The organism is Proteus terrae (genome assembly GCF_003144325.1).
Lineage (GTDB): Bacteria > Pseudomonadota > Gammaproteobacteria > Enterobacterales > Enterobacteriaceae > Proteus > Proteus terrae.
Map to the genome: position 1 here is coordinate 1 of NZ_PENS01000002.1, position 57,671 is coordinate 57,671.

A 57,671-nucleotide genomic window follows, 5' to 3' on the forward strand; every position below is an offset into this window, starting at 1 on the left:
GCGGACGGAGCCGAAGCCAGTCGAAGATACCAGCTGGCTGCAACTGTTTATTAAAAACACAGCACTGTGCAAACACGAAAGTGGACGTATACGGTGTGACGCCTGCCCGGTGCTGGAAGGTTAATTGATGGGGTTATCCTTAGGGAGAAGCTCTTGATCGAAGCCCCAGTAAACGGCGGCCGTAACTATAACGGTCCTAAGGTAGCGAAATTCCTTGTCGGGTAAGTTCCGACCTGCACGAATGGCGTAATGATGGCCAGGCTGTCTCCACCCGAGACTCAGTGAAATTGAACTCGCTGTGAAGATGCAGTGTACCCGCGGCAAGACGGAAAGACCCCGTGAACCTTTACTATAGCTTGACACTGAACATTGAGCCTTGATGTGTAGGATAGGTGGGAGACTATGAAGTGTGGACGCCAGTCTGCATGGAGTCAACCTTGAAATACCACCCTTTAACGTTTGATGTTCTAACCTAGGTCCATAATCTGGATCGGGGACCGTGTCTGGTGGGTAGTTTGACTGGGGCGGTCTCCTCCTAAAGAGTAACGGAGGAGCACGAAGGTTGGCTAAGCATGGTCGGACATCATGCGGTTAGTGCAAAGGCATAAGCCAGCTTGACTGTGAGAGTGACGGCTCGAGCAGGTACGAAAGTAGGTCTTAGTGATCCGGTGGTTCTGAATGGAAGGGCCATCGCTCAACGGATAAAAGGTACTCCGGGGATAACAGGCTGATACCGCCCAAGAGTTCATATCGACGGCGGTGTTTGGCACCTCGATGTCGGCTCATCACATCCTGGGGCTGAAGTAGGTCCCAAGGGTATGGCTGTTCGCCATTTAAAGTGGTACGCGAGCTGGGTTTAGAACGTCGTGAGACAGTTCGGTCCCTATCTGCCGTGGGCGTTGGAAGATTGAGAGGGGTTGCTCCTAGTACGAGAGGACCGGAGTGAACGCACCACTGGTGTTCGGGTTGTCATGCCAATGGCATTGCCCGGTAGCTAAGTGCGGAAGAGATAACCGCTGAAAGCATCTAAGCGGGAAACTTGCCTCGAGATGAGTCTTCCCTGTCACCTTGAGTGACCTAAAGGAACGTTTAAGACTAAGACGTTGATAGGCTGGGTGTGTAAGCGTAGCGATACGTTGAGCTAACCAGTACTAATGAACCGTGAGGCTTAACCTGACAACACCGAAGGTGTTTTGTCTGAGAGACAAAGAGTAGATGAAGTAAGCTTGTTTTAAGATTGAAAATTGCTGGTTACGAAGAGAAATCGAAGTAACGGGTAATTAAACAGAATTTGCTTGGCGGCCATAGCGCAGCGGACCCACCTGAATCCATGCCGAACTCAGAAGTGAAACGTTGTAGCGCCGATGGTAGTGTGGGGCCTCCCCATGTGAGAGTAGGGAACTGCCAGGCATCAATTAAAGCGTTAGTGTTTAATAACATTAATCGCGCAAAGAATACGCGGAGCGGTAGTTCAGTTGGTTAGAATACCTGCCTGTCACGCAGGGGGTCGCGGGTTCGAGTCCCGTCCGTTCCGCCAACATTAAGAAACCTAAGTCTAATGACTTAGGTTTTTTTTTGCTTAAAAATTAGAATAAACCAAAAATTAATCAGAGATTTTTAAGTAAATATAACTATTATGTATAAAAATAATTACTTTTGTTGATTATAGTGTCCTTTTAAAGGGTGAGAGCGAAGCTTGCCTTTGGTATACTTCAGTTATAGCAAGAGATCTTGCTGTTTATCTGAGGTTGTTAATGGCGAAAAAACCGACTTATTCAGTGCGTTTTGTGGCAGGTCAACCTGTTGAAAGGATTGAGCCTAGCCCGCCTCTAAGTGAAAGAAAGGATACTCTGCCTATTGGAATGCCTCTTTATACAGAAGGCTCTCTAAAAATTGCGGTTTGGAATATTTATAAACAGCAACGACCCAATTGGCGTAATATGTTGGAAACGCTTTCAACAGATACACATTTGCTTTTGTTACAAGAAGCGCAAACCACACCAGAGCTTGTCCGTTTTGCTGGCACTCATCATTTAATTGCAGATCAAGTTCCTGCCTTGGCTTTTCAACAACACCCTGCAGGTGTGATGACATTATCAAGTTCCCATCCTATCTATTGTTGTCCTCTCAGGGAAAAAGAGCCCTTTTTAAGACTACCGAAATCAGCATTAATTACGGTATATCCGTTAATTACAGGTGATCATTTAATGGTCATAAATGTTCATGCGATTAATTTTAGTTTTGGTGTTGATGTTTATCAGCGTCAGTTAAGTAATTTATCTGTTCACATCATGCATCATAAAGGACCTGTTATTTTAGCGGGTGATTTTAATGCGTGGAGTCGCCCAAGAGTCAATGTATTAAAACGTTTTGCGAGAACGTTAAGGCTTAAAGAAGTTATTTTTGATAACGATTGGCGTACAAAAGCCTTTGGTAAACCGTTAGATTATATTTTTTATCGAGGATTATCATTGAATAAAGCTGAAGTCTTAATCACAGATGCATCTGATCATTATCCTTTAATTGCGACATTTTATTAGTGAGTAATTATAATATTAGTTAATATTAAATTTTTAATATTTGAATTGCATGTAATTATATTATCTATTGATTAGATATATTATTTTATAGGTAGTTTATCTATCTATTTAATCTATTTGTTATATTAATAACTTTTACTATAATTTTTCCGTCTATCTAATATTACTGGGTATAGGAAATAAAATGCCAACAAAAAATATAGTTATTATTGGCGGCGGTACAGGCGGAACTATTCTTGCTAATATCCTAGCTAAAAAGTTAAATGACGAAATATTTTCAAATAAAATCAAAATAACGCTTATTTCAGATAATCCTAATCATTATTACAAACCTGCATTTATGTATATTGCATTCAATCTTTTTTTAAAAGAAGAGCTAATGCGATCAGAAAGGAGCTTATTAAGACCTGAAATTGAATTTGTTATTGATAAAGCAGAACGTTTTGACTTTAATAATAAAGTTATTTATTGCGAGTCTAATAAAAAATACAATTATGATTTTTTAGTTTTGGCAACTGGTTGTGTTCCTAGCCCCCATAGAATTGAAGGTTTAAAAGAAGCAGGAAATCATTTCTACCAATATGAAGCGGCTAGAACACTCGCTGATAAGTTAGCTAAAATTGAAAAAGGTCGTGTATTTATTACTGTTAGCTTCCCTGAAACACCTAATGTACCTCATCAATGTGGTATTGCTCCTATGGAGACTACATTGATGCTGGATGAGCTTCTTCGCCAACGTCGGGTGAGAAATAATATTGAGATTGTTTATACCTATCCTACGGTTGCTCAACTACTAAGAAACTGTCTGTTTATGCAACAAGAAGTTTGTGAAGTTCTTCCTGCAGTATTCTCTGAGCGAGATATTAAAGCTAAACGAGGCTTTACGTTAAGCCATGTTGATCCTGATAAGAAAATCGCTTACTCAAAAGAGGGCGAGGCAGAGCCGTTTGATATCCTTATGAGTACACCGCCAATTACTGCGGTTGAGGCGATCCGTAACACAGGCTTAAGTGAACATAATAATGGTGAAGGCTGGTTACCTACTGATCCTGAAACATTGCAAGTTTATGGGTTAAATCAAGTGTATGTTCTTGGTGATACGGTTGATTTACCGATTAGTAAAGCCGGTGGTAGTTGTCATAACCAAGCTGGTGTGATTGCAAATAATATCTGTGGTGAGCTTCGCTATGGTTATCCTGCTGCGATTTATGATGGTCGAGTGCAAGCTGTCGCACAAATGGGATTATCTGCAGGTATGCCATTACAGTATGACTATAAACATGACGTAATTCCTACACCACCAACAAAGTTGGGTGGGTTATTGCGTAATAGTTATAACCGAGGCTTATATTGGGCAACCGTTAGAGGATTATTATAGGGGATACAATAATGAGTGAAAATAATTTAAGCCCAGCAGACATTCAACTTTTATCTGATGAAGATAAATTACATCTTCAACATTTATTAGAAAAAGCAAGACCATTATTGGCATTAAAAAGGTTTGATAATATCGTCGATTTATTATCTTTAATATCAGATTCAATAGATATTATGGATAATGCAACAGTTGAAAAACTTTCGGTTGCATTTGAAGAAACATTAATTCCAGTTTGGGAATTAAGTGCTGCTTATAATATGGCAAAGAAAGAATCTATTTATCAAGATAAAAAATATACATTAGGTTCAACTTTCGCATTATTAAGAAACCCTGATACCCTTAAAGGAATTTCAATTATTCTAAGAACAGTTCAGATTATCGGGGAAAATAACCAACGAATAGAAAATTAATTAATATTTAGGAGATATAATGACGCAAAGTAATAAACATTTTAATACTCAAGCAATACATTATGGTTATTCTCCGTTAGATTCTCAGGGGGCATTAGTGCCTCCTGTTTTTCAAACATCTACTTTTGTTTTTCCAACTGCACAATATGGTGCTGATTGTTTTTCAGGAAAACAAAAAGGGCATTTTTATTCTCGGATCTCAAATCCTACATTAGAGTTATTAGAAAAGCGTTTAGCTCAATTAGAAAATGGTGAAGGTGCTGTTGTATTTTCATCTGGTATAGGTGCAATTACTTCTAGTTGTTGGTCATTGCTTAAACCTGGTGATGAACTTATTGCTGATATGACACTTTATGGCTGTACTTTTACGTTTTTTAATCATGGGCTCGCTAAATTCGGCGTTAAAATAAAGCATGTTGATTTAACTAACCTAGAAAAATTAAAAGAAGCGATCACAGAGAAAACAAAACTCATTTTCTTTGAGACTCCGGCTAATCCCAATATGCGAGTGAGTGATATTGCAAAGATATCAGAAATTGCGCATCAGCATAATATTTTAGTCATGGTAGATAGCACTTATTGCTCGCCTTATTTACAGCAACCTTTAGGGCTTGGCGCTGATATTGTAGTGCATTCTATGACTAAATATTTATCAGGCCATGGTGATGTAACAGCAGGTGCAATTATTACTACACATGCCCTAGCAGATAAAATACGAGTTGAAGGTTTAAAGGATATGACTGGTGCTTGTCTGTCTCCTCACGATGCCTCATTAATTTTACGAGGTATAAAAACGTTAGGCATAAGAATGGAACAGATCTGCCAAAATGCACAGCGTATTGCACAATATCTTGAAGATAATCCTAAAGTCGAAACTATTTATTATCCTGGGCTAGCTTCATTTCCTCAATACGAACTTGCTAAGCGTCAAATGCGTTTAGCTGGAGGTATGATCGCCATTGAGTTAAAGGGAGGAATAAAAGCAGGTCGAGAGTTTTTGAATCGCTTAAATCTTTTTAGTCGAGCAGTGAGTTTAGGAGACTGTGAGTCTTTAGCTCAACATCCCGCCACAATGACCCATGCTACTTATAGTGCAGAAGAACGACAAAGGCATGGTATTAGTGATGGTTTGATTCGATTATCAATTGGTCTTGAAGATGTGAATGATTTAATTGCTGATTTAAAACAAGCACTGGTTTAGTGAAGATCGCATAATAAAGAAAAAGGCTGTGAATTAATCCACAGCCTTTATTGTTTAACTCAGAATTGTGATTTATTTCTGAGTCATTCTTGGTTTGATACCTACATAGTAGCCAATAGTTAAAATAGCTACCCATACCATACCGACAACCAATGCCATTCTGGTTGACTCAAAATAGCCTAAGATTGCGATAACAAACGCCATAAAGACGATAGTCAGTGCAGGAGCTACAGGCCATAGTGGTACTGGGAATTTCAGTGTTTTCACTTCATCTGCACTCATCTTACGACGCATCGCAACTTGAGAAAGTAAAATCATTAACCATACCCAAACTGTTGCAAATGTCGCAATAGAGGCGATTAAAACGAAGATTTGCTCTGGGATTAGGTAGTTAAGTACTACGCCCAGTAACAAGACAACAGACATCACTAGCACTGTCATCCAAGGCACACCATTACGAGTGAGCTTCATAAAGGATTTTGGTGCTTGTCCTTCTTGAGCCATTCCGTACATCATTCGACCAGCACCAAAGATATCACTGTTAATCGCAGAGATTGCGGCCGTGATAACCACAAGGTTTAAGATATTTGCTGCTGAATTGATCCCTAGATTTGAGAAAATCTGTACAAATGGGCTACCGTTATGGCCGATTTGTTGCCAAGGGAAAATGCACATTAGAATGAAAATTGTCAGTACATAGAATAATAAGATACGAAACGGTACAGCATTGATAGCTTTAGGAATGGTTTTTTCAGGATCTTTAGCTTCACTGGCTGTAATACCAATTACTTCAATCCCACCAAACGCAAACATGACAATGGCGAGCGAGGCGATAACCCCTTCAATACCATTTGGCATAAAGCCACCAAACTCCCATAAGTTAGAAATACCAATAGGGTGTTCAGTTTGTTGCCCAAAGCCATACATCATAATGACAACACCGCCAATTATCATGGCGATAATTGCAGTGACTTTAACAATAGAAAGCCAAAATTCCATTTCACCAAATATCTTCACATGGCAAAGGTTTAAGGCGCCAATAAAGCAAACGATGCCTAATACCCATATCCATTGATCAACATCTGGGAACCAGAGTTTCATATAGAAACCAAATGCCGTGACGTCAGCTAAACAGACAATCAGCATTTCAAAAACGTAGTTCCAGCCCGTTAAGAAGCCGGCTAAAGGCCCCATATAATGGCTTGCATATTGTGAGAAAGAGCCTGCAACAGGATGATGAACTGCCATTTCACCTAATGCACGCATAACCATAAATACTGCTGCACCACCAATAAGGTAAGCAAGCAATACAGCTGGACCCGCTTTCTCAATGGCAGCCGCAGAGCCATAAAATAAACCTGTACCGATTGCAGAGCCTAGCGCCATGAAACGAATGTGCCGCCCTGATAATCCTCGTGAAAGTTGATTCTCTTTTTGCATCTAAAGTATTCCCATCTCTGTCCAACGGAGGATATCTATCCTCTTTTTCAGTGTCTTCTCGCACGTTAGCTATTCAAAACAAACCATGTACCTTATCATAAAGCCTCTTACGGTGAGATAGTTATCTGTAATAATCATCAGCATTCATTGGATATCAGAGTTTCTTATGCAATACCCCATTAATGAAGTGTTTCAAACCTTACAGGGTGAAGGTGTTTTTACTGGCGTTCCTGCACTTTTTGTTCGATTACAGGGTTGTCCTGTAGGTTGTAGTTGGTGTGATACCAAACATACTTGGCAAAAAGAAGACCAAAAAAAAGTTCCTCTTGGTGATATTCCTATTAAAACGCAAGAAAGCGATGCTTGGGGAGAAGCCAGCGTTGCTCAGATTTTATCACTTTTCCAACAACAAGGTTATAGTGCAAAACACGTGGTTATCACAGGAGGCGAGCCTTGCTTATATGATTTACGCCCTTTAACCGAAGGGCTTGAGCAAGCAGGTTTCGCCTGTCAGATAGAAACCAGTGGTACTCACGATATTTTATGTAGTGAGAAGACTTGGGTAACACTTTCCCCAAAAGTGGGTATGAAGGGGGGCTTTAAGGTATTAACCAGCGCAATTAATCGTGCTAATGAGATAAAACATCCTGTTGGACGTGAAAAAGATATTGAAGCGTTGGATGCCTTACTGACATTACGCACAGAGCATCCCGCACCTGTTGTTGCTTTACAACCTATTAGTTGTAAAGAGAGTGCGACGGCATTATGTATTAAAACCTGCATTGAGCGTAATTGGCGTTTCTCAATGCAAACGCATAAATATTTAAATATTGCGTGATCGTGTTTTTAATATAAAAAATCAGCCAATAAAGGCTGATTTTCTTTTAGGTGATAACGGTTTAATGTTAAACCCGATTTACTCACCGCGATAAATACATCCTGCTGTACACGTCTCTTTCACCATCACCGCAGATAATAATGGCAATGACGGTTTTACTTGTTGCCAAATCCATTTTGCCAGCACTTCGCTGGTCGGATTTTCTAGGCCTTCAATTTCATTAAGGTAGTAGTGATCTAGACGCTCAAGAGTAGGTTTAAATGCGGCTTTCACATCAGCAAAATCAATAAGCCAACCTGAATGTGCATCAACTTCACCTGTTAGCTCTAATCTAACAAGAAAGGAGTGCCCATGAAGACGTCCACATTTGTGGCCTTCAGGAACATGTGGCAAATGGTGGGCTGCTTCAAACTGAAAATCTTTAAAGATGGTGGTTGTCATCAAAACTCTCTTGACTTAATTAGTAAAAAAAAGACACAAATAGTACGAAGTCTACCAGTGTAGCCGATTTAGCGTATCACGCCTAATCTCCCTTAATCTTAATGGCTTATTATGTTCCTTTTTGCTTATTGATTATATTGGTAAAGGAAACCGATAAATAAATTTAGCATTTAAGGTTATTAGATAGAGCTAACAGGTCTTTAATTCATCTTCTAGTCGTGGGATACCCTCTCAATATTAGAAATATTATCAAAGAACAATAAAGCACAGATAAGTGCTTCGCTTTTTTAAGGCAGGATAAATGAGCAATCAACCTCCATTATTATCAATGCTTCCATTAACACCGGAACAATTGAATAAATTACAGGATGCAACAAAAGATCTCTCAACAGCGCAGATTGCGTGGTTATCTGGCTATTTGTGGGGACAGCTTAATCCTTCTGTTGTATCCGCATCGACAGTGGTTACCTCTGCAACAGTTACCTCAGCACTCGTACCAGAGCAGGAAACCATTACATTGATCTCTGCTTCTCAAACGGGTAATGCGCGTCATCTTGCTGAACAGTTACGAGATAATTTGGTTGCTCACAAATTGAATGTAGAACTATATTCCGCAGGTGAATATAAGTTTAAGCAGATCCATAAAACAACAACCTTGATCATCATTGCATCTACGCAAGGTGAAGGTGATCCCCCTGAAGAAGCAATTGCTTTTTATAAATATCTGAACTCTAAAAAAGCGGCTGAAATGAAAGGAACGTCTTATGCAGTCTTGAGCTTAGGTGATACATCGTATGAGCATTTTTGTAAGGCAGGAAAAGACTTTGATGAGCGAATTGCACAACTAGGTGCAACACGTTTATTACCAAGAGTTGATGCTGATGTTGAATATCAAGCTATTGCGGATGAATGGATAGAGCAGCTTACAGGGATCTTAAAGGCAAAAGTTCCGACACAAAGTACACAAGTCTTACAACAAACACAGTCAGGTACAACAGATACGATTGAGGCATCTATTTATCATCGAGATGCCCCTTTTACTGCCACATTACTGACTAATCAAAAAATTACAGGCAGAAATTCAGATAGAGATATTCGCCATATTGAAATCAGCCTTGAAGGTTCTGATTTGCAATATCAACCAGGTGATGCACTGGGCGTTTGGTTTAATAATTCACCTGAAAAAGTTGATGAACTTATTACTTTGTTGTGGCTAAGGGGTGATGAACCTGTCACGTTAAAATCTCAAACATTCACCTTAAAAGAAGCGTTACAGAACCATTGTGAGCTAACTCAAAATAGCGCACCTATCGTAAAAGCCTATGCCCAATTGACGCGTCATGAAGATCTATTGTCATTAGTAGCTGATAAAACCAAGCTTCAGCAATATGCAGACAAACATCCTATTAATGAGATGGTACGCCAATATTGTGCTCAACCTGCTGCACAAGATTTTGTTGATATTTTACGTCCACTGACTCCTCGTCTTTACTCTATTGCATCGTCACAACAAGAAGTCGAAGACGAAGTACACCTTACTTTAGGAGTTGTACGTTACGACGTTAATTCTCGAGCTTATACCGGTGGAGCTTCTGGCTTTTTAGCGGATAGATTGAAAGAAGGCGATAGCATCAATGTTTTTATCGAAAAAAATGCGCATTTTCGCCTACCTGAAGATAACACCACCCCTATCATTATGATTGGCCCAGGTACAGGCATTGCACCTTTTCGAGGTTTTATGCAACAGCGCGATCATGACGCTGCAACAGGTAAAAACTGGTTATTTTTTGGTAATCCTCATTTTGTAGAAGATTTTCTCTATCAAGTGGAATGGCAACGTTATGTCAAAAGCGGTCTGCTAACTCATATCGATTTAGCATGGTCACGAGATCAAGCACATAAAATTTATGTACAAGATAAATTACGTGAACGTGGTAGTGAGATTTGGCAATGGTTACAACAAGGCGCTTATCTTTATGTCTGTGGCGATGCGTCACGAATGGCAAAAGATGTTGAACAGGCGTTGTTAGATATTGTGATGGAGTATGGCAATAAAAATATTGAAGAAGCAGATGAATACTTAAGTGAGCTACGCCTAGAACGGCGTTATCAGAGGGATGTCTATTAAATGAAATCACACACTCAAGCACCCTTAGTGGTTGAAGGGAAACTGGCTGATAGTGAACGCATGAAAAAAGAGAGTCATTTTTTACGCGGCACTATTACAGAAGACTTACAAAATGGTTTAACGGGTGGTTTTGAAGGCGATAACTTTCTATTGATCCGCTTTCATGGCATGTATCAACAAGATGACAGAGATATTCGCGCTGAACGTGCGGAGCAAATGTTAGAACCTCGTCATGCAATGATGCTACGTTGCCGCTTACCTGGGGGTATTATTTCGCCTAAACAGTGGCTTAGTATTGATAAGTTTGCGACTGAAAATACGCTTTATGGCAGTATTCGTATTACCAATCGTCAAACATTTCAATTTCATGGCATTTTAAAGGGCAATGTAAAACCTGCTCATCAAATGTTGGTGGCAACAGGTCTGGATGCTTTAGCGACAGCGAACGATGTTAACCGTAACGTGTTATGTACTTCAAACCCAGTGCAATCTTCATTACACCAAGAAGCGTATGAGTGGGCGAAAAAAATATCAGAACATCTGTTACCCCGCACCCATGCTTATGCGGAAATTTGGTTAGATAAAGAGAAAATCGCAACAACAGACGAAGAGCCTATTTTAGGAGAAACCTATTTACCACGGAAATTTAAAACCTCGGTGGTGATCCCGCCTCACAATGATGTTGATCTTCATGCTAATGATATGAATTTTATTACGATTGCTGAAAACGGGCATTTAGTTGGTTTTAACGTGCTTGTGGGTGGCGGTCTTGCAATGACACATGGCGATAAAAATACTTTTCCTCGCTTAGCCAGTGAGTTTGGTTATATCCCTATTGAGAAGACATTGGCAATTGCAGAAGCCATTGTGACGACTCAACGTGATTGGGGAAATCGAACTGAACGTAAAAATGCAAAAACAAAATATACACTGGAACGTGTTGGTATAGAGACATTTAAACAAGAGGTTGAACGTCGTTCTGGAGTAATTTTTGAGGCTATTAGACCTTATGAATTTACCCATCGAGGTGATCAAATCGGTTGGTTAAAAGGTGTTGATAATAAATGGCACCTAACTTTATTTATTGAAAGTGGGCGATTGATTGATACGCCAGATACTCCATTAAAAACAGGCGTGGCGGAAATAGCCAAAATTCATCAAGGTGATTTCCGACTGACTGCTAATCAAAATTTAATAGTGGCAGGTGTATTAGAGAGTGAAAAAGCCAATATTGAAGCGATTGCTCGTCGATATGGTTTGATGAATAGCCAAATTACACCACTGCGTGAACATGCGATGGCGTGTGTTTCTTTCCCAACTTGCCCATTAGCGATGGCAGAAGCTGAACGCTTTTTGCCTTCATTCACCGATATCCTTGATAGTTTGATGACAAAACATGGTGTGAGTGACGAGTATATTGTTGTGCGTGTAACAGGATGCCCGAATGGTTGTGGTCGGGCTATGTTGGCAGAAGTTGGGCTGGTGGGTAAAGCACCTGATCGTTACAACTTGTATTTAGGGGGAAATCGCATTGGGACACGTATTCCTAGAATGTATCGTGAAAATATTACCTCGCAAGAAATCATTGCAATACTGGATCCACTGATTGGTGAATGGGCAATTTCTCGTCATAACAATGAAGGTTTCGGTGATTTTCTTATCCGCACTGATGTTGTTAAACCTGTACTGAATTCAGCGATTGATTTTTATGAAGTGCAGGAGGCGGTATGAGTTTATTTCAGCTTGCTTCGCTAAAACAGTTACCTGTTGAAGAACAAACACATGCTTTGAGCGAGATTAATCAACAGCTAGAGCAATTAAGCGCCATTGAACGGGTTATTTGGGCTTTAGAACATTTGCCTAAAGCCTATGTATTAAGCTCTAGTTTTGGTATTCAAGCTGCGGTATGTCTGCATTTAATCACTCGGCAATATCCTGAAATTCCTGTGATTTTGACTGATACAGGTTACCTGTTTCCTGAAACCTATCAATTTATTGATACATTGACTCAGCAGTTACAACTTAACTTGAAGATCTATCGAGCTGAAATATCTTCATCTTGGCAAGAAGCGCGCTATGGCAAACTTTGGTTAGAAGGCATTGATGGTATTGAACGTTATAACCAGATAAATAAAGTAGAGCCGATGGAAAGGGCGTTAAAAGCATTACAGGCTCAAACATGGTTTGCAGGTCTTCGCCGACAACAAGCTAAAAGCCGTGAACATTTACCAGTGCTTTCAATCGCAAAAGGGATCTTTAAGTTTTTACCTATCGTTGATTGGGATAATAAGCAGGTCTATCAATATCTTAAAGAGAACGACTTACCTTATCACCCTTTATGGGAACAAGGCTATCTCTCTGTAGGAGATACTCATACAACCCGAAAATGGGAAGAGGGTATGAGTGAAGAAGATACACGATTTTTCGGCTTAAAACGTGAGTGTGGATTACACGAATAACGTCATTATCTACCAATAAATAATTGGGGGAATAGAGCTTATCTATTGCCCTTTTTGTCATTTTTAAAATTATAACTATTTGAAAAAACTTTATTTTTCCTTATTCCTTTCAGTTCCATCACATAGCTTTTTGTCATTTCATAACTTCTAAAGCACCTTTTATAGTCGTTAGTTATAAAGTGAACAACGAAGGTGAAATGCGCGTATGGATTACCTACCCTTATTTGTGGAATTAAAAGAACGCCCAGTGTTATTGGTTGGTGGTGGTCATGTTGCTGCGCGTAAAGCTTTGCTGTTGTTAAGAGCTGGCGCTCGCTTAAGGGTGATTGCACCTCAGTTGTGTGATGAATTACACCTCGCCTATCAGCAAGATAAAATTGAATGGGTATCAGCAAAATATCAATCTGAACATCTATTAGGAATGATGCTTGTAATTGTAGCCACTGATGACAGTGTGCTTAATCAGCAAGTTTATCTTGATGCACAAGCACGGCATATTTTTGTCAATGTGGTGGATTCACAACCTCAATGCTCATTTATTTTTCCTGCCATTATCGATAGAAATCCTATTTTGATTGCCATTTCATCAGCAGGAAAAGCACCTGTTTTAGTGCGAATGATCCGTGAAAAGTTAGAAGCCTTATTGCCAAGTTCATTAGGCGCAATGGCGACAATAGCAGGAAAATGGCGCAACAAAGTGAAACAGCACTTAGAGACTTTTCAAGCTCGTTGTCGTTTTTGGGAGCAAGCTTTCAGCGGTAAATTTGCTTCTTTAGTGGCAAGCGATCAATTAGCACAAGCAGAAGCCTTGCTTGAACAACAATTGAAACAAAAAGAGTGCCAACAAGGCGAACTTGCATTGGTTGGGGCTGGTCCCGGTGATGCAGGGTTATTAACACTGCGCGGTTTACAGGTTATTCAACAAGCTGAAGTTGTGCTCTACGACAGTTTAGTGAGCCCAGAGGTTTTAGAGCTTGTTCGCCGTGATGCTGACACTATTTGTGTAGGTAAAAGAGCGGGACACCATAGTGTTTCTCAAGAAGAAACCAATGCACTTATTGTGAAATATGCGCAACTTGGTAAACGCGTTGTTCGATTAAAAGGTGGCGATCCCTTTATTTTTGGACGTGGTGGTGAAGAAATTGAAGTTGCTATCGCGCATGGGATCTCTTTTCAAGTTGTACCGGGGATCACTGCAGCGAGCGGAGCTAGTGCCTATGCGGGGATCCCGTTAACCCACCGACAATATGCTCAAAGTGTCACCTTTATGACAGGGCATTGTAAAACGGATGGGATCGAGCCGGATTGGGCATCGTTAGCGCAAGCTAACCACACTCTCGCTATTTATATGGGAACAGCAAAAGCAGAGCTTATTAGCCAGCGTTTAATCAAACTAGGACGTTCTCCATTAACGCCTATCGCGGTGATTAGTTGTGGCACTCGTGGTGATCAGCAGGTCTTCACGGGAAATCTAACACAATTAGCGCAGTTAGCTGAAAAAGCACCGACTCCCGCTTTATTAATTGTGGGAGAAGTCGCTGCACTACATCACCAACTTGCGTGGTTTGGTGATAGATACGCTTATCAATCCTTACCGTCACTCCATTCACCTTTGGTTCATTTTGCCTAAACGAGGTTGTTATGAATGAAACACAGTTAACCCATCTTCAGCAATTAGAAGCAGAAAGTATTTATATTCTGCGTGAGGTTGTCGCTGAATTTGAAAATCCCGTCATGCTTTATTCAATAGGCAAAGATTCCTCGGTGATGTTGCATTTAGCTCGTAAGGCATTTTATCCCGCGAAATTACCTTTTCCTTTGTTGCATGTTGATACGGGCTGGAAGTTTCGAGAAATGTATGAATTTCGAGATAAAACGGCTAAAGAATATGACTTTGATCTTAAGGTTTATCGAAATCCACAAGGGGTAGAACTTGGGATCAATCCGTTTATTCATGGTAGTGCAAAACACACAGATATCATGAAAACCGAAGGACTAAAGCAAGCCTTAGACAAATATGGGTTTGATGCGGCATTTGGTGGTGCGCGCCGTGACGAAGAAAAATCACGAGCTAAAGAACGTATCTATTCGTTTAGAGATAGAAAGCATCGCTGGGATCCGAAAAACCAACGCCCTGAATTATGGAAAAACTATAACGGACAGATTAATAAAGGTGAAAGTATTCGTGTGTTTCCGTTATCTAATTGGACAGAACTCGATATTTGGCAATATATCTATTTAGAAAAGATCGACATTGTTCCACTCTATTTTGCGAAAAATAGACCGGTTATTGAACGTGATGGCACCTTAATTATGGTTGATGACGACAGAATTGATCTAAAACCAGGTGAGGTTATTACACAGCAAAAAGTAAGATTTAGAACCTTGGGATGTTGGCCATTAACGGGGGCAATTCCTTCACAAGCAGAAACACTACCCGCCATTATTGAAGAAATGCTGATTTCCACCAGCAGTGAACGACAAGGGCGTTTAATTGACAGTGATCAGTCGGCATCGATGGAACTGAAAAAACGCCAAGGTTATTTTTAATTGGAGGAAATATGGGACTTTTAGCTATAAAAACGAATCAACTTGTCGCGGGTGAAATCGCACAACAGGGCGGTGTAGAGCGCTATCTCAAGACTCAACAGAATAAAGGATTACTGCGATTTCTAACCTGTGGCAATGTCGATGATGGAAAAAGCACATTAATAGGACGTTTACTTCATGACACAAGGCAGATCTATGAAGATCAGCTTTCTACATTACAAAATGAAAGTAAAAAGATCGGCACTCAAGGTGAAAAGCTCGATCTTGCTTTGCTGGTGGATGGATTAGCGGCAGAAAGAGAGCAAGGGATCACTATTGATGTTGCTTATCGCTATTTTTCAACTTCAAAGCGTAAGTTTATTATTGCTGACACACCGGGACATGCTCAATATACCCGCAATATGGCGACAGGTGCATCAACAAGTTCACTTTCTATTCTGCTGATCGATGCTCGAAAAGGCGTACAAGAACAAACACGGCGACACAGTTTTATCAGCACACTCCTTGGGATCCGCCATTTAATCGTTGCAATCAATAAAATGGATCTAGTGGATTATCAGCAAGCAACCTTTGATTCGATCCAACAAGATTATCTTCATTTTGCCGATCAACTCCCAACGGATCTAACCATTGAGTTTGTTCCTATTTCTGCCCTTGATGGTGACAATGTGGTTTCTCCCTCATTAAATATGTCTTGGTATCAAGGAAAAACGTTGCTTTCATTATTGGAAAATGCGCCGGTTAAATTAGGTTCAGACGTGCAACCACTGCGTTTCCCTGTGCAATATGTGAATCGTCCAGATTTAGATTTTAGAGGATACAGCGGTACGGTGTCTTCGGGCGTGCTTTATCAAGGGCAACAAATCAAAGTACTACCTTCAGGAAAACAGACAACGATTAAACGTATTGTCACTTTTGACGGTGATTTAACACAAGCCAAAGCAGGGCAAGCAATTACACTGGTTTTGGCGGATGAAATTGATATTAGTCGTGGGGATATTATCGTTGATGATAACGATACAACCCCCAATATTAGTACTCATGCATTAATTGACGTAGTGTGGATGTCAGAGCAACCTTTAGTACAAGGGCATACTCTAGACATCAAGATCGTAGGCAAAAAAAGCCGCGTCAAAATAGAGAATATTCATTATCAAGTGGATGTGAATAAGCTTACTCAACAAGTTACGGATAACTTAAGTTTAAATGCAATAGGTAGTGTTGAAGCCTCATTTGAAGAGCCATTAGTGCTGGATAACTATCAAACCAATGCCGATATGGGCGGGCTTATTTTTATTGATCGACTAAGCAATGTCACTGTTGGTGCTGGACTTATTCGAGAAACAAGAGATAACGCGATACAAACCACGACACAATATGATGCTTTTGAAATCGAGTTAAACCAGCTTATCCGTCGCCATTTTCCCCATTGGGGAGCAAGAGATCTTCTTGGAGGAAAATAGTGGTGATAAGCAACGATATTGTTTGGCATCCCCATAAAATTGGATTAAATGAACGCGAATCACAACAAACACACAAAGGATGTGTGCTTTGGTTTACAGGCTTATCTGGCTCTGGTAAATCCACACTTGCCGATGCGCTAGAACAAGCGCTTTATCATTACTCACAAAAGCATTCACTCATCCATACTTATCTATTAGATGGAGATAACTTACGTTATGGATTATGTCGTGATCTTGGATTTAGTGCAGAAGATAGGCACGAAAATATCCGTCGTGTGGGTGAAGTGGCTAAATTGATGGTAGATGCGGGACTGATTGTCTTAACGGCTTTTATCTCGCCTTACCAAAAAGACAGACAACAAGTTAGAGATCGTTTTGAGCAAGGAAGATTTATTGAGATCTTCGTTGATACGCCACTTTCTGTTTGTGAAGCCCGTGATCCGAAAGGACTTTATCAAAAAGCAAGACGAGGTGAGATAAAGGAATTTTCAGGTATCGATTCGCCTTATGAACGGCCCATTGATCCCGAATTACATTTAGACGGCACACTTCCTATAAATACCCTTATCCAACAAATCACCACATACTTACGGCAAAAAAAAATTTACTGTTAATTTTATGATGGCATTAAATTATCTCTACACCCCCTCACACAAAAAGGGAGGATGTGTAGAGATAATGTATGTATTTAAAGTAAAATATGCATATTACGCCATACTATTTCAAATGCGACTTACGCATTAATTAAGAGCCCATTTATTTATAAATAACCCCCATAGCACTTCATCTTAATAAGAAAAAATTAAACCTTAATCTGAATTTTATAGAAGTCATCCACGTTTATAGTGAGGATAATGGGAATAATAATGTAATATATTCCAGCACTTTTGTGGCGTCTGTGGTTGAGTTGTGGGATGATTAGCCCATTAATCTTGGGGGTGGTAATGGGGAAATTAACAGTCTTACTTCTGATTTTACTTGGCTGGCTACAATATTCATTGTGGTTAGGTAAAAATGGTATCCATGATTACAACAAAGTAACTCAAGAAGTTGAATCTGCATTGGCGCAAAATACGCAGCTAAAAGAGCGTAATGATCGTCTATTTGCAGAGATTGATGACCTCAATGGCGGGCAAGAAGCGTTAGAAGAGCGTGCTCGTAGTGAATTAGGAATGATAAAGCCTAATGAGACATTTTTCCGTATTGTGAGCGATAAATCTCAACCACGTCGTTAATTTATTGAATTAATAGTGTGTCCTGATACAAATATCATAATGAATATAACAAACTCTACTCTTCCTATTGTTGCCGTTATTCCGGCAGCCGGTATCGGAAGTCGAATGCAATCAGTCTGCCCAAAACAATATTTGAAGATTGGCGGATTGACTATTCTTGAACATACCATTAATGCCTTATTGAAACACCCACGTATAACGCAAATTATCGTGGCAATCAGCCCTAATGACAGCTACTTTCACACTTTACCTTTAGCGCAAGATAAAAGAATAATTACGGTTGATGGTGGTGGTGAACGCGCTGACTCCGTATTGTCAGGTTTAGAATATGTCACTCAACATTTTCCTGAAAACACATGGGCATTAGTTCACGATGCAGCAAGACCTTGCCTACATTTTGGCGATCTTGATCATCTAATTAAACTCATTGATGAAAACGTGATGAAACCTCACTTTTGTGGTGGCATTCTTGCGACACCGGTTCGCGATACAATGAAACGTAGTCATCACCAAGATAACCATATTGAACAAACAGTAGAAAGAACAACGCTATGGCATGCTTTAACGCCACAATTCTTTCCTGCATTGTTATTAAAACAAAATATAGAAAATGCACTCTCTCAAAAAGCAACGATCACTGATGAAGCCTCAGCGATGGAGTTTGCTGGATATGAACCTTTATTAGTCAAAGGTCGTGCAGATAATATCAAAGTTACTCAGCCAGAAGATTTAGCGCTTGCAGAGTTTTTCCTCTCACGCCAAATCATCAGTATAAGGAACACATAATAAATGAGAATTGGACACGGTTACGACGTACATAAATTTGGTGGTGAAGGCCCTATTATTATTGGCGGTGTCAGAGTTCCTTATGAACAAGGGTTATTAGCTCACTCTGATGGCGATGTAGTATTACATGCAGTTACAGATGCTATTTTAGGTGCGGTGGCAATGGGTGATATTGGCACATTGTTTCCTGATACCGATCCCGCATACAAAGGCGCAGATAGCCGTGTACTCCTTCGTGAAGCCTTCTCACGGGTAAGAGAAAAAGGTTACCGAATTGGCAATTTAGATGTCACGATCATTGCTCAAGCTCCCAAAATGCTACCTCATACACCACAAATGCGCGTCAATATTGCAGAAGATCTTCATTGCCACGTTGATGACATCAATGTGAAAGCGACCACAACAGAAAAGCTTGGATTTGTCGGTAGAAAAGAAGGCATTGCCTGTGAAGCCGTTGTTTTACTAATGAAAGAGTCATTACCTGAATGAGTGATTTACCCGAACTCCGTTGGTTACATGGAAAACCACAAGCAACAGGTTTGTTAAAGTCAATTCCTGAAGATTTTATTGTCTGTGAAGATCTTGGCTTCACCCTTGATGGTGAAGGTGAGCATGTCATGGTGAAAATCAGAAAAACAGGTTGTAATACGGCTTTTGTTGCTGAAAAATTAGCAAAATTTGTTGGGATCCATCCTCGTGATGCCAGTTACGCTGGTCTAAAAGACAGAAATGCAGTGACTGAACAATGGTTTTGTCTGCGTATGCCGGGTAAAGAGATGCCTGATTTCAGCCAACTCGCTTTAGAAGGTTGTGAAATTCTAGAAACGACTCGTCAGCAACGTAAATTACGTATAGGAACACTAAAAGGTAATCACTTTACATTGGTGCTACGAGATATTTCTGATCGCAATTTTGTTGATGCTCGTTTGGCGCAAATAAAAGCAAAAGGCATCCCTAACTATTTTGGTGCTCAACGATTTGGTCGTAATGGTGATAATTTACGACAAGCCATGCGTTGGGCAACAGACGAAATCCGCGTAAAAGAACGAGGAAAGCGTAGCTTTTATCTCTCCGCAGCCCGTAGTGCGATGTTTAATCATATTGTCAGCAAAAGATTGGAATGCGATTTATATTCAAAAGTGATACTCGGTGATGCAATGCAACTTCATGGGCGAGGTAGCTGGTTTGTTGTTGATGAAGCAGAGCTGACTCAAACACAAACTCGTTATGAAGAGCATGATGTTCATATTACTGCACCTTTACCGGGTAAAGGTGATTTAGGTACACAATCACAAGCATTAGATTTTGAAACTGAAAATCTGGCAGAATATGAAGCCTTCTGGTCGTTAGCTCGACAAGAACGCGTTGATAATACAAGACGTGCTATCAATGTATTGCCAGAAAATATGTCATGGAATTGGGTAGACGATACCACTGTTTCTTTGTCATTCTTTTTACCTGCAGGAAGCTTTGCAACTAGCGTTGTACGTGAATTAATTTTATTAGGGAATGATGATGCTGAAAATATTGGTGAGTAATGACGATGGTGTGATGGCGAAGGGGATACAGACCCTCGCTAAAGCATTACGTCAGCGTTATGATGTACAAATTGTTGCACCTGATCGCAATCGTAGTGCTGCATCTAACTCTTTAACAATCGACAAACCTCTACGTAAGCAAGAGCTTGAGAACGGGGATATTGCGATTGTTGAGGGTACACCAACAGATTGTGTTTATCTTGGTGTAAATCATTTAGTGCGCCCTCGTCCTGATATTGTGGTTTCTGGTATTAATCATGGCCCTAATTTGGGTGATGATGTTATTTATTCAGGTACGGTTGCTGCGGCAACAGAAGGGCGTTTTTTAGGTTTACCTGCCATTGCTGTTTCACTTGATGGTGAAACGCACTTTGAGACAGCAGCTCAAGTAACTTGTGAAGTCTTGGCAATGTTACAACAAGTACCTTTAAGAGCCGGAAATATTCTCAATATTAACGTACCTGATATTCCTATTGATGAAGTAAAAGGTTTCCGTATTACACGCTGTGGTAGTCGTCATGCATCACAACATGTTTATACGCATACCGATCCTAGAGGAAATAGTCTTTATTGGATTGGGCCTCCAGGTGAAAAAAATGATGTGGGTCCCGATACAGATTTTGCTGCTGTTGATGAAGGTTATGTTTCGATAACCCCATTGCATGTTGATTTAACAGCGTATAAAGCACTTGATTTACTACAAAATTGGTTAAATAAAGCAGAGGTCAAAAAAACATGTTAAGTCGGTCAATGAAAGACTTACTGACAATGTTAAAACAGCATGGCATCAAGGATGAAAGCCTGTTGGAAGCAATGAGTAAAGTACCTAGAGAGCTTTTTATTGATGAAGCGCTTTCTCATAAGGCTTACGAAAATACGGCTTTGCCTATTGGCAATGGGCAAACTATTTCACAGCCTTATATTGTTGCCAAAATGACAACATTACTGGAATTACAAAGTACAGATTCTGTATTAGAAATTGGTACAGGTTCGGGGTATCAAACGGCCGTATTAGCAAATTTAGTCCATCATGTTAGTTCTGTTGAGCGTATAAAGATATTGCAATGGCAAGCTAAACGACGTTTCAAACATCTTGATTTACATAACATCTCGACACGCCATGGTGATGGATGGGAAGGTTGGTCATCAAAAGCACCGTTTAATGCCATAATAGTGACAGCATGTGCAACAGAAGTACCACAACAGTTATTGATGCAGTTAGCCGATGGTGGCAGGATGATAATACCTGTTGGTGAACAACAACAAATACTGAAGTTTATCCGACGTTTAGGTAATGATTTTCACTACCAATCTATAGAAACAGTTAGATTTGTTCCTTTAATTGCAGGCGAGTTAGCATAACTTCCAGATAAATCTGACCGTTTTTTATTACTGCTTTTTAATAGCTTGTCGTAATCTGCACTAATAAATGAAACATTTTCAAAAAATTGCAGTCTTTTTGTTTAACTCGACAAATTGCTAGATGCTAATGCCTTTTTAAAGGGAGAAGGAAGTATGAATTCAGAAAGCCCAATTAAGCATGTCCGCTGGGCAATCATGTGTTCGGTAATTGGATTTGCATTAACAGGCTGTGCAGATACACCTTATCGTCCTGCACCAATTACCTCTGTAAATGATAGCTCTTCAAATAATACGGTATCAACCGCACCTGTAATGACTAACAGTAATGCGACGCCTATTGAAAGAACTACCCCCTTACAATCGTCACCTCCTCCTTCAATTAAGGTGAACTCCGCTTCGTCTAATGGAGGCATGGTTCAGTCTCAAAACCAATCTCGTCCTCAAACATCTGTTGCAGCGCAAAATGTAAGTACTGATGGCTCTGGACGCATTGTGTATAACCGTAACTACGACAGTATTCCGAAAGGAAACTACAACGGAAATACGTACACCGTAAAACGCGGTGATACCATGTTTTATATCGCTTGGATAACAGATAGCGATGTAAAAGAGCTGGCATCAATGAATAATATTTCAGAGCCTTACAGTTTAAATGTGGGGCAGGTGCTGAATATTGGTAACCGTCAAGTCAATACGGGAACCAATACAAATGTGAACACATCCGTTATCAATCAACCAAGTAGTGCAGGTGTTCAAACGGCTCAAACGAAACCGACAAATAACACATCAATGGGGCCATTGATCACTAAACCGGCAACAACACCGCCGAAAATAACGACTCCTCCACCAACAACCAACACGAATACCACAACGACAGCGAAATCAGCACCAACAACGGTTTCTGGTAAGTGGATTTGGCCTGCGCAAGGTAATATCATCGAAAGCTATTCAAGTGCGCCAGGTGGTAATAAAGGTATCGATATCGGTGGTACAAAAGGTTCACCAATTGTTGCAACCGCAGCGGGTAAAGTGGTTTATGCTGGTAGCGCATTACGTGGTTACGGTAACCTCGTTATCATTAAGCATAATGACGAATACCTCAGCGCATACGCACATAACGACACCATTTTAGTGCGCGAACAACAAAATGTGAATGCAGGCCAGCAAATTGCCACAATGGGTAGCTCAGGAACTAGTTCTGTCCGACTACACTTTGAGATCCGTTATAAAGAAAAATCACTCAACCCAATGAGTTATTTGCCTAAGAAATAGGTAAGTGATTTTTTACACGTATAGTGAATAATCCTAAAGTTAAGCCCTCTCCTTTACAAAAAGAAGAGGGCTTTTTCTTATCTGTAATTAATTAAAATATTGAAACAAAATAAATTTTGTCTAAGTATAAGTGCTTATTTAAAGGTTATTGAAAATGAGAGGTCAATATAAAATTATAGATAACGTTAAATTAGACGGTTGATTCTCAACCAATGAATGCGTATGCTAAAAATTGTTATATAAAAAATGAATAAAGATTCGTTGTTATGAAAAGATGAACTATAAAACAACCTATTGTTTAGGTAGGTATTTTCTTTATTAGATTATCTTTTTAATAATAGTACGTAATATAAATTATTGGATATTATTTTAGTATTATGGATTTTTATTTGTTTTTTTAGATGTAAATAGTCACAAATAGTACATCAAATAGAGTAATTTTACGCATAGATAGATATACGTAAAATATAATAAAAAAACTGTTAATAACCTGCACTCAATAGTTAAGTTATATATTGAATAAAGAAAGAATAAAATTAACAGTAAAATAGATTATGTTATCTTTTATTTTGTAATTCGTTACAAGGGAAAATCAGTAAACCCGTTGTGTCGTGACACAGCGATAAACTGGTAAATAGACTTTAATTAGGAGTCGTTTACCTAAATTATCAAGGGTAGGAGCAGCTGATGAGCCAAAGTACGCTAAGAGTAGACGAGTTATATACAGATGAAATTGAAGAGAACATGGAAGAGTTCGATGAAGTTGCTGCAAAAGAGGCAGAAAATGAGTCTGATGCTCAAGATGAAATTGAACTTATTGAAGGAGTCAACCAGCGTGCGCTCGATGCAACTCAGCTTTATTTAGGAGAAATTGGTTATTCTCCGTTGCTGACCGCTGAAGAGGAAGTTTTTTTTGCCCGTAGAGCGTTGCGAGGCGATATTCCTTCAAGACAACGAATGATAGAAAGTAACCTACGTTTAGTTGTTAAGATCTCTCGTCGTTATACAAACCGAGGTCTTGCCCTGCTTGATTTGATTGAAGAAGGGAACTTAGGACTTATTCGTGCTGTTGAAAAATTTGATCCTGAAAAAGGTTTCCGTTTTTCAACTTATGCGACATGGTGGATACGTCAAACTATTGAACGTGCCATTATGAACCAGACTCGTACTATCCGCCTTCCCATTCATATCGTTAAAGAGCTGAATGTTTATTTAAGAACAGCAAGAGAATTAGCACATAAACTCGATCATGAGCCTAGTGTTGAAGAAATTGCGCAAACACTTGATAAACCAGTTGAAGATGTGAGTAAGATGCTACGTTTAAACGAACGTATTACTTCTGTTGATACTCCAATTGGTGGTGATTCAGATAAAGCATTACTCGATATTATCTCTGACGAAAATGAAGAAGGGCCGGAAGTAACAATTCAAAATAATAACCTCAAGGAAAATATCATAAAGTGGTTATTTGAATTGAATCCTAAGCAACGTGAAGTATTAGCACGTCGTTTTGGGTTATTAGGTTATGAAGCAGAAACTTTAGAAGATGTTGGTAGAGAAATTGGTCTAACAAGAGAAAGAGTTCGTCAAATTCAAGTTGAAGGACTGCGTCGCTTAAAAGACATTCTACAAAGTCAGGGATTATGTATTGAAGCACTTTTCAAAGCATAGTTAGCCACCCTTGTTCTGTTTATAGCTTTAATTGACAAATTGTTATTACCAAAGCCGATTAGTGGATTTACTAATCGGCTTTTCTTTATCTTGTATTATGCGACTTAAAACGATAAAACAAGACCGCAGTCTTGCACCTTATTAGCCTGATGAAAGTAATAAAGGAAGATATGAAAGATTATTTTTTAAACGTTAAATTAGAACGTTGCGATTTTAACCAAAGTAAAATCTCCCCGAATGGAATGGTGAGATTAATAGCATCAGGTAAAAACTTCTATCTTAATGAAGAGGATTTTTCTAATTCTCAAGATTTTCTTAAACGATTAAAACAAGGTGATGAACTTAAAATCTGTGCTGAATTATTGAAGGATGGCAGTTTTTGGGTGCAATGGATTTATCATGATACTAAAGGAAGGCTTGAGCCTGAAAGAAAATTCACGCTAACAGCAAAACAACAAAAATGGTTATTGCTTGCATTTATTCTGACGCTTGTTGGCGGTTATTGGAGCTATTTTTCGATCCTCTATCTTGAAGTGAATTTCTTTATCGTTGTTTCTATGGTTATTGCATGTGGCGCAGTGATGGCGGGGATCAGTTATATCGGAGAAAAAGCTTATCGCTATTTTCAGCGCACCAGACCCAAACATAGAAAGAGAATAAAGGCGTTAGATAAAGTTATAGCCAAGCAAACCTTGATAGCGCCAGATGGCGAGCGCCTCATTATTACTGGAATAAAATCAGCACCATTACCTTCATTGACTGTGATTAAAAAATCGTTTCCTCAAATAAAGCAAAGTAAAGTACAACGAGTTCGAGGAATAATACAAATTCATAGTAGTAATAGAATTAAAATGCATCACCGCAATGGTGAGACGGTGATAATGCAAGTATCCTGCCTGATTGATAATCATCCTTTCGTATTAAGTTATAGAGAGCGCTTATTTTATTCTGATCATAATCTGTTTCTTGCTGATGATGATGATGTTGAACTGTTCTTTTGGCAAGCTGAAGATAAGAACTCAGGACCTGTTATTTTGGGGGTTTATAATCATACAGATAATGGTGCTTATACAATATCAGGACAAATATATATTGGTCACCAGCGTACATATCGTTTATCACTGTTAATAGTCGCATTAGTCAGTGTTTTTATTTTCTCAATGGTCGCAAGTTTCTCTATTTCTGATGTTTATGATAATGGCAATTATTGGGATAAATGGGATTGGTATTCTATTGGTGATAGCTTTTTAGGTATGGGAATTATCTATGGCTTAATCATGAGTGGCATTGCTTTTTTAACTGCCTTATTTTCAAATCTTTATATTTTGTTATCAGAAAAAGGTAATAGCAGTTATCAAACCTATTTTTTACTTCAGCAGCAATGTGTTGAAAGCAAACAACCCCTGTATATTACGGAGTTGCGTCAATGAATCCTTTTTTCCGTAAGCCTTTTATCATTATCACAAGTTTATTTATTTTAAGCTTACTGCTTTTTTATGGCGTGCTTTTTCATGGATTCGCCTCTAAATGGCAATGGAAAAATGAAAGCTCTTCTGAATTATCTTCATACCCTTATTCTCACTATGATTGGCGTAATACTTTTTATGCTTCTAGCGGAATATTAATTAAAACTGAATCTGATCGTGGCCGATATGATGTAGATATTTATGGCAGACTTCACCGCCAAGATAACCAGAGAAAATATACGCTGTATTTTTCTGATAAAGAAGGCTTGCGCTTTGTATCACAAGGTCAAGGTAGCTTTTATAACGCATATTGCGTTGCCGATAAATGTGTTTTATTTACAGAGCAGGGACGGCAAACTATAGATTTAACAGAGTTTATAGTAGCAGATTTAATTCCTTGGCAAGAGGCTAACAATAGTTATTATCGTTTCCCTTTAGCGCTTATTGGTGGAAAATTACTCTTTTCACAAACAACATCGCAATTAGTATTAGTTGATAATAAGACGATATTAACAAGTTTAGATGAAGGTGAAAGCTGGGAATATTCAGTTAATACAGAAGATCTGGTGAAGCAATATTACGCTGAAGATTTCGGTGAGTTTACACAATTTCATTACGCTTTATCAGATGATTCCCTCATTATTTTTTATAACCACCATTACACAACAAATACGTTAGAAATCACGCTAAATTTAGTGAATAAAGAAGTGACAAAAACACGCTGGCTTCCTTTGCGTGTTAAAGAAGTTGCCCAAAATGCTAATGGTGATATTTATCTTATTACTCAACATGCTTATCGAGATTTCTATTCTGTTGTTCGACGTCAATCTGATGGCAATTTAAAGACTTTTTATGAAAGTGGTTATAAATATATAAATGGTTTAATGGTAAGTAATGACAGTTTAATTATAAATAAAGGTTATAATGATGATAAGGTTACACTAGTTTTTTTATTAAAAACAAATGGCTATACAATTTATGAGAAAATTACTGACGATATGATGTTTAATCCTGCTTTATCATCATTTGTTCGCTTATTTGACAACTATGGTGATGAAGACACTTTATTGTTATTGGGTGAGCGACTGAAATATAGCCATGCTTCAATTAATTAATGTTGTATTTATCTTTGATTATCTTCATTTGAAAAATTATAAAATAAGCCATAAAAAAGGCTCTGAAAAATCAAACAGAGCCTTTTTGCTATCAATATTTAGTATTTGTTATGACTTATTTTGCCATCTCTTTTAAACGATAGAGTTGTTCTAATGCTTGTCGAGGTGTTAATGCATCAGGATCGATTTTATCTAACGCTAATTCAATGGCAGAAGGCTCTGCTTCTGTTAATAACATCAGCTGTGACGTTTCAACATGACCAGAGCCAGTATGACCTGATAGCATTTCAAGCTCTTTTAGCTTCTGCTTAGCGCGACGGATCACCTCTTTTGGCACGCCCGCTAATGACGCTACCGCTAAACCATAACTTTTACTTGCAGCGCCTTCTTGGACGCTGTGCATAAAGGCAATAGTATCGCCATGTTCAACGGCATCTAAATGAATGTTTGCAGTGCCTTCAAGTTTTTCAGGCAGGGTAGTTAATTCAAAATAGTGGGTTGCAAAGAGAGTCATCGCTTTAATGCGATTTGCTAAGTTTTCAGCACAAGCCCAAGCAAGAGATAACCCATCATAAGTGGATGTACCCCGACCAATTTCATCCATTAAGACTAAGCTATTTTCAGTTGCATTGTGCAAAATATTAGCGGTTTCTGTCATTTCAACCATAAAAGTAGAACGTCCAGAAGCAAGATCATCAGAAGCACCGACACGCGTAAAGATGCGATCGACAGGGCCAATTAAGGCTTTTTCAGCAGGTACAAAGCTACCAATATAAGCAAGTAAAGTAATTAATGCGGCTTGGCGCATATAAGTACTTTTACCACCCATGTTAGGGCCTGTAATGATCAATAAGCGACGTTGAGGTGCTAATTGTAATGGATTTGAAATAAATGGTTCGCTAAGGACTTGTTCAACAACTGGGTGGCGTCCCCCAGTGATTTGAATACCTGTTTTTTCACTTAATTCAGGGCGAGTATAATTTAATGACTCAGCACGCTCTGCAAGGTTAGAAAGAACATCTGTTTCAGCTAAAGCTTCTGCACTAATTTGTAATGCTGTAAGGTGAGGTAGTAGCTTTTCAAAAATCTCTTCATAAAGCATTTTTTCGATAGCTAATGCTTTACCTTTAGAAGTTAATACCTTGTCTTCATACTCTTTTAATTCAGGAATAATATAACGTTCAGCATTTTTCAATGTTTGACGACGAACATAGTGCATAGGTACTAAGTTACTTTGCCCGCGACTGACTTGGATGTAATAGCCATGTACACCATTAAAGCCAACTTTTAGAGTATCAATACCCCATTTTTCACGTTCACGGATTTCAAGTTTATCAAGGTAATCACTTGCACCATCGGCTAATGCACGCCATTCATCTAATTCGGCATTATAACCAGAGGCAATAACACCACCGTCACGTACTAATACAGGCGGTGTTTCAACAATGGCATGTTCAAGTAATTCACATAATTCATCGAACTGGCTAATACGCTTTTGTAATTCTTTAATGTAAGGCATATCAGCTTGTTCAAGCACTTGATGAATATCGTGATATTGCTGGAAAGCATGGCGCATACGAGAAAGATCACGAGGACGTGCGGAACGTAGTGCTAAACGCGCTAAGACTCGCTCTAGATCACCAATTTGTCGTAAAAAAGGCTGCAGTTCAAAATAGAGAGGCTGTAATGCACTAATAGCATCTTGGCGTTTGATAAGTTGTTCACGTTGGCGCAAAGGCGAGTGTATCCAACGTTTCAGCATGCGGCTTCCCATCGGGGTAACACAAAGGTCAAGTACGGATGCGAGTGTGTTATCGCTACCACCTGCAAGATTCTGTGTTAATTCAAGATTTCGACGAGTCGCCGCATCTAAAATAATTGAATCTTGAGGACGCTCCATAGTGATGTTACGAATATGGGGCAATGCAGTGCGTTGTGTATCTTTTACATATTGTAATAAGCACCCAGCAGCACAGAGCGCCAAATGTGCATTTTCAACACCAAAGCCTGTTAAATCACGAGTACCAAATTGCAGGTTCAGTTGTTGTTTTGCTGTTTCTGGTTCAAATTCCCAAATAGGGCGACGGCGCAAGCCTTGCTGGCGCTCAATCAGTGCCATCGACTCAAAAGTTTCTGGATAGAGTAATTCCGCGGGATGAGTACGTTGCAATTCGGCAGTCATGCTTTCACTATCTGGCATTTCAGTAACACGAAAACGCCCTGATGTGATATCTAACGTTGCATAACCAAATGCGCCATTTTTATCTTGCCAAATAGCCGCTAAAAGGTTGTCTTGGCGCTCTTCAAGTAAGGCTTCATCAGTGACAGTACCTGGCGTTACAATACGAATAACTTTGCGTTCAACAGGGCCTTTACTGGTTGCAGGATCGCCAATTTGTTCACAAATAGCGACAGATTCTCCTAGTTGAACTAATTTAGCGAGATAGTTTTCAACAGCATGATGTGGAACACCTGCCATAGGAATAGGTTGACCTGCGGACTGACCTCGTTTTGTTAATGAAATATCTAATAAGCGAGAGGCTTTTTTGGCATCATCAAAAAACAGTTCATAAAAGTCACCCATACGATAGAACAGTAAGATTTCAGGATGCTCTGCTTTAATCTTAAGATACTGCTGCATCATTGGTGTGTGGGAGTCTAAGTGTTGAATGTCAGTCATGTTGTTGTCTGTCTTAACGTATTGAATTTTGAGTTATTTGTGAAAATCTGTTGTTACACCGCATATCGTTCTATTTCACAAGCATTGCGTGATCATATCACAAGGTTTCAGTTCATTGTTTTAATGATCCAAATATCTTTTTAGACCAAAAACCAAATAATTTTACACACTATAATATCGTTGATTCACCATTAATGACAATCTGCACTTTTCTGAAAACTCTTTATTTTTAATTTATTATATATTGATTTAAATGATGTTTTATTGCATTGATAAATAAAGTGATAGTACCTGCTTTATTGATTTTATATTAAAGCTTATTGCTCAGGCGTTAAAAGAAGGAATTGAAAATAGCTAATATAGGATATTTATAAATTCTTTAAAAAATACTTATAAATATATAACATTATATTTAAGTAAATATACGTTATCAATCAAAGCTCGATACTCTTAGCAAGAGTATTATTGAGATGCTTCAAATTAATTTAAGAAATAATAGCCATTAATTATTAAACTCATTATAGTTTATAGCGGGTTGATTACTTAATAATATAATGAGGGATTATGAAAAAGAACATATTGGCATCGATAATAAGTCTTTTATTAATATCAGCAGTGGGTTGTGATAATTCAAATGAAAATTCGAATACAGGAATACCTTCGCAAGATAAAAATAAGACAGAGCAAACAACACAATCTAAACCTGATTCAAAAAACACTCAATCTGATGAAGTTCAATTTAGCCAGAAAATTGAAAAAGGCAACTTGTGGTTAGCAACGTTTAACGAAGATTTTGGCACCATAATTCAGAAAAAAACTGGCAGAATTTCGGGAACAATTAACGTCAGTCTTTTAGATAACACAAAAACAGTTTTAACAAGCTTAAGTTCTGATAATGGCAAAACCCTTGATCTAACACCTTTCAAAATACTCGAAAATGAAGCAGAGACTGATCAAATAAAAAGAATGAAAGCGAACAGTGCGCTAATGCCTGTTAGAAGTGCTTTCTCTATGTATTTGAGCGAATCAGGTGCCGAACGCGCTCAAGAGTCTTTTGAATTTATGAAAACATTTTCTCCTACACTCCCAGAGCTAGATACTGTGGGGAATACTTATGGTGAAAGTTATGTTGATCTATATAAGAAACTGCTGAAGTTGGGCGATTATCTTGTTGTAAAGGAAACTTACCGTTTAGATGGCTTCGCACAAGCAAGTACTTTGTATGAAGATGTGAAAAATGCTTATGCCAAACTAATCGATGAGAAAGAAAAAGCCGCTGAGGCATATGAAAACTATTACCAAGCAATGCATATTGAAGAGCTTGAATTAGTGAAAAAAGAAGGCTTAGTTGTTCGTTATCAAATTATGCAATCATTGGATACAGTAACTAATACTCTTGATTCAATGAACCTAGATAAAATTGATGTGGCTGCACTCTCTGCTGCAATTACAAAAATTGAGGAACAATCAATTGAGTTAGGAAAAGTATTTGGTGATGAAGCATTGCTAAATAAAGAAAATATGAAAAGTACTGATTATTCAGTTAAAAAATATCTAGAATTATACCAACAACTTGTTATTGAGTTAAAAGTGTTAGAGAAAAAACTCAATGAGAATAAAGATATATCAGGTAGCATAAATACGATTTCAAATGAATATAAATATTTAATAGAGAATTATAATTCTCTAATAGCGAAGTAATATTTACGCTATAAAAATGTAAATCGCACTTTAATAGTGCGATTTCTTTTGCAAAACTCACTTTTTTACTGTGTTTTATTAAACATTAAATGATTGTTAGAAAAAGATGATACAAACTAATGCTCAGAAGAGTCTTGAAATAAAGTGGAATACTAGGAAAAAATATTAAGAATGTAGTCTGTCTTTATATAATAAAATTTAAAATTAATGATAAGTATTCATTCTTATTCTATATTCTTACTTTATTATAGTTACGCTATTTATTTTGCTCTTTGGCTTAATTTTACTGATAAGAAATACGTTTTTATCGGTGCAAAATAGGACTATCTATATGGACGTATTGCGTTTTTTACTTTCCTTCCCTTTTAAACTAATCCGTTTATTTGGATGGATCATTGTTTTTTGTATTCGTCTTTTAGAGAAGATACTCAGCCCATTTATAGGGAAAATACAATGGAGTACGCCTGTTTGGATTGACTTTTTTGCCCGCCATTTACGAAAGATCGAAAATGGTATAGTAGGTCACCCTAAAACCGCATTAGGTTCTATTATTTTTCTTATTGTTGCGTCGTTTGGCGGCTATTACGGTTATCACAGCTATCTCAATCGACCCGTTCCTATCGATGTCGCGCCTATCGTTGTACAAAATGTTAATGTGAAGCTTACAGGCCCCACACAAATCAATTATGCAAATGATAATCCTCAACCACAGAAAATCATTTTATCTTTTTCTCGATCCGCAGCACCTATTGCGCTTATTGATAAAGAGGTAACTGAAGGTGTGACATTAACACCTGCGATTGAGGGAAATTGGCAGTGGCAAAATGGCTCGACCCTTATTTTTACAGCCAAAAAGCCTTTTGCTATGGGTAGTGAATATAAAATTCAGCTCGATGAAACTAAATTATTATCGCCACAATTTTCATTGAAATCAAATAGATATGAATTTAAAACAACCTCTTTTGATTACAGGTTAGGAAATAGTGAATTTTATCAAGATCCTCAAAATCCATCACAAAAACACGCCATTATAAAGATCTCTTTTAACGCTCCTGTCGATATTCAGAGTTTTGAAAAACGCCTTTCAATGAAATATGGCGATAATGAAAAGCTGAAATATGTCATCAATTACGATAATAAAAAATTAACGGCTTGGGTTCACTCAGAGCAATTAACGCTAAAAGACATTAGTAGCAAGGTTTTTCTTAAAATCGAACCGGGCATAGCCACAACAGTAACCGCCAATACAACATCCAAAGAAAAAACATATCATGTTGAGATCCCAAGTCTATACAGTCTTAATGTTTCAAATGTAGAGAGTGAATTAGTTGAGTCTGAAAATGGAAAAGATGCACGAGTACTCATCATTTCATTAAGTGATGAGTTAAATGAAAAAGAGATAAAAAATGAGATTTCCGCGTGGTTATTGCCTCAACACAATTTAGAGTTAGAAAATACTGACATTCGCCAAGATGAAGACGATTATTATGATTGGAACTTGAATGATGTGAGTAAAACTATTCTTGCTCAGTCAGAGAAGCTAATGCTTGAGATGAATGATAATGAGCAAGAAAAGCAAGCCACTTTTGCTTTTAAATACAATGCACCAGCTTATCGCTATATATTGGTTAAAATCCCAAGCGGGATAACATCTGTGGGTGGATACCAACTAAAAGAAGATCGTTACCGAATCGTCAGTGTGCCAGATTATCCACAAATGCTGAATTTTGTTTCTGAAGGTGCTTTGCTTTCTATGACGGGTGACAAACAGATCACTGTTTCTGCTCGTAATTTACCGGGGCTACAACTTGATATAAAACGAGTGATCCCAAGCCAGTTACAACACATCGTTTCCTTTAAAGATAAATACTTTACTTCAACACGATTTGGTCGCCTTAATGATGAATATTTCACAGAACACTTTACTTATCAAACAGCACTAAATAATGAAGATAAAGGTGAAGTTCAATATAAAGGTATTGATTTAAGTCGCTATTTATCAGCTGATCCTAATGCTAGACGCGGGATATTCTTATTAAAACTCTCTTCATGGGATCCTAATAAAGCATCCAAAACAGACGAAGATGACGATGAATACTATGAAGATGATGACGACGAAGAGCTTTCTGATGCGCGCTTTGTTGTTGTGACAGATTTAGGGATCATTGCTAAATCATCGATTGATGGTTCTCGAGATGTCTTTGTGCAATCTATCTATAATGGTGCTCCTGTTAGCGATGCGAAAGTCTCAGTTATTGCTAAAAACGGAACAACGTTACTGAGTAAAATGACCAGCTCTGATGGCCATGTCGCTTTTCCTAATCTTAAAGATTTTAGAAATGAACAGACAGCCGTTCTCTTTTTAGTTGAAAAAGATGGCGATATTTCATTTTTACCAACAGATGCTTATTACGATAGACAACTTAACCTATCTCGCTTCGATATCTTCGGTGATGATACGCCAAGAGATCCGCGTACTCTTGATAGCTTCTTATTTTCTGATAGAGGTGTTTATCGACCGGGTGAAACCTTCAATATCGGTCTTATTACACGTACCTTTGACTGGAAGACAGCCCTTGAAGGCGTACCTTTACGCGTTGAAATTCGAGATCCTCGTAATACATTGATGTTAAATCAATCTATGGTATTAAACGAGTTTGGTTTCAATGAATTAAACTATACTACATCAGAAAACTCGCCTACTGGAGATTGGAATATCTATCTCTATTTAGTCGGTAAAAATAATAAAGATGCCAGCTTACTAGGTAGTACAACTATTGTGGTTAAAGAATTTGAGCCTGATTTACTTAAAGTTGCGCTTAATCTAACGCCAGATAGACAACAAGGATGGGTAAAACCTTCTGAATTAAAAGCTTCAATCGATGTACAAAATTTATTTGGCACTCCTGCACAAGATAGACGAGTTGTTTCCAAATTAACCTTAAGGCCAATTTATCCTAATTTTTCACGTTATTCCGATTATCGTTTTTATGAAAACCGTCGTAATCACGATAGTTTTGAAACCGATTTAGAAGAAACAACAACGAATGAAAAAGGGCTAGCGGATATTGATTTAGGGCTAACATCTTATGATGATGCTACTTATCAACTACAACTTATCTCTGAAGCATTTGATGCTGGGAGTGGTCGTTCTGTAACGGCTGCTGCGCGTGTTATGGTATCTCCTCATGATTATCTGATTGGTGTGAAAGCAGATGGAACGCTTGACTATATTAATCAAAATGCACAGCGCAATCTCAATTTCATTGCAATTGATCCGACATTAAAACAAATTGCTCAAGAAACATTAACGTTAGAACGCTATGAGCAAAAATATCTCTCTGTTTTGACGCGACAAAATTCTGGTGTTTATAAATATCAATCTAAACTCAAAGAAGTGTTTATTGATGATGTTCCACTTTCTATTGATGAAAAAGGAAGTTCTTTTGCATTAGAAACACAGACTCCGGGTAACTTTGTATTATTAGTTAAAAACAAAGAAGGTAGTGTACTTAATCGCATTAACTATACTATTGCGGGTAATGCGAATGTGACCCGCTCACTTGATCGCGAAGCAGAGCTACAGCTCACTTTAAACAAAGACACATACAAAGCGGGTGAAGAGATCGAAATTGCCATCAATGCTCCTTATGTTGGTAGCGGTATTATCACGATAGAGAAAGATAAAGTTTATTATTGGCAATGGTTTACATCTTCAACAACAAATTCGGTACAAAAAATCCGTGTACCTGCGCAATTGCAAGGTAATGGCTACATCAATGTTCAATTTGTTAGAGATATAAACTCTGATGAAATATTTATGAGCCCACTTAGCTATGGCGTTGTCCCGTTTAAAGTCAGTCGTGAAAATTTCCAAGCTCAAATCGAATTAGAGTCACCAGATATTATTAAACCGGGCGATACCTTACCGATTACAGTAAAAACAGATACTCCACAACAAGTTGCTGTTTTTGCTGTTGATGAAGGTATCTTACAAGTTGCTCGATATAAATTAAAAGATCCATTGGATTACTTCTTCCGTAAGCGTGCATTAGAAGTTGAAAGCACGCAAATACTGGATCTCATTTTACCTGAATTTAGAAAAATGATATCACTGGCTTCAGCACCGGGAGGGGATGCGGGTGAAGGTGTCGATCTCTATCTGAATCCATTTAAACGCAAGAAAGAAGCGCCTGTCGCTTATTGGTCTGGTATTACAGAAGTAGATGGAGAAGCCGTCTTTAATTACAAAGTGCCAGAGTATTTTAATGGCAAAATAAGAGTTATGGCTATATCTGTTACACCAAATCGTATAGGAAATACGCAACGCTATACGACTGTGCGTGATGATTTTGTATTAAGCCCACATATTCCTACTACAGTGGCGCCTAATGATGAATTTGATGTCACTTTAGGTATCGCAAATAATCTGACCAGCCTTAATGGTGTTACAACTAAACTTGATGTGGCGATAACAGCAGCACCTCAATTAGAGGTTATCGGACAGAACAATTATCAATTGGAATTAGGTGAGAAAAAAGAAACAGTAGTTTCCTTTAGACTAAAAGCGAAATCGCAATTGGGTAATGGCGCTATTACTTTCTCAGTGAACAACGAAGGCAAAGTGACTCAAAGAACGGTGAATCTCTCTATTCGCCCAGCTTCAGCTTATCGCACTCAATCAAGCTTAGGTCGTATGGATGGTAAAGAACAGAGTGTCACATATATTCGCCAAATGTATGATGAGTATGCAAAAAGGGATGCGCGTGTTTCTTATTCGCCTTTAGTGCTAAGCAGTGCATTGGCACAATATCTGGCTAATTATCCTTATAATTGTTCAGAGCAAATAACCAGTCAGGCAATACCGTTGTTATTCCATCAACGTAATCCTGAAATGAAGGCGATGTATTCACAAGATAAAATTCGCACTCAACTTGAACAGACAATGGCAACATTACTGACTCGCCAAAATGCTCAAGGTGCTATCGGAACATGGCGTTCAACACCATCAACTGATCCATTTGTGACTTTATATGTCGTTCAATTTTTACTTGAGGCACAAGAGTCGAATTATCCTGTATCAGATACGCTATTACGTTCATCCAATGAATATTTAACTAAACTTGCCATTAATGCAGGGCTAAATAATCAAGATGAACTTAGAATGCGTGCTTTTGCCGTCTATTTATTAACACGTCAAGGTAAAGTGACGACGGGTGAAATTGCGGCTATTCAAACGCGAATGCAAAAGAATTATCCAAAAACATGGCAAAGTGATTTAGGCGCTTTATATCTAGCGGCATCTTACAAAATGCTGAAAATGGATAAACAAGCGGATGAATTACTCAAACCCACATGGCAAGAGCTGAGCAAAGCTTATAGCAAAGCGTGGTGGTCACATAATTATTTAGATCCTCTGATCCAAGACAGTACAAGACTGTATTTGATTGTGAAGCACTTCCCAGAAAAAGCGGGAGATATACCGCCACAACTACTGGAAAATATGGTTATGAGCTTTAAAGAAGAGCGCTATACCACACAATCATCAGCAATGAGTATCTTGGCGTTAGAGCATTACACTAAACAGATCCAAAATATGACAACACCGACACAGCCATTAACGGTGAGTGTAAAAAGTGGTGAAAACCCACCAGTTGTTATTTCATCTATGACAAATGCCACTGCGATAGGTCAGTTTAAAGCAGGTACTAAAGAGATCTTATTTAATAATCCAACTAATAATGCTGCTTGGTATGTTGTGACACAATCTGGTTTTGATAGTGAACAACCTAAAGAAGCACTTTCACGAGGATTGGAAATTTCTCGTGATTATGTGAATGAAAAAGGTGAGGTTGTTAATAGTGCAACCTTGGGTGAAAAACTTTATGTGCACATAAAAATCAGAGCGAATGCAAAACAAGGTGTGAATAATGTAGTGCTGGTGGACTTATTACCTGGTGGTTTTGAAGTTATACAACAATCAATGGAGAATGTGGACAATCCTGAAGTCGAATGGTTATCGCCAACCGGTAGTAAAGGTACACGCTGGTCACCAGAATACAGCGATATTCGAGAAGATCGAGTCATTATTTATGGTACTGCAACTCAACAAGTACAAGAGTTCGTCTACCAAATTAAAGCCACTAATTCGGGAATATTCTCTATACCGCCAGCATTTGCAGAAGCTATGTATGACAGGGAAATTCAGGCATTAGCGATTGGTAAAGGCGCTATGACTGTTAACAAACCGATGCAAAATAATGGCAATGTAAAATGAAATTAGTTTGTATTTCAAGTGCTTGTTTCTGGTTATTTTAGAATGACGAGAAGCAAGCGAGTTTTACAAAACATATTGATGGGTGGCTTTTTAGTCGCCCTCTTTTGTGTAGGATTTCGCCTTTTTCCACATCCAGCACTATCAGAAGGCTTTTTATCTTCAACAGCCTACTATGACAGCAATGGAAATTTACTGCGTTTAACATTAGCTAATGATGAACGTTATCGATTGTGGACAGAGTTAGATGATATTTCGCCTTTGATGATAGATAGCGCCATGCGATATGAAGATCGCTGGTTCTATTATCATCCTGGATTTAATCCTTACAGTTTAATTCGAGGTTTTTTTGTCAGTTATGTTTATGGTGAGCGATTACAAGGTGGTTCAACGATCACCATGCAATTGGCTCGTATGCATTGGCAATTAAATACACGTACAGTAGGGGGCAAATTTGTTCAGGTATTACGTGCTATTCAATTAGAACTCAGTTATTCAAAACATGATATTTTAGAAGCTTATTTCAACTATGCACCTTATGGGCGAAATATAGAAAGTGTTGGTGCTGCAAGCCTGATTTATTTTAATAAAAATCCTAAAGAATTAACGTTACCTGAAGCGTTAACACTTGCCGTATTGCCTCAATCACCGAGTTATCGAATTGAGCCAAACAGTGATGGTATTAGCCTTTCTTTAATGAAAACGCGTAATCAGCTTTATGATTATTGGCTGGAAGAACATCCCAAAGATGCCGATTTATCTGCATTGTTTCAATTACCGCTTCGTCTACGCCAACCTGAAAAGATGCCTTATATAGCACCTCACTTAGTTGAGCAACTTGAAAAGCAGGAAAAGTTTAATCCAAGAAAGCCTACAACTATAGTTACAACCATTGATCTTTCATTACAAAACTTAGTTGAAAAACAAGTTGATGCGTTTATTGAACGAAATAAACACCTTGGTGTGAAAAATGCCTCGGTGATCCTCGTTGATACACGAGATATGGGCGTTAAAGCGCTAGTTGGTTCGGCGGATTATTATAATGCTGATATCCATGGGCAAGTTAACGGCACTAATGCGAAACGTTCACCAGGTTCAACATTAAAGCCTTTTATCTATGCATTAGGGATAGAGCAAGGCATTTTACATCCTCGAACAATTTTAAAAGATGTGCCTTCTACCTTTGGTAGCTACGCACCAGAAAACTTTGATTTACGCTTTTTAGGACCTATTTCTGCCACCCAAGCGTTAAATTACAGCCGAAATATCCCCGCTGTGTCGATAGCCTCTCAACTGAAAAATCCAACGCTTTACCAGTTTCTACAAATGTCTGGGATCAGTAATATGGCGAGTGAAAGACATTATGGTTTATCATTGGTATTAGGGGGTGGTGAAATTACAGCCCAAGAATTAGCGAAGCTCTATGCAATATTAGCTAATCGAGGACAACTTAAGCCGTTAAGAATGCAAAGTACAGATGCTATTGCTAAACCTCTTCCATTATTAAGTGAAGAAGCGAGTTTTATTACGCTGGATATGTTAAGTCAACATCGAAGACCTGATGATACTTTGGCGCAAAAATCAATGACATTGCCCGTTTATTGGAAAACTGGCACATCTTGGGGGTTTCGAGATGCATGGAGTAGTGGAATTTTCGGGCCTTATGTTTTAGTTGTTTGGATCGGTAATTTTGATGGTAAAGGGAATAGTGCGTTAATTGGAGCTGAAGCCGCAGCACCGCTATTTTTTAATATCATAGATAATATTGTTGCAGATTATCCGAATTTAAATGAGCCTAGATTTAAGCCTCCTGAAAATATTAAGCAAGTCGATATTTGTTTAGCGAGTGGTAATTTACCTACGCCATGGTGTCAACGGAAAGGTAAGACATGGTTTATTCCGGGTAAATCACCAATTAAAGTTGATACAATTTATCGTCCTCTAGCAATTGATAAAGTGACGGGAGAAGTTGCTTGTCCTCCATATAATGAAGACCAGGTCAAGATTGAGGTTTTTGAATATTGGCCTTCTGATTTGGCTAAAGTATTTGCTCAAGCTGGGTTACCAAAGCGAATACCACCTTCTACTGCCCACTGTAAAAATGGAGATATGGCTATTACAGGAATGCCTCCTCGTATATTATCTCCATTACGTAATACCACTTATACTTTAAGACGTGTTTCATCACCAAATACATCAATTGTATTTAATGCAACAACGGATAATGACAGCAATATTATTTATTGGTTTGTTGATGATGCTTATCTAGGGAATAGTACAAATCAGCGTTCAATAGAATGGTATCCCAAAGAAAGTGGTCGCTATCGTATTCGTGCAGTAGACGATAAAGGAAGAGCGGATACGCGAAATATTCGTGTTGATATTATTGGGGTGATTAACAAACAAGAAATCGAAGCACATTAACATTGAAGTTAAAGTCCGTAGGTTTTACTTAATGTTTTTCTTAACGCTAAAATATTAATCTCTATCGTTATCTTATCCTAACTGTTATTACCCTATATTGTTGCGAGATAATTATTAGGTAAAATATTGAAAAATTTATTTTATCTCGTGAGCAAGGAAGAAATAACCCGTATGAAAACTAGAATTCTAAAATTAGCTTTATTAAGTGCATTAGCATTACCGTTAGTGGGATGTGGTGATTCAACACCTAATTGTGATAGCACTGAAGCAAAGAACTTAGTGGTTGATATTACAAAAGATGAATTACGTGATCAAAAAATGGCGGCAGTGATCGATCAAATTAAGATCAAAGTAGAAAGCGTACGTACCCGTGAGCATGATGAAAAGAGAGATACTTATTCATGTGCTGCTGAACTTTCTTTTGAAGGTAAAGGCGGTAAAAACTCTATTCCGATTACTTATACCATTGAAAGTACAGATGACGGCAAAGAGTTTTACGTTAATGTATTTGGTTTGTAGTTGATCCAGAAAAAACCAGAATAGAAAGTAGATATATAAGTAACAAGCCTATATATCTACTTGTAATAAATTACACGAGATCATCCAGAAATTCTGGTGATGGAACAAAGAATAATGTACCAGTTACAGGGGTACTGAATTTAAGTAATTTATCCGTATGGCCCTCAGGTGTACCTGCAAACATATTTTCTAACATACGATTAGTTGTTGAAAAATAACGTGCATAACCAATAAAGTAAGTACCATATTCATTTTTAGATGGATTGGAAAAAGGCATATTGGCTCTGACAATTTTTAAATCTTCGCCGTTCTCATCTTGAATATTGGTGACAACATTGTGTGAACCGGGCTCTTTTTCTTCATCGGTTAATTCCACATCATTGAATTTATGTCTGCCAATGACTTTTTCTTGTTCGATAAGAGGCTGTTTTTCCCATGCTTCCATATCGTGAATATATTTTTGTACAAAGGCGTAACTACCACCTGCAAATTCAGGATCTTCATCACCAATAACGGCATAAGAAGCTCGTTCATCTTCATACTCTGGGTTTTCAGTTCCATCGACAAAACCAATAATAGAGCGCCCATCAAAATATCTAAATCCATGTACTTCATCGACAGGCGTAACAATATTCTTTAGCTTTTGGCTGATGATAGATGCTAATTCGTAACAGGCTGAAACTTTGAGTGCTCGAATATGGAAAAAAAGATCGCCTGGAGTTGAAACCGCGGTATAAGTATCACCTTTAATTTCTTTAAAGGTATTTAGCTCTTTGGGTTTAGGCTGATTGGGAAATAATGTAGTCCATGCATTTGCCCCGAATCCCATTACACAACTTGTTTCCAATTCAGGAAAACGTGTTCTCATACTACGTATCAGGCCAGAAAAATTATTACAAAAATCGATCAGTGTATCGCGGTTTTCAGGTGAATGGGTGAGGTTAAAAACTAAAAAATAAGCATTCTCACAGGGTGATTTCGTAACATCTTGGTATTTCATGGTGATCCCTAAATGACGAATAATAGATGAATAGTAATTAAGTTATATTTACAAAACATTGTTTTTTTAGTTTTACACCAAAAACCTCCCTATTACAAAGAGAGGGTTTGAGTTTTATTCAGATTTTTATCAATAAACATTATCAGAAATGCTATTGTTTTCTCTATTTTTTATAATGCTAATACACTGTATTAATTAATATTCTCATGACTTTGATAAACTAAAGATAGGTGCGGATGTTCCCATAAACTAGCTGGAGTGACAGTAGTTCTTTCCCACGGTATTTGCCCAATAAACCATAATTTCCAAAATTGTAATTTGGCATTAGGATTTTTGCTTAATAACTCTTGGAATGTTTCTATTTCACCTACACGAATAGAGAGTGCTGATTTATAAATATCAAAAACAAATTTAGAGCAAAACTGGCGGGAAGAGTCGTATTTAAAACCTGTGTGGTAAAGCTTATTTAATCTTTCAGGTACTTGTGCAACAAGTGCATTTTTTTGTTCGTCAGAGAGTTGTGTTGATAGCCGGCGTATTGCATAACGTTTGCCCGCAGAGCGGTTAATAAAGCGGGTTAATGTGGTTGTGGTTGAGAGCGGAACTCGGCTTTCGGCAACTAAATAATCCTCACCATTATGACCAATAATAATGCCAACATGATTACTCCAGCATAAAGAAGCTGAGGAAATTTGACGAAATAAAGAGGTACCAATACACGTAAATACGATATCACCAACTTCTAATTTTTGTGGATAATCAATTTTTATCATCATTATATGACCTATTAAATAGAAACATAATCACCATTCTTTGACCATAATAAATAGATAAGGCTTCTATTTGATAACTCAATGATCTCAAGATAAAAAGAACACTCGGATTTAAGGCGTTCTTAATTTTAAGAGAAAAATAATTATTTATTTAGAATAAAAAGATAAAATTAGAATATTAAATTAATATTTTAATTGAGTAATAAATATATATTTAAGTGAATTAACTTAGTTGCTCATTTGAAATATCATATTTCACGACCACACTATTTTCATAAAGTAATTCTGATGTAATTAATTGAGGAAAAGCACCCACATTGTTCTTAGTGTAAATATCTCGCCAAATTTCATTACAGCGATATACATGCTCTCCTTTTTTGATAAAAGAAGAAGATTTCTCATAAATATGATAACGATATTCCCTTGCTTCGCTACAAAGGAGTTCGCCTTCTAACTGATGCTCAGCTACATGTAATCTAATTTGGTAATCATAAGGCGTTGGATTATATAAGACTAAATCGACATAGTTATAAAAAATAGCAGCTCCGGAACCAAAAGGGAGTACTCGGCCTTCATCAGGGAAAGGATCAAAACTATGATTTGCCTTTTCAATCACTTTTAATTCAGAGTGTAGTGCTAACCAATGTATTAAATTACTAGCCTGACAAATTCCACCGCCTACACCTTTTTGTGCTTCGCCATAGGAGAGTTGCATACCATCAATAAAACCTCTTTTATAGCTAGGTTTACCGACTAAATAGCAAAAAGAGAAATACTCACCTGGTTTTATCACTACGCCATCTAACGCTTTTTCGACTAATTTAAGATTCGTTATTTTATTGTATTGTAATTGAATATCACTTTCGCCACGGCGACTAATTAATTTAGATGTATGTTTTAGATAACGGTAAGAAAGTCGTTGTTCTGGCTGAACGTCTTTGCTGTATTTTCGACCTGAAAAGTACCAGCTAAGAGAACGAAATAAACGACGCTGCGCCACTCTCAACGTATAAAGAATAGGGTGATAAGACGAGAGTGTTCTACGCATAAAATCCTTTTAAACAATAGAAAGAAATAAACGCGAGTATGATAACGATTTAATGAGGATATTGATACGCTGATATCCTTAAAATAATAGGGCTAGAAATTTAGCTACTAAATTTATTTATTGATATCTTTCGTTAAAATTTGAGCTTGAGATTGTAAAACAGATAAAAAATTCTTAGTGGCTGGAGAGATATATTTTTCTTTATGGTAAAAGTAACGAATACCTCGGCTAAATTGAATATCATCAAATGCAATTTCACATAGAAGACCAGATTTTAATTCTTGCATGATAGACAAACGAGATAAAATTGAGATCCCTAAACCATGAATAACACCCTGTTTTATTCCTTCTAAGCTATTTATTTCCATCACATTTTTGAGTTCTTTATTATTTTCTTGGATCCTATCTAATAAAAAATCACGAGTAGCAGAGTGCTCGGGTTTGATCAGAAAAACTTCTGATGCAATATCAGAAAATCTACAATGTTTATTTTTTGCCAACCAATGTTCAGGTGAACAAATAAGCACTAAGGGATCGATAAGAAAGGTATCAAGATGATATTCCGTCGGATCTAAATAGATATGATCTGACATGATCAAAAATTCTAATTCTTGGGTATCAAGCTTACGGATAAGTTGGGTTGAACTTGAAATATCCATACTTAATTTCACATCAGGATATTGCTCTCTAAACTGCGCCATAATTTGAGGTAATAGGTAAACGCCAACAAAATGGCTAGCGCCAAACTTAATTTCACCTTTAGAGGGATCATCAAATTGTCGCATATGCTCAGAAGAGGATTTTACCAAATTAATAATCTGAGTTGCGTACTGTTGATAAACCTTACCTTGGGGAGTTAAATAAAGCCGATTATTGATCCTTTCAAACAATGTTGTTTGCAACTCTTCTTCTAGTTTTCTGATTTTAATACTTACACTGGGTTGAGTGCAGAATAGGCGTTCTGCGGTTTCAGTAACATTAAAACCGTTGGCTAGTAGTAAAAAAGCATCAAGTTGGCTTAAATTCATATTAACACCATAAATTATTTTTATAGTTATAATATATTAATACAATTATCTTTATACCTCAATATTTCTATACTGGACTTCCTACCCTACACATTAAGAGGAATCGGTTATGGAAAAGACTGCGAAGCGAGATGACATCGCTAAACCAGCGCCATCATCACCAAAACAAAACGGTAAGAAAATAACCTTAAAAACCATAGGAATACCTTTAGCTTTATTGGTATTGCTCGTTTTATTTTTTATGCCAACACCAGATGGATTAAGTATTGAAGGGCAAAAAGCCATTGCTATTTTTTGTGCTGCGTTAATTTTATGGGTGTGTGGTTCTTTACCCATTTATTTAACCTCAATGCTCGTTATTGTTTTACTTCCAATAACGGGAACTGTCGCAAAAGAGAAAGTGGTTTTCGGTACATTAGGTTATGACGTTATTTGGCTGATGGTTTCAGCATTTGTTTTAACGTCCGCCATGATCAAATCGAATATTGCCAGACGCTTTGCTTTATGGATGATCACCAAATTTGGGCAAACACCCAAAAAAGCGTTATTTGTTCTTATTTTAATTAACTTCAGTTTAGTTTTCTTTGTTCCTTCGACGACTGCACGCGCAACATTAATGGTGCCTATTTGTATGATCTTATTAGAGATACATAAGGCGATCCCAGGAAAAAGCAATTACGGGAAATTAATGATGTTGCAAGGGGTACAGGCTGATGCTTTAGCAACATCCGGTGTTATGACAGGAACTGCTGCCAATATAATTGCGGTTGGATTTATTAATTCACAAGCTGGCGGTTCTATTGGTTATATGGATTGGCTAATTGCTTCTTTCCCATTGGCAATTGTTGGCATGACTATCTCCTTTTTTATTGGATTAAAATTATTTTCCTTCAAAGGTGAGGTGGATTTTGAAGGTTCACTGGGAAAATTAAAACAAGAACGCTCTCAGCTTGGTGCGCTTACTAAGAATGAGAAAAAAGCCATGTATATCTTTTTAATGGCGGTGTTCTTATGGGCAACAGAAAGCTATCACCAGGATATGTTTGGCTTCAAGATTAGCGTTTATATGACCGCTGTTATTGCTGCCATTCTTTGCCTGATGCCTCGTATTGGTTTATTAACGTGGAATGAAGCCAATATCAAATGGGATCTAATGATATTTGCAGCAGGTGCTTATGCGGCTGGTAACACCTTAGAATCTACAGAAGGAGCACAATGGCTAATTGGTAAAATGGTTTATGGGCTTGGGCTAGAAAATATGAGCACTACAATGGTTTATATTGTGGTTGTCTTTATCTGCATGTATAGCCATTTAATTTTTACCAGTAAAACAGTAAAAACAACCATCTTAATTCCAGCCATTATTGCACTTGCTAAAACATTGGGCATGGATCCGGTTACATTGGCATTAGCTGCGTCATTTACACTGACTTATACCATTACCTTACCACCACATTCGAAAGTAAATACTATCTATTTCTCAAGCGGCTACTTTAGTGTGTTAGAGCAAATGAAATATGGATTAATTACTTGTTTTGTTGGTGCATCGGTAATTTCTATTGCGATATTTACTTGGTTCCAAATTCTTGGATATGGTCTTTAAACCATTAAATTAAGGAATAATAATGAGACTAATTTTATTAAGACATGGTGAAACCTTATGGAATATGGAATCACGTTTACAAGGACATGCTAATTCTTGTTTATCACCAAAAGGAATTAATCAAGCAATGGCGATAAAAGAGAGTATTAAATTGTTATCACCTGCAAGGATTATTACGTCAGATTTAGGGCGAACAGTACAAACTGCAGAAATTGTTGGTCATCCTGAAGCAGTTAAAGAGCCATTATTACGTGAGTTAAATATGGGAGAGTGGACGGGACAACGAAAGCCAGAACTCATAAGACACCATGCAGATAAATACAAAAATTGGCGAGCAGGAACATATACGCCACCTAAAGGCGAAAATTGGTTTGATTTTTGCGATCGCATTGGTGCGGCATTACAAGGATGGGTGCATAAAGAAGATAGCGATTTATTAGCGGTTGTGCATAGTGGTGTTATTCGTGCCGCCTGCAAAGTATTCTTAAATTTGTCGCCTGAGTTTTTATTACCTGCAACACCGGGCACAATAACGATATTTAATTTTGATCTTAATTCTGACAAAGCACCAAAATTAGAAGCCTATAATATTGGCTCTTATATGCCAGACAAGAATGTCGCTGATTAAGATTAATAAGTAGTGGTTTTTAAATTAATCGTAGTAAATTAATGTATATAATTATCTAAAAAATACTCCGATATTAAATCAGAGCAAGGGAAACCTTGCTCTTTTTTTGTCTATAAAAAAATCATATTTTTTATAAATAATATTTTTATTCAATTTGTAACTGATAGGTTAAGACTAAATTTGTTCAAAAATAACACGTTAAGAAGTTATTTTAATCAAATGGAATAAAAAGTAGCTTTTATTATTAAGAGGAAATAATGCTTTTTTTCATTCACACCATATGCGTTATAAAATAAAATAAAAAATTATTTATTAATGAAAAATAGTATTTAAATTTTATTTTGATTTAACAATGTTGTATCAATATATGAAAATTTAAAATAATTAAAAATAAACTTCATTGATTAACTAATAAAGAGTCCTCTTGGTTTTAAATCCTGATTTAAATAAAAATTATGAATATTATACCGCTATAACCAAAACTTGTTTATTGTAAAAAACAATTAGATAATACTCACATACTGAGTTAATTAAGTATTTTTTAATTAATTTGGTTTTATTAATAAAAATTAATCGGAGAAAAAAATGAGAAAAAATTTACTTGCAACATTAATTGCTGCAACGACTATCTTTGTCACTAATAATGCGTTAGCAGCGGATGGTACTATTGATTTTACAGGGGAAATTATAGATAACGCATGTGAATTAGCGGCGGGTTCTGATGCTTTAAAAGTTAATTTAGGTACCGTCTCTAAAAAAGCATTACCAAGTACAGGAAGTACTGCTGCAGCGACAAAATTCACAATTAAATTAATTAATTGTCCTAAAACAGTGACCACTGCATCTGTTAAATTTGACGCAGATTCATATGTAGGTGATGACAGTGTTATTGCCCTGAAAAAAGAGTCGGGTGTAGCAACTGGAGTGGGTATTCAAATTACGGATGATGCAAATGTTGTAGTACCTTTGTTTACAGCATCTAAAGCCTATCCATTAAAAGAAAATATTGAAAATAATTTAGATTTTAGAGCTCGTTATATTGCTAAAACAGATTCTGTTACTGCGGGTTTAGCAAATGGTAATGCAACATTTACTATTAACTATAACTAAATAAGATTAAATATAAATTAAGGTTTAAAAGGACTTGAACCTTATTATAAAAATACAGTGGTGATAATATGAAGTCTATTATTGTCTTTTTAATTTCTATTCTTTTTTTTATTAATCAATCTTCTGCTGGTGTTATTATTGGCGGAACTAGAGTTATTTATACAGAAGGGAATAAAAACGTTAGTATTAATGTTGAAAATCCAGATAAAATCCCCTATTTGATCCAGTCTTGGATAGATGATGTTAATGAAAATAAACAGTCAAAATTTACTATTACTCCACCTTTATTTAGATTAAATCCAGATAAGGCGAATACGCTGAGGATTTTTTTAACTGAAGGGAATTTGCCTAATGATAAAGAGTCTCTATTTTGGCTAAATATAAAAACAATACCTGCTACAGAAAAAACAGAAAATTCATTGCAGATTGCTTTTAAGACTCAAATGAAATTAATTTACCGACCTGAAAATTTAAAAAAAGTGAATTTTGAGGAAGAGCAGAAAAAATTAATATGGTCAAAAGTTGGAAATAAAATCAGTGTGAATAATCCAACACCCTATTATTTTAATTTCCAGATGATTAATTTTAATGGGAAGTCAGTAAATGATGTTTCTTATGTTGAACCTTTTTCAAAAAAATCATTTGATATAAATGATAGTAATGAACATGGCACGATAAGCTGGGAAGTTATTAATGACTATGGTGCTAGCGTAAATTTATCAGAAGTTAAAATATAATAAATTATAAATTTAGGTTTTAATATGAAAATTAGCAAGATATGTATTAGCCTAATTTTATATTTGGGCTATACGGCTTTATTATATGCGGAAAACGACAAATCAGATAATATCTATTTTGATCCTGATTTCCTTGAGTCATCGGATAAAGAGAGCATCGATTTATCTCCTTTCGAAAATAACCAGCAATTAGCGGGAAATTATTACGTTGATGTCTATGTAAATACTAATTTGATCCTAACTAAAAATATTAGATTTGAAAAAAATAAAGACAATCAACTTATTCCATGTTTATCAATTGATGATCTTAATGATTTTGGTGTTAAAACAAAGGATTACCCAAAGCTATATACAATGGCTGATAGCTGTGTGAATTTATCTGCGATACCTGATGCTAAAAATGAATTAGAGTTTGATTCTCAAAGATTATATTTGAGTATTCCTCAAATTGCTTTATCTAAGTATCCGCGAGGGTATTTAGATTTAAATAAGATAGATAATGGTATCACTGCACTTTTACTTAATTATAGTTACAGTGGGTCGAAAAATTACGATCGTAAAGATAATAACTCAAGTGAAACATCTCATTATATAAATTTAAGACCTGGGTTGAACTTTGGACCGTGGCGATTGCGTAATTATACCACCTGGTCAAATTCAGATAATCAATCAGGAAAGTGGAATACTGTTTATACTTATTTATCGCGTAATATAAATAAGATAAAAAGCCAATTAATGTTAGGTGATGGTGTTTCTCCGTCTGCTATTTTTGATAGTGTGCCATTTAGAGGTGCTCAATTATCAACAGATGATGATATGTATCCAGAAAGTTTAAGAGGTTATGCTCCAGTTATTAGAGGTATTGCGCGCAGTAATGCCCAAATTACTATTAAGCAAAATGGATATATTATTTATCAGACAGAAGTCGCCGCAGGACCTTTTGAGATTAATGATTTATATCCCACAGGGAGTAGTGGGGATTTATACGTCACAATAAAAGAATCTAATGGGAGTGAACAGCATCAAATCGTACCATTTGCTTCTTTGCCTGTTTTGCAGCGTGAAGGCTATTTATCTTATAGTGTGACGGGAGGTGAATATCGCTCTTATGATAAGAATGTGGATAAAACTAAGTTTGGGCAATTTACATTAATTTATGGCCTACCTTATGGAGTGACAACTTATGGTGGTAGCCAATTAAGCCAAGACTATCAATCTTATTCTTTAGGTGCAGGAAAAAACTTAGGTGTTTTTGGTGCAATTTCTGTCGATATCACACATGCAAACTCAACCTTTAATAATGGTACTAAGCAACAAGGTCAATCTTATCGTTTTAGATATAATAAAAATCTGAATAATATAGGAACTAATATAGCATTAGCAGGTTATCGTTATTCTACAAACGGCTTTTATAGCTTATCAGAAGTCTTTGATAGTTTCCGACGTACTAATTATATTCCTGAAGTTGAACGTCGTCGTAATCGTGCTGAAATTACGATTAACCAAAATCTAGGTGAAGGGAATGGTTCTTTAGCAATTGGCTATATAAAAGAAGATTATTGGAATAGTAATAAAAAGACACAGTCTGCTACGTTAGGTTATAACAATAGTTGGCAAGGGATCAGCTATGGAATGAATTATACTTATAATAAGAATACAAATCGTTACTCTTATATTTCAGGCGAGAAAACACAAAGTGAAAACGAACATTTATTTGCATTTTCGGTGAGTGTGCCTTTTAGTGTTTTTGACGATACTTTTTATTATAACTTTAATACAAATAGTAGTAGTAATAATGCAAGTACTGGAAGTGTCGGAATTTCTGCATCTCAACTCAATAATAGATTAAATTGGAGTGCACAACAGGGATTTACCAATCAAGATCAAGGATCTTCTGGAAATATCAATGCATCCTATAAAGGTCAACTAGGTGATATTACGGGGGGATATAGTTATAGCAAAGACAACCATAATCTTTATTATGGGGTCAATGGTAGCGTAGTTGCTCACTCTGGAGGAATAGTCATTGGACAACAACTGGGTGAAACGTCTGCAATTGTTGATATTCCTAATGCAGGTGATGTTGCGATACTAAACCAAGCGGGTGTCAAAACTAATAGTATGGGTTATGCATTAGTGCCTTATGTTACACCGTATCGCAAGAATACCTTAGAAATTGATACATTAATGCTGCCTGAAAATACAGAAATGGAATTGACTAGCCAAACGGTTTCGCCTAGTCGAGGTGCTTTAGTCAAAGCTGATTTTTCTGCTAACGTGGGTTATCGCGTATTGATGACGATTAATCTTGCAAATAAAAAACCAGTTCCATTTGGTGCTCAAGTTATTTTTAAAGATAACAGCCAATTGAATAGTATTGTTGGTAATGATGGAGAGGTTTATTTATCGGGGTTAGAGCAACGCGGAAACTTAACTATTAAATACAACAATGAAACATGTCATGTAAATTATGATTTATCAGGTGTTCTTGATTATTTAGGACTCTATAAAATCAGTGTGACTTGTCAGTAGTAAATTTAAATAGCATTAAATTTAATATATTAAACCCAGTTATTTCTTTTATAGCTGTCGATATTTGCTACGCGTAGGAAAGTGAAATGACTATATTAATAAGATTTTTTATTTTAATAACCAGTGTAATAATAAGTTTTCCTTTACTCGCAGGGAATACGGTTACTGTTAATTTTTCTGGAAATATTAGAGCAGCAACTTGTAATATTTCTGGAGGAAATAATATTAATATTGATTTAAAGGAAATGCCTGCAAATTTATTTAAGACAACAAATTCGAGTTCGGTGTGGAATAATTTTACGATTAAATTAATTGATTGTTCACCCACAATAAATCAAGTAAAGCTAACATTTACTGGTACACCAGATAATGCTGATGTCAATAATTTATATAAAAATGAAGGAACTGCAAAGAATATTGCTGTGCAATTGCAGAATGAAAATAGTAATGGATTAATACCATTAGGTAATCAAAAATCACTGTATATCGCGGTTAATGGTCAGTCATCAGTGAATATTCCTTTAAGAACACGGGCATTTAGTAAGCTTGGAAATGCCACTCCAGGTACGGTATCTGCAAAAATTACAGCAACCATAGTCTATAGGTAGAGGCAGAATATTATGTATAAAATCATACCATTATCCCTATTATTTTTATGTTCTCCTTTTGCAGTAGCAAGTGTTGTTAATATTAATGTTTATGGCTCTGTGATTGCATCACCTTGTGAATTAGAAACAAAAAATTATTTAATTGATCTTAACAAAATAAATATTAGAAATATTAAAAATAATCAAAAATCAGATTGGGTTGATTTTTCTATAAGGTTGAAAAATTGCCCAATAACAACGAATAAAGTCACAATGACCTTAAAAGGAACTGTTGATCCTAATTATCCAGAATATTTTATTAATAGTGGTACAGCAAAAAACACGGCATTAAATATTGCGACTCAATTAAATAAAAACATTATAAAAAACAATGAAAAATTAATAGTGAACATTAATCAGCAGACACACAATGCTGAATTTCCTTTATCGGCAAGAATTATAGGTTATGGAAGTAATATCACTGTGGGTTCATTTAAAAGTCATCTTGAACTTACACTTCTTTATAATTAACGAATAATAAAGGAAATAAAAATGAGTCATATTTATCCTGCCTCAAAAATGATTGGAAAAAAAATAGCTTATTATAGAGTTATGAATGGGTACACTTTAAGTGAGCTGGCGGAAATAATTGGTATCAGTCAACAACAGCAATCAAGATATGAACGAGGTATTAATAGAGTTAGTTTGGATAGACTTTATCAATATGCTCGTGCTTTTGATATTTGTTTAAGCCAATTTTTTATTTTAGATGAAGAAGAACAAAAAGAGATGAAAACTAAAATAATAGATAAATTAGGAGATAAAAATGCGCCATATAAGCATTAAGTCTATTTTTTTATTAAGTGGGAGCTTATTTTATTCTACATATGCTTTTTCCGCTTGTATTCAAAACCCGAATCTAAGAAATATTAGAGTGGATATACCGAATAGAGTTTATTCAATTCAATATGATGATATGGGGACACGTGTATTAGATGAATTTCGTATAAATTATAAAAATGGACCTATAAATACATTTTCTGGTAACGATGGAAAATGTGGTAATTCAATAATAGTAGGTACTTATATTAATGGTTGGGTACCTAATGCTAATAAAATAGTGCAGACCAATATTCCGGGTATTGGTATACAAGTTAAACTACATGAATTAGGATTATTAAATTTAACTCACAATAATATAATAGATCCATCAAATAATCATTATACAATAATAAATCCATACTGGACTGTTAAAATATTAAAAACAGGTAGAGTTACTGAATCAGGAAGTGTAAATTGGGGAATGCTGGCTAAAGTTGTACAAAATAACACATTACCTAGAAATAGTACTTGGAATATATCATCATTATATTTACCGTTAAATGCAATAAGAGTAAATTCCTTAAAATGTACAACTAAATCATCGAGTTATAATGTTAATATGGGCACTTGGTATGATACCCAATTTAAAAATATTGGCGATGTAAGTAAAAATATTGATATTCCTATTACGCTAAGTTGTGCTGCAGGAACTAATATTAAAGCCACTGTAACGAGTAGTGCTGGATATATTGATATAAATACAGGTAAATTAAAGTTATCGGGTACAAATGCAGCAACAGGAATTGGGATTCAGTTATTAGATAAAAATAATAATCCTATTAAATTAAATACTAAAAATAGTTTGCAAAATCAGGTTGCATCTGGCGATTATATTTTTGGTTGGAAAGCGCGCTATATAAAAACAGGAAGCACTATAACACCAGGAAGTGCTAACTCAATTGCTACGGTAAATATTTTGTATGAATAATTAATGAGTGTGTTTTTGATATTATCAATTTTATTTTTTGGAGATGTTATGAATAAAAAAATATCAAGATTAGTTGGCGCTAAAATTAGAGAATTAAGAATAACACACAGTATGAGTGGCAGTGAGTTTGGTGCTTTATTGGGAATAAGCCAGCAACATCAATCTCGTTTTGAAAATGGTGAGTCAAACATCCATGCAGAAAGTATTTATATATTATCCTATCTTTTTGATGTCGATTTAAATTACTTTTTTGATGGCGTTCAACATACCGTTGAGAAAGACAAAATAGAGAATAAAAAAAGTCATTATCAATCAGAGTCAATTATTGTAAGTAACGATATCTGGCGTTAACTTTATAAGATGCCTAACAATAAGCTAGGCATCTTGTATTTGTTTTATTTAAGGCTATTTTTAAACCTTACCAATATCCCAGTACTTTCCACCATATGCTACCAAGGGTTATCCAAACGATAAGGTTAACTACACTCATCACGAATCCTGTTTTCCACCATTCGCCCAATGTGGCGTAACCTGAACCAAAAATAATGGGAGCAGTACCTGTACCATAATGGGTTAATGACATCATTAATGAAGATGAGAATGCTAAAATAAGCCCTAATAACATTGGTGGTGCGCCAAGGGCTAAGCCTGCGGCATAGAAAGCGGCAAACATTGCAGTAATATGGGCGGTAGTACTGGCAAAGAAATAGTGAGAATAAACATAAATTAGTACCAGTAATATCATGCCACTGACCCAACTTATTCCCATGCTATCAATACTTGCCCCTACACTGAGTGACAACCATTTAATTAGTCCTAATTTTCCTAAGAAGGATGCCATCATTACTAATGCAGAGAACCAAACTACGGTATCCCATGCACCTTTATTTTTTAAAATATCATCCCAATTTAAAACGCCTGTACATAATAAAATAGATAAGCCAATAAATGCCGCAGTCGTCGCATTAACGCTAAATCCATCACCAAATAACAATGCAGGAACACCAGCCCACATAATTAATAATAAGGCGAAGACGGCAAGCGTTATTTTTTCAGGTAATGAAATAGGCCCTAGTTGTGCTAAACGCTCTTTAGCGAAATGAGGTGCATTAGGAGTGCTGGTTATTTCAGGTTTATAAAGTAGATAGATAACAATAGGCATTAAAATTAATGAAACGATAGCGGGTACAAAAGCCGCAATTGCCCACATCGACCAACTAAGCTCATGTGTGGGATCTGTTTCACTAATAATTAAACTGACAATGAGTGGGTTGGGAGCCGTTGCTGTAATAAACATGGCAGAAGTAATAGGATTTATATTGTAGTTCACCAAAGAGAGATAACGACCTATTTTACCACTTGTGCCATCTTCTGCTTTAGAGTTAAAACTGTCTGATATTGAACGCATAATCGGGTGAATAATTCCACCACCACGCGCGGTATTACTTGGTGTTACTGGGGCTAATATTGTTTCAGCAATAGCCAATGAATAGGCTATTCCAATGGTTTTTTTGCCAAATAGTGAAATAAAATAATAACCAATTCGAGCACCGAGTCCGGTCTTGTTTAGACTCATTGATACCATAATGGAAATACCAATTAACCAGATAAGGTCATTGGAAAATCCACTTAATGCATCACCGATAGCAGCTTTGGTTGAGTTAGGGTTAGTGACCCCTGTAACAGCGACTAATGCGATAGCAATAATAGAAACAGCACCGATAGGGAGAGCTTTACCAATAATAGCGGCGATAGTACCAACAAAGAGTGCTAATAAGTGCCAAGCATTGGGATCAACACCTTGTGGTACGGGAATAAGAAACCAGATAATAAGGGTAATAGAAACGGCGATTAATGTAGGTATGGGTCGTAATGGAGTTAATTCGTTCATTAGGTTATTCCATTAGGTTGCAGGTTAAATAAATAATCGGAAGTAAAAAGTAAAACTAATAAGTATTTTTATTAAGGATGATCTTATTAACATATTATTAAATATTCATTGATTAATGTCATAAAAATAAAATTATTTATTAACTTGTTTTTAAAATAAGTTTTTTTATGTAACTTGATGTTATTAATATGCAAAGTGATTATCTATCTTTATGTTTTATAATAAATTTTACTAAATCAATCAAAGTTTAATAATAAAAACAAATTTCAGTGATAGGTGGTAATAAAATTAAATTATGGTATGTGAATTAATTCAATGTCACATTTGTAATATTAATTTAATTGGTTTTTTTTGAATTATGATATTATCTTAGATCGCCTTTATTTTATTAACCTATGTGATTATAATGTTATTAACAAAAGTTGAATAATGGAAAATAGTAATTACAATTATTTTCTCCATAACATCAATAACTGAAACAATTCAGCTTAATATGTAAAATAACCTAATGGGTGATACACAATGAAGTATGATTTAAATGACCTCTACTATTTTGTGAAAGTCGTTGAGTTTGGTGGTTTCTCTCAAGCGGCTGAAACATTAGGAATACCTAAATCTAAGCTGAGTCGCCGTATTGCTGATTTAGAACAAAAGCTCAATGTTTCTTTAATATATCGTTCTACGCGACAATTTCATGTCACCAAAATTGGGCAAACTTTTTATCAACAATGTAAAAATGTGGTTGCAGAAGCTGAGATTGCGGAAGAGGTTATTTGTTCAGCACAAGGGCATCCTCATGGCACAATTAAACTCTCATGTCCTGTCGCATTATTACAAATATATATTCAAGATATTTTGGTCGATTTTATGGAAAAATATCCGGATATTAATATTCAGATATTAGCTATTAATCGCCCAGTTGATGTGATTAGTGAAGGCCTTGATCTTGCATTACGAGTCAGAGCATTGCCGCTAGATGATTCAGGTTTAACAATGAAAATTCTAGGTTATTCTCGGCGAGTATTAGTTGCTAGCCCATTGTTATTTCAAGGGAGAGAGATCCCAAATTCCCCCGAACAACTTACAGATTATCCCATTTTGGCAAATAGCGAACATTCCCAGCATTATACACTCACACTCACTCATGAAGATGGTGCGGTTTCTACACAACATGTTACGCCTAAATTAGCCACAACCGATGTTTTGACTCTTTATAAAGCAACATTAAAGGGATTGGGAATAACAAGATTGCCCTTGAGTGTGGTTGAAAAAGAGTTACAAGATGGCAAGTTAATTGAGGTATTGCCATCTTGGCGCTTTCCTAAAGATGTGGTTCATGCTGTTTATCCATCAAGAAAAGGGCTATTACCTGCAATCCAAGTCTTGTTGGAATACCTTGCTGATAATATGTCACCAATGAAAGAGTAAAATTGATATAAAAACGGCTCCGAATAGAATAGGGAGCCGTTTGATTTCATTGTTTTTGTATAAAATAAAAACGTTATTCGTTAGGTATACGACCAAATTTACCTTGGTTAAAATCATCAATGGCTTGTCTGATTTGTGCTTCGCTATTCATTACAAAAGGGCCATAACCTACAACAGGTTCATTAATAGGCTCACCACTGAGATATAAGATAACAGCATCTTCAATAGCTTCAAGATTAACAGAGCCTCCTTCATTATCTAAAATAACCAAATCGCCAGTTTGTAATTGGGTTTGATTATCAAGATAAACACTGCCATGTAAAACCACTAAACCAACATAACGATCTTTTTTCGTTAGTAATGTGGTCGATTTTGCACTCTTTAATTGAATATCCCATACATCAACAGGCGAAAAGGTTTTTGCTGCGCCTTTCGTATCGTGATAATGCCCTGCAATAACGCGAAGCTGCCCTGCATTATCAGATAAAGGCAATACAGGGATCGCACTTTCTTTCAGTAATTGATAACCAGCAGGTGCTGATTTGGCATCTGATGGGAGATTAACCCATAATTGCACCATATCTAATACACCACCTTCTTTGGTA

46 protein-coding genes, 1 tRNA gene and 2 rRNA genes (1 of these 49 running past the window's edge) are annotated in these 57,671 nt (G+C 36.8%); 40 read left to right on the forward strand and 9 right to left on the reverse strand.

The genetic code is table 11. The features are described from left to right. The 7 genes from DK857_RS01885 to DK857_RS01915 form a co-directional block, all read left to right on the forward strand. Window positions 1-1,176: ribosomal RNA gene (locus DK857_RS01885) — 23S ribosomal RNA — on the forward strand; the annotation flags it as partial. Window positions 1,177-1,294: 118 nt separating this feature from the next. Next, window positions 1,295-1,410, forward strand: a 5S ribosomal RNA gene (gene rrf, locus DK857_RS01890). Between the two features lie 50 nt (window positions 1,411-1,460). Then, window positions 1,461-1,537 (forward strand) — tRNA-Asp (locus DK857_RS01895). Between the two features lie 217 nt (window positions 1,538-1,754). Beyond that, window positions 1,755-2,540: an endonuclease/exonuclease/phosphatase family protein gene (locus tag DK857_RS01900; protein ID WP_109401385.1), complete on the forward strand. Its 786-nt coding sequence runs from the start codon at window positions 1,755-1,757 to the stop codon at window positions 2,538-2,540. 184 nt (window positions 2,541-2,724) lie between these two features. Next, window positions 2,725-3,918, forward strand: coding sequence for an NAD(P)/FAD-dependent oxidoreductase (locus DK857_RS01905; protein WP_109401386.1), 1,194 nt, complete (start codon window positions 2,725-2,727; stop codon window positions 3,916-3,918). A gap of 11 nt (window positions 3,919-3,929) precedes the next feature. Further along, on the forward strand, window positions 3,930-4,328 hold the full coding sequence (locus tag DK857_RS01910) for a hypothetical protein (RefSeq protein WP_109395436.1): 399 nt from the start codon (window positions 3,930-3,932) through the stop codon (window positions 4,326-4,328). Between the two features lie 19 nt (window positions 4,329-4,347). Then, on the forward strand, window positions 4,348-5,529 hold the full coding sequence (locus DK857_RS01915) for a methionine gamma-lyase (protein WP_109395437.1): 1,182 nt from the start codon (window positions 4,348-4,350) through the stop codon (window positions 5,527-5,529). A 72-nt stretch (window positions 5,530-5,601) separates the two neighbouring features. Here DK857_RS01915 and DK857_RS01920 read toward each other — a convergent pair whose 3' ends face one another. Next, on the reverse strand, window positions 5,602-6,969 hold the full coding sequence (locus DK857_RS01920; RefSeq protein WP_109395438.1) for an amino acid permease: 1,368 nt from the start codon (window positions 6,967-6,969) through the stop codon (window positions 5,602-5,604). Between the two features lie 166 nt (window positions 6,970-7,135). Here DK857_RS01920 and queE point away from each other — a divergent pair, with 166 nt between their 5' ends. After that, on the forward strand, window positions 7,136-7,807 hold the full coding sequence (gene queE, locus DK857_RS01925) for a 7-carboxy-7-deazaguanine synthase QueE (RefSeq protein ID WP_109401387.1): 672 nt from the start codon (window positions 7,136-7,138) through the stop codon (window positions 7,805-7,807). Window positions 7,808-7,885: 78 nt separating this feature from the next. Here the strand turns inward: queE and queD are convergent, their stop codons facing one another. After that, on the reverse strand, window positions 7,886-8,251 hold the full coding sequence (queD, locus tag DK857_RS01930) for a 6-carboxytetrahydropterin synthase QueD (protein ID WP_088494721.1): 366 nt from the start codon (window positions 8,249-8,251) through the stop codon (window positions 7,886-7,888). A gap of 298 nt (window positions 8,252-8,549) precedes the next feature. On the opposite strand from queD, the gene cysJ reads away from it, so the two are divergent. The 17 genes from cysJ (at window position 8,550) to DK857_RS02015 (ending at window position 27,293) form a co-directional block, all read left to right on the forward strand. Next, window positions 8,550-10,376 carry an NADPH-dependent assimilatory sulfite reductase flavoprotein subunit gene (gene cysJ, locus DK857_RS01935; RefSeq protein ID WP_109395440.1) on the forward strand — a complete coding sequence of 609 codons (1,827 nt, stop codon included), beginning with the start codon at window positions 8,550-8,552 and terminating at the stop codon, window positions 10,374-10,376. Next, the gene (gene cysI / locus DK857_RS01940) at window positions 10,377-12,107 is read left to right on the forward strand and encodes an assimilatory sulfite reductase (NADPH) hemoprotein subunit (protein WP_109401388.1); all 1,731 of its coding nucleotides are present in this window, start codon (window positions 10,377-10,379) and stop codon (window positions 12,105-12,107) included. It abuts the gene before it with no gap. After that, window positions 12,104-12,835, forward strand: a complete 732-nt coding sequence (locus tag DK857_RS01945; RefSeq protein WP_109401389.1) for a phosphoadenylyl-sulfate reductase — start codon at window positions 12,104-12,106, stop codon at window positions 12,833-12,835. Before cysI ends, DK857_RS01945 begins: the two co-directional genes overlap by 4 nt. A gap of 205 nt (window positions 12,836-13,040) precedes the next feature. Next, window positions 13,041-14,465, forward strand: coding sequence for a siroheme synthase CysG (gene cysG, locus DK857_RS01950; protein ID WP_109395443.1), 1,425 nt, complete (start codon window positions 13,041-13,043; stop codon window positions 14,463-14,465). An 11-nt stretch (window positions 14,466-14,476) separates the two neighbouring features. Next, window positions 14,477-15,385, forward strand: a complete 909-nt coding sequence (gene cysD, locus DK857_RS01955; RefSeq protein WP_109401390.1) for a sulfate adenylyltransferase subunit CysD — start codon at window positions 14,477-14,479, stop codon at window positions 15,383-15,385. An 11-nt stretch (window positions 15,386-15,396) separates the two neighbouring features. Continuing rightward, on the forward strand, window positions 15,397-16,848 hold the full coding sequence (gene cysN / locus DK857_RS01960; RefSeq protein ID WP_109401391.1) for a sulfate adenylyltransferase subunit CysN: 1,452 nt from the start codon (window positions 15,397-15,399) through the stop codon (window positions 16,846-16,848). Beyond that, window positions 16,848-17,462, forward strand: a complete 615-nt coding sequence (cysC, locus tag DK857_RS01965) for an adenylyl-sulfate kinase (RefSeq protein ID WP_109395446.1) — start codon at window positions 16,848-16,850, stop codon at window positions 17,460-17,462. Before cysN ends, cysC begins: the two co-directional genes overlap by 1 nt. A gap of 330 nt (window positions 17,463-17,792) precedes the next feature. After that, window positions 17,793-18,083 (forward strand): cell division protein FtsB, encoded by a 291-nt coding sequence (gene ftsB / locus DK857_RS01970; RefSeq protein WP_036913758.1) that lies wholly within the window; start codon window positions 17,793-17,795, stop codon window positions 18,081-18,083. Between the two features lie 39 nt (window positions 18,084-18,122). Next, a complete protein-coding gene (gene ispD / locus DK857_RS01975) occupies window positions 18,123-18,869 on the forward strand; it encodes a 2-C-methyl-D-erythritol 4-phosphate cytidylyltransferase (protein WP_109395447.1) in 747 nt (248 codons plus the stop codon). Window positions 18,870-18,872: 3 nt separating this feature from the next. After that, window positions 18,873-19,358: a 2-C-methyl-D-erythritol 2,4-cyclodiphosphate synthase gene (gene ispF, locus DK857_RS01980; RefSeq protein WP_109395448.1), complete on the forward strand. Its 486-nt coding sequence runs from the start codon at window positions 18,873-18,875 to the stop codon at window positions 19,356-19,358. Then, window positions 19,355-20,407, forward strand: coding sequence for a tRNA pseudouridine(13) synthase TruD (truD, locus tag DK857_RS01985; RefSeq protein WP_109401392.1), 1,053 nt, complete (start codon window positions 19,355-19,357; stop codon window positions 20,405-20,407). The genes ispF and truD overlap by 4 nt, the downstream gene beginning before the upstream one ends. Next, window positions 20,385-21,149 (forward strand): 5'/3'-nucleotidase SurE, encoded by a 765-nt coding sequence (surE, locus tag DK857_RS01990; RefSeq protein WP_109395450.1) that lies wholly within the window; start codon window positions 20,385-20,387, stop codon window positions 21,147-21,149. The genes truD and surE overlap by 23 nt, the downstream gene beginning before the upstream one ends. Then, window positions 21,143-21,769: a protein-L-isoaspartate(D-aspartate) O-methyltransferase gene (locus tag DK857_RS01995; RefSeq protein ID WP_075673789.1), complete on the forward strand. Its 627-nt coding sequence runs from the start codon at window positions 21,143-21,145 to the stop codon at window positions 21,767-21,769. Before surE ends, DK857_RS01995 begins: the two co-directional genes overlap by 7 nt. Before the next feature lie 153 nt (window positions 21,770-21,922). Beyond that, window positions 21,923-23,041: a murein hydrolase activator NlpD gene (nlpD, locus tag DK857_RS02000; protein ID WP_109401393.1), complete on the forward strand. Its 1,119-nt coding sequence runs from the start codon at window positions 21,923-21,925 to the stop codon at window positions 23,039-23,041. A gap of 687 nt (window positions 23,042-23,728) precedes the next feature. Next, window positions 23,729-24,712, forward strand: a complete 984-nt coding sequence (gene rpoS / locus DK857_RS02005) for an RNA polymerase sigma factor RpoS (RefSeq protein WP_075673787.1) — start codon at window positions 23,729-23,731, stop codon at window positions 24,710-24,712. Window positions 24,713-24,882: 170 nt separating this feature from the next. Then, complete coding sequence (locus DK857_RS02010) at window positions 24,883-26,142, forward strand: hypothetical protein (RefSeq protein ID WP_109401394.1); 1,260 nt, start codon at window positions 24,883-24,885, stop codon at window positions 26,140-26,142. Beyond that, entirely contained in the window at window positions 26,139-27,293 is a 1,155-nt protein-coding gene (locus tag DK857_RS02015; protein ID WP_109401395.1) for a hypothetical protein, read from the forward strand. Before DK857_RS02010 ends, DK857_RS02015 begins: the two co-directional genes overlap by 4 nt. Before the next feature lie 115 nt (window positions 27,294-27,408). On the opposite strand, the gene mutS is transcribed toward DK857_RS02015, so the two are convergent. Beyond that, window positions 27,409-29,973 (reverse strand): DNA mismatch repair protein MutS, encoded by a 2,565-nt coding sequence (gene mutS, locus DK857_RS02020; protein ID WP_109401396.1) that lies wholly within the window; start codon window positions 29,971-29,973, stop codon window positions 27,409-27,411. 564 nt (window positions 29,974-30,537) lie between these two features. Here mutS and DK857_RS02025 point away from each other — a divergent pair. The 4 genes from DK857_RS02025 to DK857_RS02040 all read left to right on the forward strand — a co-directional run bounded on the left by DK857_RS02025 (window position 30,538) and on the right by DK857_RS02040 (window position 40,891). Next, entirely contained in the window at window positions 30,538-31,674 is a 1,137-nt protein-coding gene (locus tag DK857_RS02025) for a DUF3829 domain-containing protein (protein WP_109401397.1), read from the forward strand. Between the two features lie 331 nt (window positions 31,675-32,005). After that, a complete protein-coding gene (locus DK857_RS02030) occupies window positions 32,006-37,951 on the forward strand; it encodes an alpha-2-macroglobulin family protein (RefSeq protein WP_109401398.1) in 5,946 nt (1,981 codons plus the stop codon). A 42-nt stretch (window positions 37,952-37,993) separates the two neighbouring features. Further along, window positions 37,994-40,372: a penicillin-binding protein 1C gene (pbpC, locus tag DK857_RS02035; protein ID WP_109401399.1), complete on the forward strand. Its 2,379-nt coding sequence runs from the start codon at window positions 37,994-37,996 to the stop codon at window positions 40,370-40,372. A gap of 171 nt (window positions 40,373-40,543) precedes the next feature. Then, window positions 40,544-40,891 (forward strand): hypothetical protein, encoded by a 348-nt coding sequence (locus DK857_RS02040; protein WP_109395431.1) that lies wholly within the window; start codon window positions 40,544-40,546, stop codon window positions 40,889-40,891. Between the two features lie 70 nt (window positions 40,892-40,961). On the opposite strand, the gene DK857_RS02045 is transcribed toward DK857_RS02040, so the two are convergent. The 4 genes from DK857_RS02045 to DK857_RS02060 all read right to left on the reverse strand — a co-directional run bounded on the left by DK857_RS02045 (window position 40,962) and on the right by DK857_RS02060 (window position 44,740). Next, window positions 40,962-41,891 (reverse strand): Dyp-type peroxidase, encoded by a 930-nt coding sequence (locus DK857_RS02045; protein ID WP_109395430.1) that lies wholly within the window; start codon window positions 41,889-41,891, stop codon window positions 40,962-40,964. Between the two features lie 191 nt (window positions 41,892-42,082). Beyond that, on the reverse strand, window positions 42,083-42,661 hold the full coding sequence (locus DK857_RS02050; RefSeq protein WP_171455375.1) for a YebB family permuted papain-like enzyme: 579 nt from the start codon (window positions 42,659-42,661) through the stop codon (window positions 42,083-42,085). A gap of 226 nt (window positions 42,662-42,887) precedes the next feature. Continuing rightward, complete coding sequence (locus tag DK857_RS02055; RefSeq protein WP_167392460.1) at window positions 42,888-43,712, reverse strand: VanW family protein; 825 nt, start codon at window positions 43,710-43,712, stop codon at window positions 42,888-42,890. Window positions 43,713-43,825: 113 nt separating this feature from the next. After that, window positions 43,826-44,740 (reverse strand): LysR family transcriptional regulator, encoded by a 915-nt coding sequence (locus DK857_RS02060; RefSeq protein WP_109395429.1) that lies wholly within the window; start codon window positions 44,738-44,740, stop codon window positions 43,826-43,828. Window positions 44,741-44,849: 109 nt separating this feature from the next. Here DK857_RS02060 and DK857_RS02065 point away from each other — a divergent pair, with 109 nt between their 5' ends. The 10 genes from DK857_RS02065 to DK857_RS02110 all read left to right on the forward strand — a co-directional run bounded on the left by DK857_RS02065 (window position 44,850) and on the right by DK857_RS02110 (window position 54,098). Next, a complete protein-coding gene (locus tag DK857_RS02065) occupies window positions 44,850-46,343 on the forward strand; it encodes an SLC13 family permease (protein ID WP_109395428.1) in 1,494 nt (497 codons plus the stop codon). A 22-nt stretch (window positions 46,344-46,365) separates the two neighbouring features. After that, on the forward strand, window positions 46,366-46,971 hold the full coding sequence (locus tag DK857_RS02070) for a histidine phosphatase family protein (RefSeq protein WP_075674356.1): 606 nt from the start codon (window positions 46,366-46,368) through the stop codon (window positions 46,969-46,971). A gap of 585 nt (window positions 46,972-47,556) precedes the next feature. After that, entirely contained in the window at window positions 47,557-48,081 is a 525-nt protein-coding gene (locus tag DK857_RS02075; protein WP_098942056.1) for a fimbrial protein, read from the forward strand. A gap of 68 nt (window positions 48,082-48,149) precedes the next feature. Continuing rightward, window positions 48,150-48,818 carry a fimbrial biogenesis chaperone gene (locus tag DK857_RS02080; protein WP_109401400.1) on the forward strand — a complete coding sequence of 223 codons (669 nt, stop codon included), beginning with the start codon at window positions 48,150-48,152 and terminating at the stop codon, window positions 48,816-48,818. Between the two features lie 24 nt (window positions 48,819-48,842). Beyond that, window positions 48,843-51,350: a fimbria/pilus outer membrane usher protein gene (locus DK857_RS02085; protein WP_109401401.1), complete on the forward strand. Its 2,508-nt coding sequence runs from the start codon at window positions 48,843-48,845 to the stop codon at window positions 51,348-51,350. An 86-nt stretch (window positions 51,351-51,436) separates the two neighbouring features. After that, window positions 51,437-51,958 carry a fimbrial protein gene (locus tag DK857_RS02090; RefSeq protein WP_109395424.1) on the forward strand — a complete coding sequence of 174 codons (522 nt, stop codon included), beginning with the start codon at window positions 51,437-51,439 and terminating at the stop codon, window positions 51,956-51,958. A gap of 12 nt (window positions 51,959-51,970) precedes the next feature. Beyond that, window positions 51,971-52,468, forward strand: coding sequence for a fimbrial protein (locus tag DK857_RS02095; RefSeq protein WP_109395423.1), 498 nt, complete (start codon window positions 51,971-51,973; stop codon window positions 52,466-52,468). A gap of 21 nt (window positions 52,469-52,489) precedes the next feature. Further along, complete coding sequence (locus tag DK857_RS02100; protein WP_109401402.1) at window positions 52,490-52,783, forward strand: helix-turn-helix domain-containing protein; 294 nt, start codon at window positions 52,490-52,492, stop codon at window positions 52,781-52,783. Beyond that, window positions 52,764-53,747, forward strand: coding sequence for a fimbrial protein (locus tag DK857_RS02105; protein WP_109401403.1), 984 nt, complete (start codon window positions 52,764-52,766; stop codon window positions 53,745-53,747). Before DK857_RS02100 ends, DK857_RS02105 begins: the two co-directional genes overlap by 20 nt. Window positions 53,748-53,795: 48 nt before the next feature. Then, complete coding sequence (locus DK857_RS02110; RefSeq protein ID WP_109401404.1) at window positions 53,796-54,098, forward strand: helix-turn-helix domain-containing protein; 303 nt, start codon at window positions 53,796-53,798, stop codon at window positions 54,096-54,098. A 67-nt stretch (window positions 54,099-54,165) separates the two neighbouring features. On the opposite strand, the gene DK857_RS02115 is transcribed toward DK857_RS02110, so the two are convergent. Then, window positions 54,166-55,638, reverse strand: a complete 1,473-nt coding sequence (locus DK857_RS02115; protein ID WP_109401405.1) for an anion permease — start codon at window positions 55,636-55,638, stop codon at window positions 54,166-54,168. Between the two features lie 522 nt (window positions 55,639-56,160). Here DK857_RS02115 and DK857_RS02120 point away from each other — a divergent pair. Continuing rightward, window positions 56,161-57,066, forward strand: a complete 906-nt coding sequence (locus DK857_RS02120; protein ID WP_109401406.1) for a LysR substrate-binding domain-containing protein — start codon at window positions 56,161-56,163, stop codon at window positions 57,064-57,066. 73 nt (window positions 57,067-57,139) lie between these two features. Here DK857_RS02120 and DK857_RS02125 read toward each other — a convergent pair whose 3' ends face one another. Further along, window positions 57,140-57,671 carry the 3' portion of a pirin family protein gene (locus DK857_RS02125; RefSeq protein ID WP_109401407.1) on the reverse strand. It continues 341 nt past the right edge of the window, so only the last 532 of its 873 coding nucleotides appear in the window; its start codon lies beyond the right edge, outside the window; it ends in the stop codon at window positions 57,140-57,142.

Bases quoted from the DNA above. Each gene is read 5' to 3' on its own strand.
- DK857_RS01900 (WP_109401385.1), top strand. From the start codon at position 1,755: ATGGCGAAAAAACCGACTTATTCAGTGCGTTTTGTGGCAGGTCAACCT.
- DK857_RS01905 (WP_109401386.1), top strand. From the start codon at position 2,725: ATGCCAACAAAAAATATAGTTATTATTGGCGGCGGTACAGGCGGAACT.
- DK857_RS01910 (WP_109395436.1), top strand. From the start codon at position 3,930: ATGAGTGAAAATAATTTAAGCCCAGCAGACATTCAACTTTTATCTGAT.
- DK857_RS01915 (WP_109395437.1), top strand. From the start codon at position 4,348: ATGACGCAAAGTAATAAACATTTTAATACTCAAGCAATACATTATGGT.
- DK857_RS01920 (WP_109395438.1), bottom strand. From the start codon at position 6,969: ATGCAAAAAGAGAATCAACTTTCACGAGGATTATCAGGGCGGCACATT.
- queE (WP_109401387.1), top strand. From the start codon at position 7,136: ATGCAATACCCCATTAATGAAGTGTTTCAAACCTTACAGGGTGAAGGT.
- cysJ (WP_109395440.1), top strand. From the start codon at position 8,550: ATGAGCAATCAACCTCCATTATTATCAATGCTTCCATTAACACCGGAA.
- cysI (WP_109401388.1), top strand. From the start codon at position 10,377: ATGAAATCACACACTCAAGCACCCTTAGTGGTTGAAGGGAAACTGGCT.
- DK857_RS01945 (WP_109401389.1), top strand. From the start codon at position 12,104: ATGAGTTTATTTCAGCTTGCTTCGCTAAAACAGTTACCTGTTGAAGAA.
- cysG (WP_109395443.1), top strand. From the start codon at position 13,041: ATGGATTACCTACCCTTATTTGTGGAATTAAAAGAACGCCCAGTGTTA.
- cysD (WP_109401390.1), top strand. From the start codon at position 14,477: ATGAATGAAACACAGTTAACCCATCTTCAGCAATTAGAAGCAGAAAGT.
- cysN (WP_109401391.1), top strand. From the start codon at position 15,397: ATGGGACTTTTAGCTATAAAAACGAATCAACTTGTCGCGGGTGAAATC.
- ftsB (WP_036913758.1), top strand. From the start codon at position 17,793: ATGGGGAAATTAACAGTCTTACTTCTGATTTTACTTGGCTGGCTACAA.
- ispD (WP_109395447.1), top strand. From the start codon at position 18,123: ATGAATATAACAAACTCTACTCTTCCTATTGTTGCCGTTATTCCGGCA.
- ispF (WP_109395448.1), top strand. From the start codon at position 18,873: ATGAGAATTGGACACGGTTACGACGTACATAAATTTGGTGGTGAAGGC.
- truD (WP_109401392.1), top strand. From the start codon at position 19,355: ATGAGTGATTTACCCGAACTCCGTTGGTTACATGGAAAACCACAAGCA.
- surE (WP_109395450.1), top strand. From the start codon at position 20,385: ATGCTGAAAATATTGGTGAGTAATGACGATGGTGTGATGGCGAAGGGG.
- DK857_RS01995 (WP_075673789.1), top strand. From the start codon at position 21,143: ATGTTAAGTCGGTCAATGAAAGACTTACTGACAATGTTAAAACAGCAT.
- nlpD (WP_109401393.1), top strand. From the start codon at position 21,923: ATGAATTCAGAAAGCCCAATTAAGCATGTCCGCTGGGCAATCATGTGT.
- rpoS (WP_075673787.1), top strand. From the start codon at position 23,729: ATGAGCCAAAGTACGCTAAGAGTAGACGAGTTATATACAGATGAAATT.
- DK857_RS02010 (WP_109401394.1), top strand. From the start codon at position 24,883: ATGAAAGATTATTTTTTAAACGTTAAATTAGAACGTTGCGATTTTAAC.
- DK857_RS02015 (WP_109401395.1), top strand. From the start codon at position 26,139: ATGAATCCTTTTTTCCGTAAGCCTTTTATCATTATCACAAGTTTATTT.
- mutS (WP_109401396.1), bottom strand. From the start codon at position 29,973: ATGACTGACATTCAACACTTAGACTCCCACACACCAATGATGCAGCAG.
- DK857_RS02025 (WP_109401397.1), top strand. From the start codon at position 30,538: ATGAAAAAGAACATATTGGCATCGATAATAAGTCTTTTATTAATATCA.
- DK857_RS02030 (WP_109401398.1), top strand. From the start codon at position 32,006: ATGGACGTATTGCGTTTTTTACTTTCCTTCCCTTTTAAACTAATCCGT.
- pbpC (WP_109401399.1), top strand. From the start codon at position 37,994: ATGACGAGAAGCAAGCGAGTTTTACAAAACATATTGATGGGTGGCTTT.
- DK857_RS02040 (WP_109395431.1), top strand. From the start codon at position 40,544: ATGAAAACTAGAATTCTAAAATTAGCTTTATTAAGTGCATTAGCATTA.
- DK857_RS02045 (WP_109395430.1), bottom strand. From the start codon at position 41,891: ATGAAATACCAAGATGTTACGAAATCACCCTGTGAGAATGCTTATTTT.
- DK857_RS02055 (WP_167392460.1), bottom strand. From the start codon at position 43,712: ATGCGTAGAACACTCTCGTCTTATCACCCTATTCTTTATACGTTGAGA.
- DK857_RS02060 (WP_109395429.1), bottom strand. From the start codon at position 44,740: ATGAATTTAAGCCAACTTGATGCTTTTTTACTACTAGCCAACGGTTTT.
- DK857_RS02065 (WP_109395428.1), top strand. From the start codon at position 44,850: ATGGAAAAGACTGCGAAGCGAGATGACATCGCTAAACCAGCGCCATCA.
- DK857_RS02070 (WP_075674356.1), top strand. From the start codon at position 46,366: ATGAGACTAATTTTATTAAGACATGGTGAAACCTTATGGAATATGGAA.
- DK857_RS02075 (WP_098942056.1), top strand. From the start codon at position 47,557: ATGAGAAAAAATTTACTTGCAACATTAATTGCTGCAACGACTATCTTT.
- DK857_RS02080 (WP_109401400.1), top strand. From the start codon at position 48,150: ATGAAGTCTATTATTGTCTTTTTAATTTCTATTCTTTTTTTTATTAAT.
- DK857_RS02085 (WP_109401401.1), top strand. From the start codon at position 48,843: ATGAAAATTAGCAAGATATGTATTAGCCTAATTTTATATTTGGGCTAT.
- DK857_RS02090 (WP_109395424.1), top strand. From the start codon at position 51,437: ATGACTATATTAATAAGATTTTTTATTTTAATAACCAGTGTAATAATA.
- DK857_RS02095 (WP_109395423.1), top strand. From the start codon at position 51,971: ATGTATAAAATCATACCATTATCCCTATTATTTTTATGTTCTCCTTTT.
- DK857_RS02100 (WP_109401402.1), top strand. From the start codon at position 52,490: ATGAGTCATATTTATCCTGCCTCAAAAATGATTGGAAAAAAAATAGCT.
- DK857_RS02105 (WP_109401403.1), top strand. From the start codon at position 52,764: ATGCGCCATATAAGCATTAAGTCTATTTTTTTATTAAGTGGGAGCTTA.
- DK857_RS02110 (WP_109401404.1), top strand. From the start codon at position 53,796: ATGAATAAAAAAATATCAAGATTAGTTGGCGCTAAAATTAGAGAATTA.
- DK857_RS02115 (WP_109401405.1), bottom strand. From the start codon at position 55,638: ATGAACGAATTAACTCCATTACGACCCATACCTACATTAATCGCCGTT.
- DK857_RS02120 (WP_109401406.1), top strand. From the start codon at position 56,161: ATGAAGTATGATTTAAATGACCTCTACTATTTTGTGAAAGTCGTTGAG.